Here is a 57,671-nt window from a genome sequence, read left to right on the forward strand (position 1 = left end):
GTGCCCTGCTGATTGATTTGCCGGTGTAGAGAATGCCCTCCCCCTACCCCTCTCCCACGGGGAGAGGGAACCGATCGAGCCCCTGAACTCGCTACACCTTACTCGCCATAATCTCAATAATCTGCCGGTCCGTTGCCTGCATTGAGCGGCACGCTAACGCGCACAGGTTAGAGATAGACTGCTCCACATCGTGCGCCACAATCCCTTCATTGCCCGTCACGGCAGACTCATCCAGCGCCATCATCACCGCTTTCCAGGCACTGCTGACGCTGGTTGAGACTTTCATCGCGCAGCTGTTGGATGCACCGTCGCAAATCATCCCACTGACGTCACCGATCATACTGCTGATGGCCATCGCGATCGTTTGATAGTTTCCCCCCATCAGCCAGGCCATGCCGGCTGCCGCCCCCATCGCTGCGGTTGTCGCAGCGCACAGCGCCGACAGGCGGGGAAGCTGGGCGTGGATATAGATCGCCGAAAGATGGGACAGCATCAGCGCTCTGGCCAGCCGCTCCTCATCAGCCTGAACGTGCTCCGCCACAACCACTACCGGCATGGTGGCGGTGATCCCCTGATTGCCGGACCCTGAATTGCTCATTGCCGGAAGCGTAGCACCGCCCATTCGGGCGTCAGAGGCCGCGCTGGTGCGGATAACAATGTCCGAGCCAACATCCTTCGCCATCCATCCGCGCGTGCGCTGCTTATTCAGCGTCGCGCCAATATGCAGCCCCCATTTTCCGCTCAGCCCTTCACGAGAAAGGGCATCGTTAAGCTGCCCCGCCTGAAGAATAAAACGGATCGCCTCACACGGAACCTGCTCCACGAACGTGAGGATCGCCGACAGCGTGGTGTGAGAGAACACCTCCAGCGGATCGTCACCCGCCTCTCCCGGCTGTTCATCACGGGTGAAGCGTGTTTCGCCCTCACAGACCACCTCCACCACGCGAGTATGCCCGCCTGCGATGGTCACCATGGCCGAGGCCTCTCCGGCATAAACACAGGCGCGCGAATAGAGGATTTCCTCGCACGGCACCTGCAGTTTCACCAGGACCTGACCCGCATTGAGCAGGGCTTTGGCGCGTTCCAGCGCATCGGCTGACGCCCCTTTTAGCACCTCCAGCCCGGCGCGGGCATTCCCGCCCATCGCTCCCAGCGCCGCCGCAATGGGTAGCCCGACCATGCCGGTGCCGGGTACCGTTACGCCAAGCCCGTTTTTCATCAGATTGGGCGATACCCATGCTTCAATGCGCGTTACCTCACCGGGCAGGTGCTCAGCGGCTATCGCACAGGCCAGCGCCAGAGAGATAGGTTCAGTGCACCCCAACGCAGGTTTAACCTCTTCCTGCACCGCGCGAATAAAATGATTCCATAAAGGGTTAGTTTGCTCAGACATCGTTACGACCTTAATTGCTCCTCAGGAGAATGCGAGGAAAGGAGAAACACAAAGCAGCAGCCCGGTAATGATGATAATCACCAGTGATACGCCTTTATATTTATGCAGGGCGGGTACCTTGTAGACCAGCCATGCAGGGATCAGACAACCCACCATGCCGAAGATGGGGCTGCAAATAGACGTGAAGCTCAGCACCGGCGCGTTTAACACAATCGCGCTCCAGGCCAGCAGGATGGCGAACAGCATAATCCCACGCTGGACGGTGTTTTCATTGATTTTCTCTGCCGGCATTTTGCGACGCAGAATGTTCATCACGATGCCCTGCGTGGCCTCGCGAAAGCCAAGATAGACGCCGAAGAAGGCCGTCATAACAGCAAAGATATTGAGGATCACGCTGACGATTTTGACCCAGCCCGCACCCTCTCCGCTGATAAACTGCGCCGCAATCGCCAGGGCAGAGATGTTCTGCTCATAGGCTTTTACCGCTTCATCGTGCCCCATCGCCAGTGTGAAGGAGACGGCGTAGAAGAATACCGTCACAAACAGCACGCCAAAGGCGATATTCATGGCCCGCAGCGCTTTATGACGCGCCACCTCAACGGACTTTTCCCGTGAACGGTAGGAGATCACCATCGGGCTTAAGGTCTGAATAAACAGAATTGAGGTTAAGGTAAAGGGAAGCGTAATGATGGCATTTTTAATCAGCAGCCCCATCGGCGGCAGCATGCCTACGTTGGCTAAATGCCAGAGGCCAATCATCGACAAGCCCAGCGCGGCAACCACAAATAGCTTGGTCAACACCATCAGGCTGGAGACTTTAAACAGCAGCTTTTCGCCGCGGGAAGAGATGGCCACCAGAATACAGATCAGCACTAACCCGTAGAACGGGTTTTCTGAGAGTAGCCCGTCGGTAACGCCAAAGGTCTGCAAATAAGAGGCGCTGTCGTTGGTAATGGCGGTGGAATAGACAAACATCCAGATGACCAGCATCACAAAATAGAGTGCGCCTAATAAGATGCCCCAGTTTTTCCCGAGATATCCGCTAATGACGCTCGGATAATCTTTGCATTCCGGTGATTCCGCCAGCGTATTAATAAACAGGCGCTGGAATAAATACATCGCCGGATATCCAATCACGGACGAGAGCAAAAAGACCCACAGCCCCATTAATCCGACCTGCACTGGGAGAAAAACAATCCCCGCGCCGATGGCCATCCCGATACTCATGATGACCCAGCCCGTATCGGTACTGTCGAACTTGATCGCCTCGCGCCATTCGCTCTCACGCATTCCCGCCCGCCTAGCCGCGGGGGAATCATTCACAATCACACTGCTGTTTGTAGCCGTATCCATAAGGCACTCGCTTAATTTGTAGGGTAACTGATTAATTTTTATAGGTTTCCGTTCGCCAGCGATGGCGAGTCAGAGAGTGCAGGTGCTTGTAGTTAGTGTGAGAAAATCATAGCCGGAGAGAGGGAGAAAAAAGTCACAAAATAAATAGGGCTTTTCTAATGCTGGAGGAAGATTTGCTTTTGAAATACTCAATAAGGTGGATATTTTCTAAACGTGATGGCATTCACGAAATTAAAAGCCTCCCCAAAGGGGAGGCCCAGCCTTAGCCTGGATTACATCACCTGCGTAAACGTCCTTGAAATCACATCCTGCTGCTGCTCGCGCGTCAGGGCATTAAACCGCACCGCATACCCCGAAACGCGGATCGTCAGGTTCGGGTAATTTTCCGGGTGCTCAATGGCGTCCAGCAGCATTTCCCGGTTCATGACGTTGACGTTCAGATGCTGCCCGCCCTCGATGGCTGTTTCGTGGTGGAAATACCCGTCCAGCAGCCCCACAAGGTTGGTTTTGCGTACCAGCTCATCCTTGCCCAGCGCCTGCGGCACGATGGAGAAGGTGTAAGAGATCCCGTCCTTGGCGTAGGTGAACGGCAACTTGGCAACCGAGGTTAACGACGCCACTGCCCCTTTTCTGTCACGTCCGTGCATTGGGTTGGCACCCGGCGCAAACGGCGTGCCGCCCCGGCGTCCGTCTGGCGTGTTGCCGGTCTTCTGGCCGTACACTACGTTCGAGGTGATGGTCAGGATCGACTGGGTCGGCACCGCGTTACGATAGGTTGGTAACGCCTGAATTTTCTTCATAAAGCGCTCCACCAGGTCACAGGCGATGCTGTCCACGCGATCGTCGTTGTTACCGTACTGCGGATAATCCCCTTCAATGACAAAATCGACCGCCAGACCGGTATGGTCGCGCACCGGTTTCACCGTCGCATATTTAATGGCCGACAGGGAATCGGCGGCCACCGACAGTCCGGCGATACCGCAGGCCATGGTGCGGTAGACGTCCCGATCGTGCAGCGCCATCAGCGAGGCTTCGTAGCTGTACTTATCATGCATGTAGTGAATGAGATTCAGCGCGCTGATGTACTGTACCGCCAGCCAGTCCATAAAGTGATCCAGGCTCGCCATCACGGTGTCGTAGTCCAGCACCTCGTCCAGCAGCGGCGCGGTTTTCGGCCCGACCTGGATCTTCAGCTTCTCATCCACCCCGCCGTTGATCGCATACAGCAACGTTTTCGCCAGGTTGGCGCGGGCACCAAAGAACTGCATCTGCTTGCCGATCACCATCGGGCTGACGCAGCAGGCAATGGCGTAGTCGTCGCTGTTGAAGTCGGCACGCATCAGATCGTCGTTCTCATACTGCAGCGACGAGGTGACAATCGAGACCTGCGCGGCGTATTTCTTGAACGCGATCGGCAGTTGTTCAGACCACAGGATCGTCAGGTTTGGCTCTGGCGCAGGCCCCATGGTGTGCAGCGTGTGCAGGTAGCGGAAGCTGTTTTTGGTCACCAGCGTGCGGCCGTCCAGCCCCATTCCGCCAATCACCTCCGTCGCCCAAATCGGATCGCCAGAGAAGAGCGTGTCGAACTCCGGCGTACGCAGGAAACGCACCATGCGGATCTTCATGATGAAGTGGTCGATCAGCTCCTGGGCCTGTACCTCGCTAAGGCGTCCGGCCTGCATATCGCGTTCAATGTAGATATCGAGGAATGACGCGGTGCGCCCCAGCGACATCGCCCCACCGTTCTGGGATTTCACCGCTGCCAGGTAGGCAAAGTACAGCCACTGCACCGCTTCCTGCGCGTTCATCGCCGGACGCGAGATATCAAAGCCGTAGTTCGCCGCCATCTGCTGGATCTGCAGCAGCGCACGCTTATGCTCCGCCAGCTCTTCGCGCAGGCGGATCGTCGCCTCCAGATCCTCGCCGCGTTCCAGTCTCGGCTGCAGATCCGCGAACTGCAGTTCACGCTCACGCACCAGATAGCTGATGCCGTACAGCGCCACGCGGCGGTAGTCGCCGATGATGCGCCCGCGTCCGTAGCCGTCCGGCAGCCCGGTCAGTACGCCCGATTTACGGCAACGCATCATCTCCGGTGAGTAGACGTCAAACACGCCCTGGTTATGGGTTTTACGCAGGTCGGTAAACAGGTATTCGAACTGCGGATCCATCTCGCGGCCGTAGGCTTCGAACGAACTGCGGATCATGTTGATCCCACCATACGGATGCAGGGCGCGCTTGAGCGGCTTATCGGTTTGCAGGCCGACAATGGTCTCCAGCTCCCGGTCGATATAGCCCGGTCCGTGAGCGGTAATGGTGGTGGCGATGTTGGTATCGAAATCCACCGGGGCGTGGGTGGCATTTTCCTGGCGAATCCCCACCATCACCTTTTGCCACAGCGCCGTCGTTGCTGGCGTCGCCTGCGCGAGGAAAGTTTCGTCGCCTTCATAAGGGGTGTAGTTATGCTGAATAAAATCGCGCACGTTAACGGCGTCTTTCCATTCTTCACCGCGAAACCCGGCCCATGCGTCGCTGTAGGGCGCAACGCGCGTATCAATCGTTACTTTCATGAGATTCTCGCTCTGTCAGGCGTAAGCCGCAGCCGGGGTAACCTTCCCAAGACGGAGGGCGTCCAGCGCGATCATTTTTTCTTCATTGGTAGGGATCACCGCACACGCCACGCGGGACGTATCGGCGCTGATGAGGCGTTCACCCGCGCTGCCAGGCAGGGCGTTGCGGGTCTCGTCGAGGATGATGCCAAAGACCTTGAGATGTTCTGCTACCAGCCTGCGGATGAGCGTAGAGTTCTCGCCAATCCCTCCGGTAAACACCACCCCGTCCAGGCGATGCAGCGACGCCGCGTGGCCGGCGATATGCCGTGCAATGCGGTGCACAAAGGTGTTTATCGCCAGCTGCGCCCGCGGATTTCCCTCGCGCCAGGCTTTTTCCAGCGTCCTGAGATCGGCGGAAATACCGGAGATCCCCAGCAAGCCAGATTCTTTGTTAACCACACGCTCCAGATCCTCGAACGACTGGCCGGTTTGCTGGGCAATCCACGCCATCGCGCCAAAATCCACGTCGCCACAGCGCGTGCCCATCATCAGCCCTTCCAGCGGCGTCATCCCCATCGAGGTATCGACGCTTTTGCCATTACGAACCGCGCAAATCGACGCGCCATTACCCAGGTGGGCAATCACTAACCCGCTGTCGTCCGGTGAAAGTCCGAGAAGCGCATGCGCCTGCCCGGCAACGTAGCGGTGGGAAGTACCGTGAAAACCGTAGCGCCGTACGCCCAGCTCCTCAAAATAGCGGTACGGCAACCCGTAAAGATACGCCTGCGGCGGCAGCGTCTGATGGAAACTGGTGTCAAACACCGCCACCTGCTGAACGTTAGGGAACAGGCGTTCCGCCGCTTCCACACCGCTTAAGTTGGCGTAGTTGTGCAGGGGTGCCAGAGAAGAAACCTGGCGGATCTCGTTGATAACCTGCTCCGTGATAAGGGTCGACTCGCTGAAGCGTTCACCGCCGTGGGCAATGCGGTGGCCAATTAAGGCCACGCTGCTCATCAGGTCACGCTTCTCCAGCTCCAGGGCGATGGCAGCCAGCGCCCCTTCGTAGTCATGGTGAGCCAGTGTGGCTGGCTCACCCCCGTTCACGGAAATAAAGGCTTTTTCAGTGTTGATACCGTCGGCAATGCCCGTCATCAGGGCATCGCAGCTGCTGGCATCGAGCACTGAAAACTTAACAGAGGACGAACCGCAGTTAATAACCAGTACAACCGGAAACTCAATCATGGTGTGACTCCGCTCTTCCTGAGCATTGATTTAGAACAGTTTGTAAACGATATTCAGGATGGTCAGCAGGCCGACAACGGTGACGAAGATGTTCTCGGGTCTGCCCTTATACTTCGCCATTGCCGGGGCTTTGCGGATGGCATACATCGGCAGCAGGCACAGCAGAGAAGCGATGATGGGTGCTCCCATGGCCTCAATAAGGTCCAGAATGTTCGGGTTGGCATACGCGACAACCCAGGTGGAGCCCATGATGAAGACCATGCTGATGGTGTTCAGTTTGCCCACCGAGACCTTCTTCTTATCGCCCTTGTACCCGAACTTCAGGATCAGGCCGTTCAGCCCTTCCAGCGTGCCCAGATAGTGGCCGAAGAAAGATTTGAAGATTGCGACCAGCGCGATGATAGAGGCGCCGTATTCCAGCACCGTCGCAAACGTCGATTTGGTGCCTGACATCGACGCAAAATGGTTCGCCAGATAAGAAAGCACCGGAATGTTCTGCGCTTTGGCATCAGCCATGTTCTGCGGAGAGAGCGTAAACAGACAGCTAAAGGCGAAGAACATCACCACGGCGACCATCAGCAGGCTGGCGCGGCCGATGATTCTGGAACATTTCTGCTCGGTGAAGTCTTTACCGAACTCCGGTTCGTACTCTTCGCGCTTGGAGACCACAAACGAGGAGACAATTGGTGAGAAGTTAAAGGAGAAGACCATGATGGAGATCCCCAGCCACACCGTCACCAGTATGCCGTCATGGCCGGTGAAGGCGATATCGCTCAGGTTAACCTGGTCGATCACCGCCGAGTTCCAGTAAGGGATCAGCGACAGGGAAATCAGCACCAGACTGGCGATAAACGGGAACACCAGATAGCTCATGACCTTCACCATCAGGTCTTTACCGAACCAGATCACAAAGGCCATCAGCAGCAGCAGGAACAGCGCCACCACGCCGCGGTTTAGCGCCGGCATCTGGAGCTGGTTTTCCCAGAAGGTCATAAAGGTATTGGTAATGGTGACGCCGTAAATCCACAGCAGCGGGCAAATGGCGAAGAAGTAGAGGAACGTGATGACCACTCCGCCTGTTTTACCAAAATGCTCCTCCACCGTTTCGGTAATATTGCCGGAAACGTTGCTACCGGACAGGCACAGACGCGCCAGCGCGCGGTGGCAGTAGAACGCAATCGGGAACGCGAGAAGCAGCATCAGCAGGATAGGGATCAAGCCACCGAAACCTGCACGTATAGGGAAGAACAGCACGCCTGCGCCAATGGCGGTACCAAACAATCCCAGCGTCCAGGTGGTGTCTGACTTACGCCAGGAGGACGTTTTTGTCTGGCCAACGATAATGCTTTCAGTGTTGCTCATAGGTCATCCTTATGCGTCAATGAAGCCGGTAATTTGGGAAACACGAGAGAGATCGATATTGCCGCCGGAAATAATGCAGACGGTTTTGCGTCCCTGAATATAATGGTCGAGCTTGCCGCTCAATAACGCCGCGCAGGCCAGCGCCCCCGCCCCTTCGGTCACCACTTTGTTTCGCTGAATTAACGCAATCATGCTGTTGCGAATATCGTCTTCGCTGACCAGCACAATGTCGTCGACTAATTCACGAACAATTTCGAAGGTTAATTTACCCGGTCGAGAAACGTCGCAGCCGTCTGCTAATGTGCCGGTAACCCGATGGTTAATAATTTCACCCGCCTGATACGACGCCGCCATGCCGTGAACGTTTTCAGACTGTACGCCGATAATATTAATGGTCGGGTTAATCGATTTTATTGCCGTTGCGATGCCAGCAATTAACCCGCCACCGCCGATGGGCACAATGACGTTATCCACATCGTATAAATCTTCGAGAATTTCGAGGCCGATCGTGCCCTGGCCGGCGATCACTTTCGGGTCATCGTAAGGCGGGATAAAAATGCGCCCTTCCATCTCAACGATTTCGCTCACTTTGGCGATCGTGTCGTTGAAGTTCTCGCCGTGCAGCACCACTTCCGCCGAGTAGTCACGCGTGGCGGCAACTTTGGATTTTGGCGCGCCCATCGGCATCACCACTTTGCCGTCGATGCCGAGCATGGCACAGGAAAGGGAGACGCCCTGCGCATGGTTTCCCGCAGAGCAGGCCACAACCCCTTTACGTCTTTCAGCATCGGTCAGCGAGCTTAATTTATTGAACGCGCCGCGAATTTTGAAGGAACCGGTACGCTGCATATTTTCAAACTTCAGAAAGATTTCACCCTTACAGCGTTCGCTGAGATAATTCGAGCGCGGCATGCCGGTTTTATATATCTTTCCTGCCAGTCGTTTTCTGGCGTCCTGAATATCTTCAATGGTTACCGGGAGATCGTAGGTAATATGCATAATATCCTCGTTATAATAATTCATTCTTTTCGGGCAAAGTCAGGGTATCAGAGCACAGCTAAAATAAGCTCTGGGGTGTTTTTCAAAAATGAGTAGTACTTATTTGGAAATTAATTATTCATCGTCGTCGTTCACTGGTCAGTGACGCATATTGTTTCGCCAGCTCAACTAACACTGACGCTGATTTTTTAATTCTGTAATTTTTTGACCACACGGCGGCATAGCGTGCCACCGGTAATTCATCTTCCACTGGCAGTACAATAAACTGGTCTGAACCGAACGGCGCAATCATGTCGCGGGGGATCACCGTCAGGTAGTCGGCATTGAGGACAAGGTTATAAATGGTGACGACGGAATCGGTCTGGACGATGTTTTCAATATTGATGTGGTTGTCTTGCAGGGTGGTCAGAAGTTCTTTGTAGTAGCCCATGTCGGTTTGCGGCATCACCCACTGCTCATGGGTGAGCGATGCCAGTGTCGTCGGGGCGGTGCACGTTCGTGATTTGCTGGCCACCAGCACAAATTCAGACTCGAACAGCGGTTCGACATGCAGATCCTGCAGCAGCATTTCATCACTCAGCGTGCCGATGGCAAAGTCCAGCCGCCCGTCACGAATGGCCGGAAGGAAAGAAGAGAGCTGCGCTTCATACATGGAGACCCGCGCTTTCGGGAACACTTCCTTGAATTTTTTGATCATTTCAGAGAGGAACGTGAAGCCAATCAGCGACGGATAACCAAACGAGACGTCCATGACGGTGCTAAAACTGAGGCTGTTAATCTCGCTCACCATGTTTTTCATCTCACGGGTGATCGACTCTGAGTACGAGAGCAGAACCTGGCCCGCCGCCGTCAGTTTTACGCCCGTGTTTTTACGCACCATCACTTCCACACCGAAGTAAGATTCGATGTCACTGATAATTTTGCTGACGGCGGGTTGCGTCAGACCCAGTTGTCTTGCTGCAGAACCTATGGAGCCACTTTTAATGACTTCCTGAAATACCACGAGGTGCTGTGTTTTCGGTAGAATAATAGTGTTCATAATATTCTGCGCTTATTTCCCTATGACGGGGTGGATTCTACTCAATATTGTTTCAGGGGGTATGTGCTGTTACTCACAATTTGCCTTTTCGCACCCTTACCAGGAACTACCAGATCCCATTAAAATCCTTTTAAATCAATAAAATACAACCAACCAAATACGATATTACGCTGATATTGATCAACAAAAATGGCGGTAATAAATTTATTTTATGGCGATAACCCGGATAAATTTTGCTGCGTTTAAAAAATCAATAAAGACTATCTTTCAGGCAATTAAAGAACAATAAATAACCATTATTCATGTGAAACATTCTTTCAGTTTTTCGAAATTTACGGGCGTAATTTGACAGAGGTTTGGGAAAGAGTGGAATACGTCACACATTCTTAGGGTGAATGTTTTTAATTTCAAAATATGCATATCAAATAAGAAAACATTCGGGATCATCCAGTTAACATTCATAACAAATTAATCATACTCAGAATTCAGGATTTTTTAGCGGTAAATTTTGTGATAATGATCAGGATTAGACAGCAGAGCGGCAATGAATGGAGAAAACAGTGAAATGTGCTTAATGTCGCAAATATGAGAATTGGTGTCGTTTGGGAGGTTGCCGGGTGGCGCTGCGCTTAACCTGCGTACATACCCATTAAGCAAAAACCCCGCCGAAGCGGGGTTTTCTAAGAAGTTGAAGCTGACCGATAAGCCGGGTTCTGTCGTGGACAGTCATTCATCTAGGCCAGCAATCGCTCACTGGCTCAAGCAGCCTACCCGGGTTCAGTACGGGCCGTACCATGTGAACCCCTATTTGGCCTTGCTCCGGGTGGAGTTTACCGTGCCACGGACTGTTACCAGCCGCGCGGTGCGCTCTTACCGCACCCTTTCACCCTTACCTGATCCCACTTGCGTGGGCCATCGGCGGTTTGCTTTCTGTTGCACTGGTCGTGGGTTTCCCCCCCAGGCGTTACCTGGCACCCTGCCCTATGGAGCCCGGACTTTCCTCCCCTCCGCCCGTCTCCACCCGAAGGTGGACGACGACGAAGCGGCGACTGTCTGGTCAGCTTCGGCGCGCAGTATAGTGGGTTTGCACGCCGCTGTCACCCTTGGTTGTAGGGAAGACGAAATTAGCGGGAGACTTCCACCTTCGCCAGTTTTTCGTAGTAGCACGCAATGGCACTGTGGTCAGCGGTGCCCAGGCCATCGGCACGTAGCGCCTGCATCATCTCCATGACGGCGGCGGTCAGCGGCAGTTGGGCCCCTACGCCGTGAGAAGTGTCCAGCGCGTTAGCCAGATCTTTAATGTGCAGGTCGATACGGAAACCGGGTTTGAAGTTACGATCCATCACCATCGGCGCTTTAGCGTCCAGCACCGTGCTACCCGCCAGCCCACCGCGGATCGCCTGGTAAACCAGATCCGGGTTGACGCCCGCTTTGGTGGCCAGAGTGAGCGCCTCCGACATGGCGGCAATATTCAGCGCCACAATCACCTGGTTTGCCAGCTTGGTTACGTTACCCGCGCCAATCTCCCCGGTGTGCACCACGGAACCGGCCATCGCTTTCATCAGATCGTAGTATTTGTCGAAAATCGCCTTATCGCCGCCGACCATGACCGACAACGTACCGTCGATGGCTTTCGGTTCACCGCCGCTCACCGGGGCATCAAGCATCTCGACGCCTTTCGCTTTCAGCGCCTCGCTGATTTCCCGGCTGGCCAGCGGTGCGATGGAGCTCATGTCGATCAACACCAGGCCCGGCTTCGCGCCGTCGATAATGCCGTTCTCACCCAGCGCGACCTCTTTTACATGGGGAGAGTTTGGCAGCATGGTGATAATGACATCGCACTGCTCGGCAATGGCTTTGGCTGTGGTGGCGGTTTCTGCGCCAGCCGCCATCACTTCGGCCACGGCCTGCGAATTATGGTCTGAAACCACCAGGGAGTATCCTGCTTTGATGAGGTTTTTACTCATTGGTTTGCCCATAATGCCGAGGCCAATAAAACCCACTTTCAGCGTCATAATCTGTTTTCCTCAAGATGGTTATTTTTTAAAAGCGTCCGCTAATTTCTGCGTCGCAGAACGGAATACGCCGAGGTCGCTGCCGACGGCAACGAAGGTCGCGCCCCACTCCAGATAGCGGCGTGCGTCTGCTTCAACCGGCGCCAGAATGCCACACGGTTTGCCGTGCGCTTTGGCGCGGGCAAAGATGTGCTGGATGGCGCGCTGCACATCCGGGTGACCCGCATTGCCCAGGTGCCCAAACGCGGCCGCCAGATCGCTTGGGCCGACGAAAATGCCGTCCACGCCCTCGGTGGCGGCGATGGCATCCACGTTATCGACACCCTGCTGACTCTCAATCTGTACCAGAATGGTGATGTTGCTGTTGGACTGCGCAAAGTAGTCCGGTACGGTGCCAAACATGTTGGCGCGATGCGAAACGGAGACGCCGCGGATCCCTTCCGGCGGATAGCGTGTTGACGCCACGGCCTGTGCCGCCTCCTCCTGCGTTTCAACAAACGGGATCAGGAAGTTGTAGAAGCCGATATCCAGCAGGCGCTTGATGATCACCGGCTCGTTCGTGGGGACGCGGACCACCGGCGCGCTCTGGCTGCCTTTGAGCGCCATCAGCTGCGGAATAAAGGTGCTGATATCGTTCGGCGCATGCTCGCCATCAAGCACCAGCCAGTCGAACCCCGCCAGACCCAGCACTTCGGTGCTGATTGGGTTTGCCAGTGCGGACCAGCATCCAATTTGAATCTGGTGCGCCGCAAGCGCCGCTTTAAATTTATTTGGGAAGATAGCGTTATTCATCGTATTTACCTTTTTAATTCCGCAGCCCTGGTCAGTATATTTATTACCAGCGTTATATTTATTCTCTATTTCAGCGTGATAAAATCGTCATTCAGTATAATCGCCACTTTCCGGCAGCACATTGTTTTAATGCTCAAGTGTTACGCTCTGTTTCAATAATATTTTGAGCATATGCACAAACCACTGGGCGCTGATGCACAGAATCAGCCATTACTGGTTCGGGAGCGATCGCGATCACATTCTCACGCTCTGTCTCCTGACATGCTCTATTTTCGCAAGCTGCGTTTTTATTTTTGCCATAAGAAAATTGGCTGTATTAATTATCAGATTCTTTGCTGGAGAATATTGAACAATGGCCGACATTGAAATTCGACAAGCGTTGCCGACGGCGTTCTATATAAAAGTTCACGACACGGATAATGTGGCAATTATTGTGAACGACAATGGCTTAAAAGCCGGAACCCGCTTCCCGGATGGTCTGGAGCTGATTGAACATATTCCGCAGGGGCATAAAGTGGCGCTGGTGGATATCCCGGCCCAGGGTGAAATCGTGCGTTATGGTGAAGTCATTGGCTATGCCGTCCGTGCCATTCCGCAAGGCAGCTGGATTGATGAGTCTCTGGTTGAGCTGCCAGAAGCCCCACCGTTGAACACCCTGCCGCTGGCGACCCGCGTCCCGGAGCCGCTGCCACCGCTGGAAGGGTACACCTTTGAAGGCTATCGCAACGCAGACGGCAGCGTTGGAACCAAGAATCTACTCGGCATTACCACCAGCGTTCACTGTGTGGCAGGCGTGGTGGATTTCGTGGTGAAACTCATTGAGCGCGATCTGCTGCCAAAGTACCCGAACGTTGATGGCGTGGTGGGGCTGAATCACCTTTACGGCTGCGGCGTGGCGATCAATGCCCCTGCGGCCGTGGTGCCAATCCGAACTATCCACAATATCGCCCTGAACCCGAACTTTGGTGGCGAAGTGATGGTGATAGGCCTGGGTTGTGAAAAACTACAGCCTGAGCGCCTGCTGCAGGGCACCGAGGATGTAAAAGCCATTCCGGCCGATGAGGCCAGCATTGTACGTCTGCAGGACGAACACCACGTTGGTTTCCGTTCGATGGTTGACGATATCCTTGAGGTTGCAGAGCGTCATCTGGCTAAACTCAATACGCGTCAACGTGAGACCTGCCCGGCTTCCGAGCTGGTGATTGGTACACAATGTGGCGGCAGCGATGCGTTTTCCGGCGTGACCGCCAACCCGGCGGTGGGTTATGCCTCCGACCTGTTTGTTCGCTGCGGGGCCACGGTGATGTTCTCTGAAGTGACAGAAGTGCGAGATGCCATCCATCTACTCACGCCACGCGCCATCAACAAAGAGGTGGGCAAACGCCTGCTCGAAGAGATGGCCTGGTACGATAACTACCTCAATATGGGAAAAACCGACCGTAGCGCCAACCCGTCCCCGGGGAACAAAAAAGGGGGTCTGGCGAACGTGGTGGAAAAAGCGCTCGGCTCTATCGCCAAATCCGGTCAAAGTGCCATTGTAGAAGTCCTCTCGCCGGGCCAGCGTCCAACGAAACGCGGCCTGATCTACGCGGCAACCCCGGCCAGTGACTTTGTTTGCGGCACCCAGCAGGTGGCTTCCGGCATTACGGTGCAGGTCTTTACCACCGGACGCGGTACGCCGTACGGCCTGATGGCGGTGCCTGTGATTAAAATGGCCACCCGCACTGAGCTGGCTAACCGCTGGTATGACTTAATGGACATTAACGCAGGCACCATCGCCACCGGGGAAGAGAGCATAGAAGAGGTAGGCTGGAAGCTGTTCCACTTTATTCTGGATGTGGCGAGCGGCAGGAAGAAAACCTTCTCGGACCAGTGGGGGCTGCACAATCAGCTGGCGGTGTTTAACCCGGCACCGGTGACGTGATAGCCCCTCACCCTGCCCTCTCCACAGGGGAGAGGGTAAAAACCGCACCGAGCAGTCCCCTCTCCCCTGTGGGGAGAGGGTTAGGGTGAGGGGAGAAACTACCCTTTCACCAGCACCACATCGATCCCGCTTTTACGCAACCCATCCAGGCTCTCCGCCGGAATGCCTTCATCGACAATAATCATATCAATCCGTTGTGTATCAATGATTTTATGCAGGCTCGAGCGGTTAAATTTGCTGGAGTCGGTCACGACAATAATACGCTCTGCCACTTCGCACATCCGGCGGTTGAGGCGCGCCTCGTCTTCGTTGTGCGTGCTCACACCACGATCAAGATCGATGGCGTCAACGCCCAGGAACAAAAGATCGAAGTGATAATTCTGCAATGACTGCTCCGCCTGGTCGCCATAGAAGGATTGCGACTGACGGCGCAGATGCCCGCCTGTCATCAGCAGTTCCACTCCTTCCGCTTCCAGCAAAGCGTTCGCGACGTTCATGCCATTGGTCATGGCAATCACATCCGTGTGCTGGCGCAGCATTCGGGCAATTTCAAACGTTGTGGTACCCGAATCCAGAATGATGCGATGCCCTGGCTTTACCAGTTCTGCGGCAACTTTCGCGATGCTGCGCTTCACGGCAGTATTCAGCGAGCTTTTATCTTCAACGGAGGGTTCAACGCCCGGCACATTGCCTTCGCAAATCAACGCGCCGCCATAGGCGCGAACGGCGATACCTTGCTTCTCCAGAAAAGCCAGATCGTTGCGGATCGTTACCGTCGACACGCCGTATAAATGGGAAAGATCGTTAACCTGTACGCTTCCCTGCGCCCGCAACCGCTGAATGATCTGCTCTCGCCTTTCACTGGTGCCAGTGATGCGCTTTTCCGCGGAGGAATCAGTGCTGCTCATACGCGATCCTTTATAAATAAACTTTCGTTTCATTTCGTTTTGCCTATTAAGGCCTTTCTTTTAGGGGAATGCAAGCCCCATCTACCGTTCCTACCCTCCCCTTCCCGACGCTTAAACCTTTCATTGCGTTTCTTTTGTGAAACAGATCGGAAAACTATTATCTTTCGTTTTATTTTTATACCACCATAATGCAGTATCAAATGAAACAAAACGAAAGATGAATACCATCACCATCCGAAATGGAGAGGAAAGTGAAACATCTGACTGATATGGTGGAACAACATAAACGGGGGAATACAAACGGGATTTATGCCGTCTGTTCCGCACATCCATTAGTACTTGAAGCTGCAATTCGTTACGCCCATTCGCAACAAACGCCGCTGCTGATTGAAGCCACCTCAAACCAGGTTGATCAGTTTGGCGGTTACACCGGCATGACGCCCGCCGACTTTTACGGGTTCGTCCGCAAGCTGGCGGACTCTCTTGGCTTCCCCGCGTCACAGTTGATCCTCGGCGGCGACCACTTAGGGCCAAACCGCTGGCAACACCTGCCCGCGCAGGAAGCGATGGCCAATGCTGACGATCTTATTAAAAGCTATGTCGCAGCCGGGTTCAAAAAGATCCACCTCGACTGCAGTATGTCCTGCGAGGATGATCCGGTTCCTTTGACCGACGCGATTGTCGCCGAACGCGCGGCACGTCTGGCGAAAGTCGCCGAACAGACCTGCCGTGAACAGTCTGGTGAATCCGATCTCGTCTATGTCATTGGCACTGAAGTCCCCGTGCCGGGTGGCGCACACGAAACGCTTACCGAGCTTGAAGTCACCACGCCGGACGCGGCTCGCGCGACGCTTGAGGCGCATCGTCATGCGTTCGAAAAGGAAGGGTTAGGTGACATCTGGCCACGCATTATTGGCCTGGTGGTTCAGCCTGGCGTGGAGTTCGACCATGCGCACGTCTGTGACTACCAGCCGCAAAAAGCCCATGCCCTGAGCACCATGGTTGAAGCCTACGATACGCTGGTTTTTGAAGCGCACTCTACCGACTACCAGACGCCACAGGCGCTTCGCCAGCTGGTAAAGGACCACTTCGCCATTTTAAAAGTCGGCCCGGCCCTCACCTTCGCTCTGCGCGAGGCACTCTTTGCGCTGGCTGCCATAGAAGAGGAACTGCTGCCAGCGAAAGCCAGCTCGGGACTGCGTCACGTGCTGGAAAACGTGATGCTCGATCGGCCGGAATACTGGCAAAGCCACTACCATGGCGACAGCAACGCACGCCGCCTGGCGCGCGGCTACAGCTACTCTGACCGCGTACGCTACTACTGGCCGGACAGCCAGATTGACGATGCCTTTGAACGTTTGGTGCGTAACCTGGCGGACGAACCGCTACCGTTGCCGCTGATTAGCCAGTATTTGCCGTTGCAGTACAGCAAAGTTCGCGAGGGGGCTCTCAAGTCAACGCCGCGAGAACTCATCATCAACCACATTCAGGACATACTTCAGCAGTACCACGCCGCCTGCGAAGGCGTAACGACTCAGCATGCATAATTAAAAAGAGGAAAAAGCTATGCCAAACATTGTCTTATGCCGAATTGATGAACGTCTGATCCACGGTCAGGTGGGCGTGCAATGGGTGGGGTTCGCGGGGGCGAACCTGGTACTGGTCGCGAATGACGAGGTGGCAGAGGATCCGGTTCAACAGAACCTGATGGAAATGGTGCTCGCGGAGGGGATCGCCGTGCGTTTCTGGTCATTGCAAAAAGTGATCGACAACATTCATCGCGCCGCTGATCGCCAGAAAATTCTGCTGGTCTGTAAATCTCCCGCTGATTTTCTGAAGCTGGTTGAGGGGGGCGTGCCCATCACCCGTATCAACGTAGGAAACATGCACTACGCCAGTGGCAAACAACAAATTGCCAAAACGGTATCTGTAGACGCGGACGATATCGCCGCCTTCAACGGCCTGAAAGCGGCCGGGGTGGAATGCTTCGTTCAGGGCGTTCCAACAGAGACTGCTTTGGATCTCTTTAAACTGCTTTGAGGGATTCACAATGGAAATCAGTCTGTTGCAGGCTTTCGCGCTGGGGCTTCTCGCCTTTATCGCGGGTCTGGATATGTTTAATGGCTTAACACACATGCACCGTCCGGTCGTACTCGGGCCGCTGGTTGGCCTGATCCTTGGCGATCTGCACACCGGGATTTTAACCGGCGGGACGTTAGAGCTGGTCTGGATGGGTCTGGCACCGCTCGCGGGCGCACAGCCGCCAAACGTCATTATCGGCACCATCGTCGGGACCACGTTTGCCATCACCACAGGCGTGAAACCGGATGTCGCCGTCGGGGTCGCAGTGCCGTTTGCCGTCGCGGTACAGATGGGAATTACCTTCCTCTTCTCGGTAATGTCCGGCGTGATGTCCCGCTGCGATCGCATGGCGGCTAATGCAGATACCAACGGCATTGAACGGGTTAACTATCTGGCTCTGCTGGCACTTGGCCTCTTCTATTTCTTGTGCGCATTTCTGCCCATTTACTTTGGTGCGGAGCACGCGAAAACCGCCATTGATGTGCTGCCGGAGCGCCTGATTGATGGCCTTGGCGTCGCGGGCGGCATCATGCCTGCCATTGGCTTTGCCGTGCTGCTCAAAATCATGATGAAAAACGTCTACATCCCCTACTTCATTATCGGTTTTGTCGCCGCGGCCTGGCTCAAGCTTCCGGTTCTGGCGATTGCCGCTGCCGCGCTGGCCATGGCTTTGATAGACCTGATGCGCAAATCACCTGAACCGGTAGCACCTGCAGCCCAGAAAGAGGAATTCGAAGATGGCATCTAATCACACAACATTACCGGGCGTGTCTCAAAGCGAAGAGACGCTGCTGACCGGCGTCAATGAAAACGTCTACGAAGACCAGAGCATCGGTGCCGAACTGACCAAAAAGGACATCAACCGCGTCGCCTGGCGTTCTATGCTGCTGCAGGCCTCATTCAACTATGAACGTATGCAGGCCTCCGGCTGGCTTTATGGGTTACTGCCTGCGTTGAAAAAGATCCATACCAACAAGCGCGATCTGGCACGCGCCATGAAAGGTCACATGGGGTTCTTTAATACCCACCCGTTCCTGGTGACCTTTGTTATTGGCATTATTCTGGCGATGGAACGCTCCAAACAGGATGTAAACAGTATTCAGAGCACCAAAATTGCCGTCGGTGCCCCGCTTGGCGGCATTGGTGACGCCATGTTCTGGCTGACCCTGTTGCCTATCTGCGGCGGTATTGGTGCCAGCCTGGCGCTGCAAGGTTCGATTCTGGGTGCGGTGGTGTTTATCGTGCTGTTTAACGTGGTGCATCTCGGCCTGCGTTTTGGCCTGGCGCATTACGCTTACCGGATGGGCGTCGCAGCCATTCCGTTGATCAAAGCCAATACTAAAAAGGTCGGCCATGCGGCTTCCATCGTCGGGATGACGGTAATCGGTGCGCTGGTGGCAACCTATGTTCGTCTCAATACCACACTCGAAATCAAAGCCGGGGATGCGGTCGTTAAACTGCAGGCTGACGTTATCGATAAGCTAATGCCTGCGTTTCTGCCGCTGGTCTACACCCTGACCATGTTCTGGTTAGTGCGTCGTGGCTGGAGCCCGCTGCGGCTGATTGGTATCACCGTGGTGCTGGGTGTTGTCGGTAAATTCTGTCACTTCCTGTAAAAACAAAGAGGTTGCGATGTTAGGCATTATTTTGACGGGTCACGGTGGATTTGCCAGCGGGCTTGAGCAGGCTATGAAGCAAATCCTCGGCGAGCAGCCGCAGTTTATCGCCATCGATTTTCCGGAAACCTCCACCACCGCGCGGCTGACCGCGGAGCTTGAGCAGGCGGTGAGCGAGCTCGATGCCCGGCACGATATTGTGTTCCTTACCGATCTGCTGGGCGGGACGCCGTTTCGCGTTGCTTCTACGCTCGCTATGAAAAGACCGGGCAGCGAAGTGATCACCGGCACCAACCTGCAATTGCTGCTGGAGATGGTGCTCGAACGTGAGGGTCTGAGCAGCGAAGCGTTTCGTCGGCAGGCGCTGGAGTGTGGTCACCGCGGTCTGACGAGCCTGGTAGATGAGCTTGGCCGCTGTCGCGAGGAAGCGCCCGCTGAGGAAGGGATATGAGTCAGCTACTGCGCGCGCGGCGGGTACTGACCGAACAGGGCTGGCTGGATGACCACCAGCTTCGTATCGAGAACGGCGTTATCACGGCGATTGAACCTGTCCCTGCGGGGGTTAACGCTCGCGATGCCGGGCAGCTTTGTCCGGCGTACATCGATATTCACGTTCATGGTGGCATGGGTGTGGATGTGATGGATGACGCCCCCGATGCGCTGGACGTTTTGGCTCTTCATAAAGCACGTGAAGGCGTCGGGGCATTTTTGCCCACGACGGTCACCGCGCCGCTGGAGGCGATTCACGGCGCACTCACGCGGATCGCCCGACGCTGTCAGTCAGGCGGCCCTGGCGCGCAGATTCTGGGCAGCTATCTGGAGGGCCCGTACTTTACGCCGCAGAACAAAGGGGCGCATCCGCCTGCACTGTTTCGTGAACTGGATATCGCCGAGCTGGACGCGTTGATTGCGGTATCGCAAAACACGCTGAAGGTGGTGGCACTGGCACCGGAAAAGCCCGGCGCGCTACAGGCCATTCGCCACCTGAAGCAGCGGGGTATCCGTGTGATGCTGGGCCACAGTGGCGCCACGTACGAGCAAACCCTCGCCGCCTTTGACGCCGGTGCAGACGGACTGGTGCACTGCTTTAACGGTATGACGGGGCTGCATCACAGAGCGCCGGGTATGGTCGGTACCGGGCTGACGGACAAACGGGCGTGGCTGGAGCTTATTGCCGACGGTCATCATGTTCATCCGGGCGCCATGCGTATATGCAGCTGCTGTGCGAAGGACCGCGTGGTGCTGATTACCGATGCCATGCAGGCGGCAGGTATGCCGGACGGGCGGTATATGCTCTGTGGCGAAGAGGTCACAATGCACCACGGCGTAGTGAAAACCGCCTCCGGCGGGCTGGCGGGAAGCACGCTGTCGCTGGATGCCGCCGTCAGGCATATGGTGGAACATGCGGGTGTGACAGCAGAAGAGGCTATTCATATGGCTTCGCTGCATCCTGCCCGCCTGCTGGGCATTGATCATCAGCTTGGCTCCTTAGCGCCAGGGAAACGCGCCAATATTATTGCGCTGGATGACGGTTTACACCTTCAGCAGATCTGGATTCAGGGCCAGGCTCTCCCCCTTTAGCCCTTTTATTGTGTCTCCTTTTGGCTTTACGGCGCCAAACCGTAAGGCCTTTCTTTTCCTTTCCTTAAGATTAGCCTTTCCTTTCGCGATCACACTTTTCGTTTTATTTCTTTTCTTTCATTGAACTTTCGATTTCTTTTCTATAGATTTTATTTAACTGCTTAAGTGAAAAAGTGAAACGAAACGAAAGATAGCGACACATTTGCCAGCGTCTGATGTGGAATTCACACGACTAAGGACTGAGTTATGCCACAGATCACTCCCACCGCCACAACCGGCACCTGGACCGAAGAAGAGATCCGCCAGCAGCCTGCCAGCTGGATCCGCTCGCTCCACAACATCGATAATTTGCGCTCCTCGATTGACAGTTTCCTGACGCCACTGCTGCGTAAGCACGATCTGCGGATCGTACTGACCGGCGCGGGCACGTCCGCGTTTATAGGCGATATCATTGCGCCATGGCTTGCGAGCCACACCGGGAAAAACATCTGCGCCGTTCCGACAACCGATCTGGTCACAAACCCGATGGATTACTTCAGCCCTGCACATCCGCTGCTGCTGATCTCATTTGCCCGTTCCGGTAACAGCCCTGAGAGCGTCGCCGCCGTTGAGCTGGCCAATCAGTTCGTGCCGGAGTGCTACCACCTGTCGATCACCTGTAACGAGGCGGGAAACCTGTATCAGAGCGCTATCGACAGTGATAACGCCTGTGCCCTGCTGATGCCTGCCGAAACGCACGATCGCGGTTTCGCGATGACCAGCAGTATCACCACCATGATGGCAAGCTGCCTGGCCGTATTCGCGCCAGAGACGATCAACAGCAACACCTTCCGCGACGTGGCCGATCGCTGTCAGGCGATCCTCACCTCACTTGGTGATTTCCGCCATGGCGTATTTGGTAACGAGCCCTGGAAACGGATCGTCTACCTGGGAAGCGGTGGCCTGCAGGGGGCGGCGCGCGAATCGGCGCTGAAGGTACTGGAACTGACCGCGGGCAAGCTGGCGGCATTCTACGATTCCCCAACGGGGTTCCGTCACGGGCCTAAGTCGCTGGTAGATAACGAAACGCTGGTGGTGGTGTTTATCTCCAGCCATCCGTATACGCGTCAGTACGATCTGGATCTTCTGGCCGAATTGCGTCGCGATCGCCAGGCCCTGCGCGTTGTCGCCATCGCCGCTGAAAACGATCCGGTGATTGAAGCGGGCCCGCACATCCTGCTGCCGCCTTCACGCCCGTTTATTGATATGGAACAGACGTTCTGCTTCCTGATGTACGCCCAGGTCTTTGCGCTGTCCCAGTCCCTCAGCGTGGGCAATACACCCGATACGCCATCCGCCAGCGGCACGGTTAACCGCGTGGTACAGGGCGTTGTTATTCACCCGTGGCAGGCTTAAGAGGATCGCATCATGAGCATTATCTCAACGAAATATCTTCTGCAGGACGCACAGGCAAAAGGCTACGCCGTACCGGCGTTTAACATCCACAACGCAGAGACGATCCAGGCGATCCTCGAAGTGTGTAGCGAGATGCGATCGCCGGTGATCCTCGCAGGCACGCCGGGCACGTTCAAACATATTGCCCTGGAAGAGATCTACGCCCTGTGCAGCGCATATTCATTAACTTACGACATGCCGCTGGCGCTGCATCTCGATCATCACGAATCCCTCGACGATATTCGTCGCAAGGTTAACGCTGGCGTGCGTAGCGCGATGATCGACGGCAGCCACTATCCGTTTGAACAAAACGTGAAGCTGGTGAAATCGGTAGTCGATTTCTGCCACCTCAACGACTGTAGCGTCGAGGCTGAGCTGGGCCGTCTGGGCGGCGTGGAAGATGACATGAGCGTCGACGCGGAGAGTGCATTTCTCACCGACCCGCAGGAAGCGAAACGCTTTGTCGAACTGACCGGCGTCGATAGCCTCGCCGTCGCCATCGGCACCGCACATGGCCTGTATACCAAACGCCCTAAAATTGACTTTCAGCGCCTGGCCGAGATCCGCGAAGTGGTCACCGTGCCGCTGGTGCTGCATGGCGCGAGCGATGTGCCGGATGAGGATGTACGTCGCACCATCGCGCTGGGTGTATGCAAAGTCAACGTGGCGACCGAGCTGAAAATCGCCTTCTCTGACGCAGTGAAAGCCTGGTTTGCTGAAAACCCGCAGGGTAACGATCCGCGTTTTTATATGCGGGTCGGAATGGATGCCATGAAAGAGGTGGTCAGAAGCAAAATTACCGTGTGTGGCTCGGCAAACCGCTTGCTGCTTCCGACAGAAGCCTGATGAAAAAGGATCTTACCCTGATGAAAAAAATCCTCACCCTATCCATGCTTGCCCTGTGTGTTTCCCATAGCGCGATAGCAGCGAATTACACCCTTAATAACGACAACATTGCCCTGTCATTTGATGACGCGAACTCGACGGTCGTGGTGAAGGACACCAGGGCTAATCATCCGCTGACGCCGCAGGAGCTGTTCTTTCTGACGCTGCCGGACGAGACTAAAATTCACACGGCGGATTTTAAGGTCAAACATGTCGAAAAACAGGACAGTGGAATTGTCGTCGACTTCACCCATCCTGACTTTAACGTGACGGTGAAGTTGAACCTGGTGAAGGGCAAATACGCCAGCATCGACTACACCATCGCCGCCGTCGGGCAGCCACGGGATGTGGCGAAAATCACCTTCTTCCCGACCAAAAAGCAGGCTCAGGCACCTTACGTAGATGGGGCAATTAACAGCTCGCCGATTATCGCAGACTCGTTCTTTATCCTGCCGGATAAACCCATCGTTAACACGTACGCCTATGAAGCGACGACCAACCTCAATGTGGAGCTGAAAACCCCCATTCAGCCGGCAACACCGGTCAGCTACACCACCTACTTCGGTACCTTCCCGGAGACCAGCCAACTGCGCCGTAGCGTAAACCAGTTTATCGATGCCGTGCGTCCGCGTCCGTATAAACCTTACTTACACTACAACAGCTGGATGGACATCGGCTTCTTTACCCCGTACTCCGAGCAGGATGTGCTGGGGCGGATGGACGAATGGAACAAGGAGTTTATTGCCGGGCGGGGTGTCGCGCTGGATGCTTTCCTGCTTGACGATGGCTGGGATGACCTTACCGGGCGATGGCTGTTCGGCCCGGCTTTCAGCAAAGGTTTTGGCAAGGTACGGGAGAAAGCAGACAGCCTGCACAGCTCTGTTGGCCTGTGGCTCTCGCCATGGGGCGGATATAACAAACCGCGCGATACGCGCGTCTCGCATGCAAAAGAGTACGGTTTCGAAACGGTAGACGGGAAGCTGGCGCTGTCAGGCCCGAATTATTTTAAAAATTTTAATGAGCAGATCGTTAAGCTTATCAAAAACGAGCACATTACCTCGTTCAAGCTCGACGGGATGGGCAATGCCAATTCGCATATTAAGGGCAGCCCGTTCGCCTCGGATTTTGACGCCTCTATTGCACTGCTGCATAACATGCGCAGCGCCAATCCGAATCTGTTTATTAACCTGACGACCGGTACCAACGCCAGCCCATCCTGGCTGTTCTACGCCGATTCCATCTGGCGTCAGGGAGACGACATCAACCTGTACGGCCCCGGCACACCGGTGCAGCAGTGGATGACCTATCGCGATGCGGAGACGTATCGCTCTATTGTGCGTAAAGGTCCGCTATTCCCGCTGAACTCCCTGATGTATCACGGGATCGTCAGCGCGGAGAATGCGTATTACGGTCTGGAGAAGGTGCAAACGGACAGCGATTTTGCTGACCAGGTCTGGAGCTACTTCGCCACCGGCACCCAGTTGCAGGAGCTGTATATCACCCCTTCAATGCTCAACAAGGCGAAGTGGGATACCCTGGCGCAGGCTGCCAAATGGTCCCGGGATAACGCCAGTGTGCTGGTGGATACCCACTGGATTGGCGGAGACCCAACGGCGCTTGAGATCTACGGCTGGGCGTCGTGGAATAAAGACAAAGCCATTTTTGGATTACGAAACCCGTCGGATAAGCCGCAAAGCTATTATCTGGATTTGACGAAAGATTTCGAAATCCCGACCGGAGATGCGACGCCGTTTAGCCTGAAAGCGGTCTATGGCAGTAACGCCACGATACCGGCAGAGTATAAAAACGCGGTGGTGATTACCCTCAAACCGCTGGAAACGCTGGTGTTTGAGGCGATGCCAGAAAAATAAAACGCGATCGGCTGAGCAGGTTAAGGCATGACCTGCCAGCTTCCTCCTTTCCTGGCTCCCAGGCGCTGTAGTTTCCCTTTTGTTTGCAAGGCGCTGAGATAGCGTTCCACAGTGCGGGAAGTGACACCTAGCATGGATGCTAACATCGCTGCGGACATCTGCGGTTGAACGGTAAGAAGCTCAAGAATAGTCGTTTCCTTTTCCGACATCTCTTCCGACATTTTTCCCGACATAACAGAAGGTGCCCCTATGCCCTCCCGCAACGCTTCAGCCATATTCTGAAGCATAAACTCTATAAATGCGGTGCAATCACTCGTCCGGTCACATTCTCCCAAAATCTGATAATAGCGATCCTGCTGAAAATGAATCATTGTCTCAACTGGCAGCCAGGCAAGCTCAGAGCGCCATTGACTCAGAATCAACGTTTGCCACAGCCGCCCCATACGACCATTCCCATCAGAAAATGGATGGATGAATTCAAATTCGTAATGGAAGACCGAGCTGGTAATCAGTGGATGGAGTTCGGTTTCTTTTAACCAGGCAAGCAGATCAGCAATAAGCCGGTTAATTTGGGAAGCGGGTGGAGCCATATGGACCAACTGATTCCCGCGATATACGCCTACGTCCCCCATTCTGAGCTTGCCAGGGTTATCAACCAGACCAAGCATTAATAACCGGTGTGCACTGAGTAAGTCTTTGAGCGTCCAGGGCTTCCATTCAGGCAATTTCTCATAAGCCAGAATCGCGTTACGCACTTCCTGAATATCTTTTTCAGGTGCGAGCACGCGTTTACCCTCCATGATTGCCGTTACTTGTCCGGTCGTCAGAGAGTTATGTTCAATGGCCAGAGAAGCCTGGATGGTGCGGATTCGGTTCTCTTTACGCAGTAACGGAGAGGTTCTTCCTGAATGCGCCGCCCAGTGCCCTAATAGCTCACCAATCTCAACAACCTGATTGAGTATCGATGGTGTGATCGTGAAAGGAGGCTGGTAGCGGCTCATATCACTTACTCCCCCTGCTGCTCCAGCGCATATTTATAGAGCGCATTCTTCTTCACGCCGTGGATTTCTGCCGCCAGTGCCGCCGCTTTCTTAAGCGGCAATTCAGCCTGTAGCAGTGCCAGAGTACGCAGCGCATCGGCAGGCAGTGCGTCCTCCTCCGCTTTATGCCCTTCGACAATCAGCACCATCTCGCCCTTACGACGGTTTTCGTCCTCTTTCACCCACGCCAGCAGTTCGCCGACCGGCGCGCCGTGAATGGTTTCCCAGGTTTTGGTCAGCTCGCGCGCCAGCACCACGTAGCGGCTCTCTCCCCAGACGGTCACCATATCTTCCAGGCTTTCCAGCAGGCGATGCGTGGATTCGTAGAAAATCAGCGTACGCGGTTCAGCTTCCAGCTCTTTTAACACGTCACGGCGGCCTTTGGATTTGGCGGGCAGGAAACCTTCATAGCAGAAACGATCGGATGGCAGGCCCGCTGCGCTCAACGCAGCAATCGCAGCACACGGTCCTGGCAGAGGGACCACCCGGATCCCGGCTTCACGGCAGGTACGCACCAGATGGTAGCCCGGATCGTTAATCAGTGGCGTACCAGCGTCAGAGACGAGCGCAATGTTCTGCCCCTCTTTGAGCTTCGCCACCAGCGTTTCTGCTTTTTGCTGCTCATTATGATCGTGCAGGGCGAAGAGACGAGCGTTAATCGCAAAGTGTTGCAGCAATAAACCGGTATGCCGGGTATCTTCAGCAGCAATTAAATCAACAGCTTGCAATACGGTCAGCGCACGTTGGGTAATATCAGACAAATTCCCGATAGGAGTAGGTACAATATAAAGCTGGCCTTGAGAATTCTCTGCCGTTTCGTGTTGTTTCATTGTTTCGTCCGTATTGCCGATTTAATATTGAGCATTGCGTAAAAAAAATCACTGGATACAGTATGGTACCGTTAACGTTTCTTCGAAAAAAAGCCACGCGCAGCGTGCCGCTTCTGCTGGCAGCCCTGATCTTTGCAGGCTGTGGCACCCAGGCACCTGACCAGAGCACGGCCCATCTGCAGGGATCCGCTCAGGCTGATTCTGGCTTTTATCTGCAACAAATGTCGCAAAGCTCAAATGATACCAGGATCAACTGGCAATTACTCGCCATTCGTGCACTGCTGAAAGAGGGCAAAACCCAGCAGGCCGCCGAACTGTTCAACCAGCTTCCGCACGAGCTTAACGATGCCCAGCGTCTTGAGCAGAGCCTGCTCTCTGCCGAGCTGAAAGTCGCGCTGAAAGATTATGCCGCCGCGAAAAAGATCCTTGGCGACATCGACGTAAGCGCACTGGATAAAAATCAGCAGGCCCGTTTCTGGCAGGCGGGTATCACCGCTGAGCAGGGACGTCCTTCCCTGACGCTGCTACGGGCGCTGATCGCCCAGGAGCCGCTGCTCGGCGGTGCGGACAAGCAGAAAAATATCGATTCCACCTGGCAGGCGCTCGCCTCAATGACCCAGGAACAGGCGCAGGCGCTGGTCATCAATGCTGATGAAAACGTGTTGCAGGGGTGGCTGGATCTGCAACAGATGTGGTTTAACAACCGCAGCGATCCAAACATGCTGAAAGCCGGTATTACCGACTGGCAAACGCGCTACCCACAAAACCCGGGCGCGAAAATGCTGCCGACACAGCTGGTGAACGTGCAGAACTTTAAGCCTGCCTCCACCAGCAAAATCGCCCTGCTTCTGCCGTTGAACGGCCAGGCGGCGGTATTTGGCCGCACCATTCAACAAGGTTTTGAAGCGGCGAAGAACGGTACCACGCCAGTGACCGGCAGTGCAGTTCCGGCGCAGGCAGCTCAGGCGGCAAACGTGAACGACGTTGTCAGCCCTTCCGCCGCGGAAACCAGCGACCTGACCACAGCACAAACGCCGCCGCAGGGGACGATGCAGAACCCGGTGACGGCACCGACCACACCTGCGGCCGCAGCACCCGCGCCTGCGACTCCGGTAGAGACACAATCCGCACCGGCGACAGAGCCTGCAACAGCGGAGCAACCTCAACCGCAGACCACTGAGCCCGCAGCACAACCTGCCGCTCAGCCTGCTGCCCAGCCACAGGCCGCAGCCACCACCAGCGCTAACCCGGGCGCTGAGCTGAAAATCTACGACACCAGTTCTCAGCCGCTCGATCAGGTTCTGGCGCAGGTGCAACAGGATGGCGCCAGCATCGTTGTGGGTCCGCTGCTGAAAAACAACGTCGAAGAGTTGATGAAGAGCAACACTGCGCTGAACGTGCTGGCGCTCAACCAGCCTGAACAGGTTCAGAACCGCGCCAATATCTGCTATTTCGCCCTCTCTCCGGAAGATGAAGCCCGCGATGCGGCGCGTCATATTCACGAGCAAGGGAAACAGTCTCCGCTGCTGCTGATCCCTCGCAGTACGCTGGGCGATCGCGTCGCCAACGCCTTTGCCGAAGAGTGGCAGAAGCTGGGCGGCGGCATCGTGCTGCAGCAGAAATTCGGTTCCGTCTCTGAACTGCGCGCGGGCGTTAACGGCGGCGCGGGTATTGCGCTTAACGGCAGTCCGGTGAGTGCAAGCCTGCCACAGCAGCAGAGCGTGACGATTGGCGGTCTGACCATCCCTGCCCCACCTACCGACGCGCAGATTAGCGGTGGCGGTAAAGTGGATGCGGCCTATATTGTCGCTACGCCGCAAGAGATTGCCTTTATCAAGCCGATGATCGCCATGCGTAACGGCAGCCAGAGCGGCGCCACGCTCTACGCCAGCTCTCGCAGCGCACAAGGCACCGCAGGCCCGGATTTCCGCCTGGAGATGGACGGCCTGCAATACAGCGAAATTCCGATGCTGGCGGGCAGCAATCCGGCCCTGATGCAGCAGGCTCTGAGCGCAGTCCGTAACGACTACTCACTGGCGCGTTTGTACGCGATGGGCGTCGATGCCTGGACGCTGGCGAACCACTTTACCCAAATGCGTCAGGTGCCGGGCTTTGAGCTAAACGGCAATACCGGCGATCTGACGGCCACTCCGGATTGCGTGATTAACAGGAAGTTATCATGGCTCAAATACCAGCAGGGACAAATCGTCCCGGCCAGTTAAGCCGTAAAGAGACCGGCGACGCCTGGGAATTAAAAGCGCGTCGCTGGCTTGAGGGCAAGGGACTGCGCTTTATCGCCGCTAACGTTCGCGGACGTGGCGGCGAAATCGATCTGATCATGAAAGAGGGTCAGGTCATTGTGTTTGTGGAAGTACGCTACCGACAGTCTTCCCGTTTTGGCGGTGCTGCCGCCAGCGTGACACCCGCCAAACAACATAAATTATTACAGACTGCCCACTTGTGGCTTGCCCGCCATAATGGGAGTTTTGATACTGTGGATTGCCGGTTCGATGTGTTAGCCTTCACCGGAAACGAGATCGAATGGCTGAAAAACGCTTTTGGCGAAGACGCATAATTAAGATTTAAAAGGGATAACGTGCTCGAAAGAATTAAAGTGTGCTTCACAGAAAGCATTCAGACTCAGATTGCCGCGGCAGAAGCCCTCCCTGACGCAATCTCTCGCGCCGCCATGACGCTGGTGCAGTCCCTGCTCAATGGCAACAAAATCCTCTGTTGTGGCAATGGCACGTCCGCTGCCAACGCACAGCATTTTGCTGCCAGTATGATCAATCGTTTTGAAACAGAACGCCCCAGTTTACCTGCCATTGCACTTAATACCGATAATGTGGTCTTAACAGCGATTGCTAACGATCGTCTGCATGACGAGATTTACGCTAAGCAGGTGCGTGCCCTGGGCCATGCGGGCGATGTGCTGCTGGCTATCTCCACGCGCGGCAATAGCCGTGACATTGTCAAAGCCGTCGAAGCCGCCGTTACTCGCGATATGACTATCGTTGCTTTAACCGGCTATGACGGGGGCGAACTGGCGGGCCTGCTGGGGCCGCAGGATGTGGAAATCCGCATTCCGTCTCACCGTAGCGCACGCATTCAGGAGATGCATATGCTCACGGTGAACTGCTTATGTGATTTGATCGATAACACGCTTTTCCCTCACCAGGATGATTAAGGAGTTCTCATGAAGGCTTTATCGACCCTCGCAGTCCTTATGTCTGCATTACTGCTGCAGGGATGTATCGCTGCGGCTGTTGTGGGTACCGCTGCCGTCGGCACCAAAGCAGCGACCGATCCGCGCACCGTTGGCACCCAGGTAGATGACGGCACGCTGGAGCTGCGCGTCAACAGTGCGCTGTCGAAAGACGAGCAAATTAAGAAAGAAGCGCGCATCAACGTGACGGCTTACCAGGGCAAAGTGCTGCTGACAGGCCAGGCGCCAAATAGCGAACTCTCCAGCCGCGCGAAACAGATCGCGATGGGCGTAGAGGGCACTGCGGAAGTCTTCAACGAAGTCCGTCAGGGGCAGCCAATCAGCCTTGGTACCGCCTCCAATGATACGTGGATCACCACCAAAGTCCGTTCCCAGCTGCTGGGTTCAGACCAGGTGAAATCATCCAACGTGAAAGTGACGACCGAAAACGGCGAAGTGTTCCTGCTGGGTCTGGTTACCGATCGTGAAGGGAAAGCGGCGGCCGATATCGCCAGCCGGGTGAGCGGCGTGAAACACGTCACCACCGCATTTACCTACATTAAGTAATTCCCACCTGACTGTAAGCCCGGTGAGCACTCGCGCCACCGGGCTTTTTTCACAGAAGCGCAATCCCCCCCACAATCACCCCACTCAACGCCACCAGCCCTGCGGTGAGCCACAGCGCTTTCGCCGGGAATGACTTACGCAGCATGATAAGCGACGGCAGGCTGATGGCAGGCAAGGTAATGAGCAACGCCAGTGCCGGTGCGGTGCCCATGCCGGCCAACATCATGGTCTGAACAATCGGAATTTCAGCCGCCGTTGGGATCACAAACAGACAACCGGCAATGGCCATCGCAATGACCCACATCAGGGTATTGTTGATGGCGCCGTCGGCATGCGGGAATAGCCAGACGCGTGCGGCCCCGAGAACCAGCACCGCCAGGATATACACAGGAATGGTGCTCCAGAAAAGCTGCCACAGTGCATTCCCCCAGCGCGCAAAGAAGCTTCCCTGTGGCTCGCTGACATCAAGCTCAATGGCGGCCGGTTCAACGGCGTTATCTTTCACCCATTTCTGCACCAGCGTTGCCACCACCAGCACCGTCAGCAGACCGGCCACCAGGCGGATAAAGGCGAAATGCCAGCCAAGGACAAAGCCCATAAACACCAGCGTTGCCGGGTTTAACAGCGGGTTGCCCATCCAGAACGCCAGCGCACCGCCCATAGAGACTCGCTGACGGCGCATACCGGCAGCAACAGGCGCGGCACAGCACGAACACATCATGCCCGGCAGGGAGAAAATGGTCCCCAGCAGGGTGCCCTGAAAACGTGGCTGCCCCAGGGTTTTCACCAGCCAGTGACGCGGGATAAGCACCTGGATCAACGAGCCCAGAATGACGCCTAATACGGCGGCTTTCCAGACGGCAAGGAAATAGACCATGGCATAATCCCACGCCGCGCGAAGCGGGCTGGAATCAGCGTGAGCGAGAATAGATTTACCGATGCTGTGCGTTTCGGCGGCAGTGAAGGCTTTACCGTAGTACGGCTGCCATTTCACATACCAGAGGCCGATAATGACCACGAGAAAGAAGAGCGCGGGCTTCCACCATTGGACAGGTGTTGCCGCCTGAGATGAAGACTGACCAGTCATAGCATTCCCCGGAGAGTGTTATTTAATTAGCCGGGGGAGTTTACGCCTCGCCCTGCGCGATTTCACGCAGTTTCGCCGAAGGGATGATATTCACCCCCTCCTGCGATGGTGACAGCCCCTCTTTTAGCATCGCACGCGCCACATCGCGCGCCTCGATGGATTTCCAGTTACCGGGGAGAATGCGGAACAACGGGGCAAACATAGACTCGTTAAAACGACGCTCGTCGCGATGCCCCAGCAGCATGGAGGGACGGACTATTGTCAACCGCTCCCACTTCTGGGCAATCAGGGCCTCTTCCATCTCGCCCTTCACCTTGCTGTAAAAGAACGGCGAGCGGGCGCTGGCGCCCAGCGAGCTGACCACCACAAAATGGGTGGCACCCAGCTTTTTCGCCGTTAGCGCCGTATCGACCACCAGCGTATAGTCGGCATGAACAAACGCCTCTTTACTGCCCGCCTCACGCCGCGTTGTCCCGAGGCAGCAAAAGGCGATATCGATGGGATCCTGCACCTGCGCCAGTGCGTCGGTCAGCTGTGGATCGTGAGGATTAAAGACGCCAGAAATGTCCGCCAGCGGTCGACGTGTCGGGGCCGCAATGTAGTTCACCCTGCGATCCTGGATCAGCAGCCGCAGCAGATGATCGCCCACCAGCCCGGTTGCCCCCGTAATCAATACCTGACTCATTTCATCCCCTTTACAGAATAGTCCGTTTGCGAACTCAGCATGGTCAACCACACTTAGAAGTCTGTTACCGGTAAGTATTTACCACAAACGGGAAAAAAACAGTCTGAAGCGAAAACAACGGAGGAAGCATGGGTAAAAAAATCGCAGTCCTGATTACCGACGAGTTTGAAGATTCAGAATTCACCTCACCTGCTGAGGCGTTCCGCAAGGCGGGACATGAGGTCATCACCATTGAGAAAGAGGCGGGAAAAACGGTGAAAGGCCATAAGGGCGAGGCCAGCGTGACCATCGATGAGACCATCGATAACGTCAGCCCGTCTGATTTTGATGCCCTGCTGTTACCCGGCGGTCATTCACCGGACTCCCTGCGCGGCGACGAGCGCTTCGTAACGTTCACCCGCGATTTTGTCTCCACCGGAAAACCGGTCTTTGCTATCTGCCACGGTCCGCAACTGCTTATCAGCGCGGATGTGGTGCGCGGGCGTAAACTCACTGCCGTGAAACCGATCGTTGTCGATCTGAAAAACGCGGGGGCCGAGTTTTACGATCAGGAGGTGGTCAACGACAAAGACCAGCTGATCACCAGCCGAACCCCGGACGATCTGCCGGCGTTCAACCGCGAAGCGCTACGCCTGCTCGGCGCGTAGCCAGTGCAGCTTTTTGCCAAAGCCCAGCGTGTTGTCGGTAAATTTCAGCTCATCAAGGCGGATTTCCCACACCGGGGCTTTTAAGGCGGCGGCTACCGGAAAGCGGCGCGTGTAGTGCTTACGGCGCGCGTCGCTCTCTTCACCATCCAGACGACGGATCTCCCCTTTAAACTGCACCCCACGGATCAGTGCCACCGTTTTAGGCTGACCGTTAACTGTCCCTGCCACCTTCGCCTGCTGACCGGTCATCTGCGCATGGCGCGTTTTATCTTCACTCATCACATAAAACGCAACGCGCTCAGGGTCATAATAGTAAAACGCATTCGCGCACCACATTTCACCGTCGTCATACACGCACCAGGTGACAACATGCTGTTTCGCCAGCCAGCGGTTAATGGCAGCCAGAGTTTCCATTTTCGTTCTCTCTCATGCTATGGTGCGTTCACCTTAACATACTGAATCTGTTTACCGTGTGCTGGTTTCTCTATCTTGTCCGTACCGCCGATAACGCTCTCTACACCGGGATCACGACCGATGTGGCGCGGCGTTTTCTTCAGCATCAAACGGGAAAAGGGGCAAAAGCGCTGCGGGGGAAAGGAGAATTGACGCTCGCCTTTTCTGCCCCCGTGGGTGACAGATCGCTGGCGTTAAGAGTGGAATACCGCATTAAGCAGTTAACGAAGCGCCAGAAAGAGCGCCTCGTCACCGGAGACGGATCGTTTGAGGCGCTGTGTGAAAGCCTGATTAGAAGCGATTAAAATGGTCGTGATACTCCACGAGGCCATTTACGCCGTTGAGCGCGTCATCCGCCAGACGGTGCACCTGGAAGGCAGTTTCGGTTCCCGGCCAGCGACAGCGGAGATCGTACTGCGCCGCCGGCTCGAAGCCCAGGCGACCATAGAAAGCAGGATCGCCCAGCGTCACCACCGCGGCATAGCCAAACTCATTGAGCGAGTCCAGCCCTTCATACACCAGCTGACGTGCCAGCCCTTGTCCACGATAGTGTTCATCTACCGCCAGCGGCGCCATTCCTACCCACTGTAATTCTTCACCCTGAACGGTTACCGGGCTGAAGGCAACGTAGCCCACCACCTGACCTTCGTCATCGGTGGCAACCAGCCCCAGCGTGATCAGGCCGTCTTCGCGGAGATCGTGGACCAGTTGGGCTTCTGCGTCGCTCGCAAAAGAGCGGCGTAACAACGCATCGATACCCGGTGCATCAATCCCAATTTCGACTCGAATCAGCATGGCTCACCTACTGAAGTATGTTTACTGTCAGGCGGGTTTTTCAGCCCGGCCTCAACGAAATCTGCCATTTGCATTAACATCACGCGCAGCGCTTTTGGCATCTGCTCCAGCTCAATGGCATCCATTAAATTTTTGACGTACAGACCCAGTTCCGTATCGCCTTCAATGACCAGACGGCGCTGGAAAAAGAGGGTATCCGGATCCTGCTTACGCGCGGCGATCATCAGCAGATCGCAGGCGTCGGCGCTAAAGCTCACATCCGCGTCGGCGGACTGGCGCACAATCAGCTGGTCATTCTCGACGGAGGTAAACCAGCGCAGACCGATATCACGCACTTCAATGCTTAACCAGCGGCCTTCCAGGAACGCCAGTTCGCCTTCCTGCAGCGCCTGGCGGAACTGCCAGCTCAGGAGCTGCTCCAGCACCTGACGTTTAAGCGCGAACGGCGCCAGTTTTACCGGCACGCTCAGCATTGATGGACCAAATTGTACGAGACGTGAACGCAGTTTATCCAGCACGAGCTTTACTCCCTGATAGCGATAGTCCGGGTATTTTGCCATATCCGGAGGAGAACATAGCGGCGTAAATCAACAAACCGTCGTCCGGTGTACCTCATTATTGGTGCCATCAATACGCCATTAGCTGCCTTAAATCAAAAATTGTCGCGTATGGGTTAATTAAAATCCCAGCTCGTTAACATTTTTGCTCTCGACGACATCAGGATAAATTATGGAGCTGCTCTGCCCTGCCGGAAACCTTCCGGCGCTTAAGGCGGCCATCGAAAATGGGGCCGATGCGGTCTATATCGGGCTGAAAGATGATACTAACGCCCGCCATTTTGCTGGCCTCAACTTTACGGAGAAAAAGCTTCAGGAAGCCGTTAACTTCGTACATCAGCACCGCCGCAAATTGCATATTGCCATCAATACCTTTGCCCATCCTGATGGCTATGCCCGCTGGCAGCGCGCAGTGGATATGGCAGCACAGCTGGGTGCCGATGCGCTGATTCTGGCCGATCTCGCCATGCTAGAGTATGCGGCAGAACGCTATCCTCATATTGAGCGCCATGTCTCTGTTCAGGCCTCTGCCACCAACGAAGAGGCGATACGTTTTTATCATCAAAATTTTGACGTGGCCCGGGTGGTTTTACCGCGCGTGCTCTCTATTCATCAGGTTAAGCAACTCGCGCGCGTCACGCCAGTGCCGCTGGAAGTTTTTGCCTTTGGTAGCCTGTGCATCATGGCTGAAGGCCGCTGCTATCTCTCCTCGTATTTAACCGGTGAATCCCCTAATACCGTTGGCGCATGCTCGCCTGCCCGCTTTGTTCGCTGGCAGCAAACGCCACAGGGGTTGGAATCTCGCCTGAATGAGGTACTGATTGACCGCTATCAGGACGGTGAAAACGCTGGCTACCCGACGCTGTGCAAAGGCCGCTATCTGGTTGACGGCGAGCGTTATCACGCGCTGGAAGAACCCACCAGCCTCAACACGCTGGAACTGCTGCCGGAACTGCTGGCCGCTAATATTGCCTCAGTGAAGATTGAAGGTCGCCAGCGCAGCCCGGCCTACGTCAGTCAGGTGGCGAAAGTCTGGCGTCAGGCCATTGACCGCTGCATGGCAGATCCGCAGAACTACGCCCCGCAATCGGCCTGGATGGAGACGCTCGGCGCAATGTCTGAAGGCACCCAAACCACGCTTGGCGCGTATCACCGTAAATGGCAGTGAGATAACCATGAAATATTCATTAGGACCGGTGCTCTACTACTGGCCAAAAGAGACGCTGGAAGATTTTTATCAACAGGCCGCGACGAGCAGCGCCGATGTGATTTACCTTGGCGAAGCGGTATGCAGCAAGCGCCGTGCCACCAAAGCAGGCGACTGGCTGGAGATGGCGAAAAGCCTGGCCGGGAGCGGCAAACAGGTGGTGCTCTCTACGCTGGCGCTGGTACAGGCCTCATCTGAACTGGGTGAGTTGAAGCGCTACGTGGAGAACGGCGAGTTTCTGCTGGAGGCCAGCGATCTGGGCGTGGTGAACATGTGCGCCGAACGCAAGCTGCCGTTTGTCGCGGGCCATGCATTGAACTGCTATAACGCCGTGACCCTGCGCCTGCTGCTGAAACAGGGGATGACGCGCTGGTGCATGCCGGTAGAGCTGTCGCGTGACTGGCTGGTAAACCTCCTGAACCAGTGTGACGAGCTGGGTATTCGCAACCAGTTTGAAGTGGAAGTGTTGAGCTATGGTCATCTGCCGCTGGCGTACTCTGCCCGCTGCTTCACTGCCCGCTCTGAAGATCGCCCGAAAGACGAGTGCGAAACCTGCTGCATCAAGTACCCGAACGGACGCAGCATGCTGTCGCAGGAGAATCAGCAGGTGTTTTTCCTGAACGGCATTCAGACCATGAGTGGTTATGTGTATAACCTTGGTAACGAGCTGGCGTCGATGGACGGACTGGTGGACATGGTGCGTCTGTCCCCGCTGGACACCAGCGTGTTTGCCATGCTGGATGCTTTTCGCGCCAATGAAAACGGCGCATCGCCGCTGCCGCTGACGGCAAACAGTGACTGTAACGGCTACTGGAAGCGGCTGGCCGGACTGGAGCTGCAGGCCTGAAAAAGGCTCACTTTGTTAACAACGGTTATCATTATTTAATGCAGTATTAAAGATTGACCGTCGACAAAGTGAGCTGTTATGACTGACAAAACCCTTCCGTTTTCGGTGCTGGATCTGGCGCCGATCCCACAAGGCTCCTCGGCAAGAGAAGCCTTTTCGCACTCTCTCGATCTGGCTCAACTGGCCGAAAAGCGTGGCTATCACCGTTACTGGCTGGCGGAGCATCACAACATGGTCGGCATCGCCAGCGCAGCAACGTCTGTGCTGATTGGCTACCTGGCCGCGAACACCACCACCCTGCACCTGGGATCCGGTGGCGTGATGCTGCCAAACCATGCTCCTCTGGTGATCGCCGAGCAGTTTGGTACGCTGAATACCCTCTACCCGGGCCGTATTGATTTAGGCCTTGGCCGTGCGCCGGGCAGCGACCAGCCCACCATGCGCGCCCTGCGTCGCCATATGAGCGGTGACATCGACAATTTTCCGCGTGATGTGGCTGAACTGGTGGACTGGTTCGATGCGCGTGACCCGAACCCGCACGTGCGCCCGGTGCCGGGCTATGGCGAGAAGATCCCGGTATGGCTGTTAGGCTCAAGTCTTTATAGCGCGCAGCTTGCTGCACAGCTGGGGCTGCCCTTCGCGTTCGCCTCCCACTTCGCACCGGATATGCTGCATCAGGCGCTGCATCTCTACCGCACGAACTTCAAACCTTCTGAAAGGCTGGAGAAACCGTACGCGATGGTGTGTATCAATATCATTGCCGCCGACAGCAATCGCGATGCGGAATTCCTGTTTACCTCCATGCAGCAGGCGTTTGTGAAGCTGCGTCGCGGTGAGACCGGCCAGCTTCCACCGCCGGTGGAGAATATGCATCAGCTGTGGTCAGCTTCCGAGCAGTATGGTGTTCAACAGGCTCTGAGCATGTCGCTGGTGGGAGATAAAGCGAAGGTGCGTCACGGGCTTGAGGCGGTGCTGCGCGAAACGCAGGCTGATGAGATTATGGTTAACGGCCAGATTTTCGATCATCAGGCGCGTTTGCACTCGTTTGAGCTGGCGATGCAGGTGAAAGAGGAGTTGGTGGGGTAGTTTTTTTGCCCGGTGGCGCTTCGCTTACCGGGCCTACGGGATCGCGTAGGCCGGATAAGGCGTAGCCGCCATCCGGCACAAAAACTTACTGATATACCGGCAACAGATTAAAGCTCGACAGCACGTGGACCAGCGCGTTACCAACACCAAACACCAGAATCAGTGCAATCATCGGTTTACCGCCCCAGACGCGGAATTTCGGGCTACCGAAGCGCTGACGGGATTTACGCGCCAGCAGCGCCGGCACAATTGCCGCCCAGATGGTAGCCGCCAGACCGGCATAACCAATGGCGTACAGGAAGCCGTTCGGCCACAGCAGGCCGCCCACCATCGGTGGCAGGAAGGTCAGCAGTGCGGTTTTGAAGCGCCCCATCGCGGAGTCATCAAAGCCAAACAGGTCCGCCAGATAGTCAAACAGGCCGAGCGTCACGCCGAGGAAAGAGCTCGCAACCGCAAAGTTGGAGAATACCACCAGCAGCAGATCCAGACTGCGGCTGTTCAGTACACCGCTCAGCGCCTGCACCAGCACATCTATATTCCCGCCCTTCTGCGCAATGCCGATAAACTCAGGACGCGGGATGTTGCCCATCGTCCCCAGCAGCCAAATCACATACAGCCCCAGCGCCAGCAGCGTACCGTAAACCAGGCACTTGACGATTGTCCGCGGGTCTTTGCCGTAGTACTTCATCAGGCTCGGTACGTTGCCGTGGTAGCCAAACGACGCCAGACAGAACGGCAGGGTCATCAGCAGATACGGCGTGTACGACGTATTGGTTTCAGCCACGTTAAACAGTGTTGACGGGGTAACGTGCCCCAGCAGGCTACCGAAGGTCAGAAAGAAAGTGATGACCTTTGCGCCCAGTACGATGGCCGTCATCCGGCTCACCGCTTTGGTACTCATCCAGACGATAAACGCGACACCCAGCGCAAAGCACAACCCGGCCAGACGCGCCGGAACGTGCAGCGACATCTCCGAAAAGGTGTGATGCAGAATCGAGCCGCTTGCTGAGATGTACGCGTAGGTCAGGATGTAGAGCACAAACGCGATGGAAAGGCCGTTCACCAGGTTCCAGCCTTTACCCAGCAGATCTTTCGTGATGGTGTCGAAGCTGGAGCCAATGCGGTAGTTCAGGTTGGCTTCAAGGATCATCAGCCCTGAATGGAGCATACAGAACCAGGTGAAGACCAGCGCAGCCAGCGACCAGAAGAACCACGCACCGGACATGACCACTGGCAGGGAGAACATCCCGGCACCAATAATGGTTCCGCCGATGATCACCACGCCGCCAAGCAGCGAAGGTGACGTTTGGGTGGTGGTTAGTGTCGCCATACAGCCATATCTCCAGTCAAAAATGTGGTTTGCATTTTAATGTGCTGCACTGTACCAGTACAAGAGTACAAAGGAAATAAAAAAAGCCCCGATAGTCTTTATCGGGGCTGTATATATTACTTTACGTCAGAAACGAAAGGCTTACGCGTCACCGAAACGACGACGGCTGGTGCCTTCTTCACGACGTGGGCCACGGCTATCACGGCGTTCACCGGAGAAACGACGACCTTCACCACCGCGACCTTCGCTACGACCGCCTTCACGACGCTCGCCACCGAAACCGCGACCACCGCCACGACGTTCGCCGCCACGGTCAGGACGTGGCTGTGCATCGCCCAGCAGCTGCATGTTCATCGGCTTGTTCAGGATGCGGGTGCGAGTAAAGTGCTGCAGTACTTCACCCGGCATGCCTTTTGGCAGCTCGATGGTGGAGTGAGATGCGAACAGCTTGATGTTACCGATGTAACGGCTGCTGATGTCGCCTTCGTTCGCGATCGCGCCAACGATATGACGAACTTCAACACCATCATCACGGCCCACTTCAATGCGGTACAGTTCCATTTCGCCAGCGTCACGACGCTCACGACGTGGACGGTCTTCGCCACCACGCTCTGAACGGTCACCACGTGGGCCACGATCGTTACGGTCACCACGGCGTTCGAAGCGATCGTCACGATCGCGGAACTCACGACGAGGACGCATCGGTGCATCTGGTGGCACGATCAGGGTACGTTCGCCCTGTGCCATCTTCAGCAGTGCTGCAGCCAGCGTTTCGATATCCAGCTCTTCGCCTTCAGCGGTCGGCTGAATCTGCGCCAGCAGCGCACGGTACTGATCCAGATCGCTGCTTTCCAGCTGCTGCTGGACTTTCGCGGCGAATTTTTCCAGACGGCGTTTGCCCAGCAGTTCTGCGTTTGGCAGCTCCGCTTCCGGAATGGTCAGCTTCATGGTGCGTTCAATGTTACGCAGCAGACGGCGCTCGCGGTTCTCAACGAACAGCAGGGCACGACCCGCACGACCTGCACGACCGGTACGGCCGATACGGTGAACGTAAGACTCGGAGTCCATTGGGATGTCGTAGTTTACAACCAGGCTGATACGCTCAACGTCCAGACCACGTGCTGCCACGTCGGTTGCAATCAGGATATCCAGACGACCGTCTTTCAGACGCTCCAGCGTCTGCTCACGCAGAGCCTGGTTCATGTCGCCATTCAGCGCTGCGCTGTTGTAGCCGTTACGCTCCAGGGCTTCAGCCACTTCCAGGGTCGCGTTTTTGGTACGAACGAAGATAATCGCCGCATCAAAATCTTCCGCTTCCAGGAAACGCACCAGCGCTTCGTTTTTGCGCATGCCGTACACAGACCAGTAGCTCTGGCTGATGTCCGGGCGAGTGGTAACGCTGGACTGAATGCGCACTTCCTGCGGCTCTTTCATGAAGCGGCGGGTAATGCGACGGATTGCTTCTGGCATGGTGGCAGAGAACAGAGCGGTCTGGTGACCTTCCGGGATCTGCGCCATGATGGTTTCTACGTCTTCGATGAAGCCCATACGCAGCATTTCGTCGGCTTCATCCAGTACCAGACCGCTCAGTTTAGAGAGATCCAGTGTACCGCGCTTCAGGTGATCCAGCAGACGGCCCGGCGTACCGACAACAATCTGTGGGCCCTGGCGCAGGGCGCGTAACTGCACGTCATAACGCTGGCCGCCGTACAGGGCTACCACGTTTACGCCGCGCATGTGTTTAGAGAATTCCGTCATCGCTTCCGCAACCTGAACCGCCAGTTCACGGGTTGGAGCCAGGACGAGGATCTGCGGTGCACGCAGGTCCGGATCAATGTTGTTCAGCAGCGGCAGCGAGAATGCTGCGGTTTTGCCGCTACCAGTCTGGGCCATGCCCAGCACGTCACGACCAGAGAGCAGATGTGGGATACATTCTGCCTGGATCGGAGATGGTTTTTCGTAACCGAGATCGTTAAGAGCTTCAAGGATAGGAGCCTTCAGGCCCAGATCTGCAAAAGTGGTTTCGAATTCAGCCATGTAGTACGAGTGCCTCAATGTCAATGGCGGCCAGTCTACTTAGCTCATCGTGAAAATGATCTGCAATTTTCATTGAAAAGTGTGAACCGGCTCAAATTAGGTGTATTGACGAACAACAACGCCCTCACCAGTGAAGGTGATGGCAATCAAAAAGATTACGGGCTGATGTTTATGTCGTCAGCTATTGCTGGTCCGATTCTGCCAGGTCATCTTGCTCCTGGCCCAAGAGCGATAATTCCAACAATGCATAACGGTGCTCAACGAAGTTGTGTACGTTGTTAGCAACCGCTAATTTGAACAGTGCCGTAGCGCTGTCCTTATCCCCCAGACTTAGGTAGTACTTACCTAAATAGAAGTTGGTTTCACTGAGATGCTCAGCGAGCGAGGTGTTATCCGTTGCGTCCGCCTTGAGGCGTTCCATCAGCGTTGCTTCGCTAATGTTGCCCAGGTAGAACTCGACAATGTTCCATCCCCACTGTTCCTTGTCCGATTTGTCGAAGCGCTGTTTCAGTGCCTCTTTTGCCTGCTTCTCATCGAGCTTCTGCTCAACGATGTAAAGCCACAGGCTACGGAAAGGATCATTAGGATCGTCTTGATAAAACGCCAGCAGATCATCTTGCGCTAACTTATCACGACCGCCGTAATACAATGCGATACCGCGATTCAAGTGCGCGTAGTTGTAAGTTGGATCAAGCTCAAGTACAGAATCAAACGCTTCATAGGCAGCATCAAAATTGCCTGCCTGCGTTAAATAAATGCCTAAGTAATTGAATACTTCAGGCATATCAGGTCGGATAGCCAGCGCTTGTGAGAAATCATTTCGCGCTAATGCCCTCAGACCGAGACTATCATACAACACTCCGCGCTCATATAAAAGCTGTGCGCGTTCGTCATCGGTTAAAGCCCGACTGGCAAGAATTTGTTCCATGCGTGCCAGAATCACTTCCTGCTGCAAAGTCGGTTGCAATGGCACTGCGAGGACTTCGCTCTTACGCCAGGCAGAGTTGCTGCATCCTGCCAGCGTTAAAGCTGTCGCAACGAAACACCAGCGCAAAAAAGGCTTCATTTCCCACTCCCGAAGACAACTATTGGATGAACGTCCTGTCCCCCGGCGGCTTAACAAGGCGTCCTGCCTGATAATGGCCCTCCGCGATGCGGAGGGCAAATGGCAACCTTACTCGCCTTGCTGTTCTGCTGCCGGTGCTTCTGGCGCAGCAGCTGGCTGAGACTGCTCGGTTGCTTCTTTAATGCTCAGACGGATACGGCCCTGGCGGTCAACTTCCAGAACTTTAACCGGTACTTCCTGACCCATCTGCAGGTAATCGGTCACTTTCTCAACGCGCTTGTCAGCGATTTGAGAGATGTGTACCAGACCTTCTTTACCGCCACCGATGGCAACGAACGCGCCAAAGTCAACGATACGGGTCACTTTACCATTGTAGATACGGCCCACTTCGATTTCTGCAGTGATTTCTTCGATGCGACGAATCGCGAATTTCGCTTTTTCGCCGTCGGTCGCTGCGATCTTCACCGTACCGTCATCTTCGATTTCAATGGTGGTGCCGGTCTCTTCGGTTAGCGCACGGATCACGGAACCGCCCTTACCGATAACATCTTTGATCTTGTCTGGATTGATCTTGATGGTGTGAATACGCGGAGCGAATTCGGAGATATCACCGCGTGGCGCGTTGATAGCCTGTTCCATCACGCCCAGGATGTGCAGACGCGCACCTTTTGCCTGGTTCAGAGCAACCTGCATGATCTCTTTGGTGATGCCTTCAATTTTGATATCCATCTGCAGTGCAGAGATACCGTCGCGGGAACCCGCCACTTTGAAGTCCATATCGCCCAGGTGGTCTTCGTCGCCCAGAATGTCAGACAGAACAACAAAGTTGTCGCCCTCTTTCACCAGACCCATTGCGATACCCGCAACGGCGGCTTTGATTGGCACGCCTGCATCCATCAGCGCCAGAGAGGCACCACACACGGAAGCCATGGAAGAAGAACCGTTGGATTCGGTGATTTCAGAAACCACACGAACGGTGTACGGGAATTTGTCTGCGTCTGGCATCACTGCCAGCACGCCGCGCTTCGCCAGACGACCGTGACCAATTTCACGACGCTTAGGCGAACCCACCATACCGGTTTCCCCTACGGAGTACGGAGGGAAGTTATAGTGGAACAGGAAGCTGTCAGTGCGCTCGCCCATCAGCTCGTCGATGATCTGTGCGTCACGTGCAGTACCCAGGGTCGCGGTAACCAGCGCCTGCGTTTCGCCACGGGTGAACAGCGCAGAACCGTGAGTACGTGGCAGTACGCCAGTACGCACGTCCAGACCACGGATCATGTCTTTTTCACGGCCATCAATACGCGGCTCGCCAGCCAGTACGCGGCTACGAACAACGTTTTTCTCGATTGCGTGCAAAATTTCGCTCAGCTCGTTAGCGTCCAGCGTTTCGTCTTCAGCAACCAGCGTGGCGATGGTTTCGTCTTTGATCACGTCAACCTGAGCATAACGCTCCTGCTTGTCGGTGATACGGTACGCATCGCTCAGACGCGCTTCAGCCAGTGCAGCAACGCGTGCGTTCAGCGCGTCGTTAGCGGCTTCAGGCTGCCAGTCCCAACGTGGTTTACCGGCTTCTTTCACCAGCTCGTTGATGTTCTGGATAACAACCTGCTGTTGGTCGTGGCCGAAGACCACAGCGCCCAGCATCTGGTCTTCGCTCAGCAGCTCTGCTTCAGACTCAACCATCAGAACGGCGGCTTCCGTACCGGCAACAACCAGGTCCAGCTTACTTTCTTTCAGCTCTTCCTGAGTCGGGTTCAGCACGTACTGGTCGTTGATGTAACCAACGCGCGCGGCACCGATAGGACCATTGAATGGAATACCGGACAGAGACAGCGCAGCGGAGGCACCGATCATCGCAACGATATCCGGGTTAACCTGTGGGTTAACGGAAACCACGGTCGCGATAACCTGCACTTCGTTTACGAAGCCTTCCGGGAACAGCGGACGAACCGGGCGGTCAATCAGACGCGCGATCAGGGTTTCGCCTTCGCTTGGACGGCCTTCACGACGGAAGAAGCCACCCGGGATTTTACCGGCAGCGTAAGTACGCTCCTGGTAGTTAACGGTCAGTGGGAAGAAGTCCTGACCTGGTTTAGCTTTTTTCTGGCCAACAACGGTCACGAATACCGCGGTGTCATCCATGCTTACCATAACGGCAGCAGTAGCCTGACGTGCCATCATGCCGGTTTCCAGCGTGACGGTATGCTGACCATACTGGAATTTACGAACGATCGGATTCAGCAAAATTCTGTCCTTTCTTAAATGTTTGACAGCACACCACCGGTGTGCTGACGATTTAACCCGACCTTCTTCGCATCCTCGCGACTAATGACAACCAACACCCCCATGGGTGAAGCCTCTCATTAGCCGCGCGAACCTCTGCAAGGAAGATCATTTATAGCAACAATACAATAGTTTCCAGTGAATTGCTGCGGTCCGGTTGAAAAAAGGGGCCATCAGGCCCCCTTTTCTGAAACTCGCAAGACTTAGCGACGCAGACCCAGACGCTCGATCAGCGCGGAGTAACGTGCAACATCTTTACGTTTCAGGTAGTCGAGCAGTTTACGACGCTGAGAAACCATACGCAGCAGACCACGACGGCTGTGGTGATCTTTTTTGTGCTCTGCAAAGTGACCCTGCAGGTGGTTAATCTGTGCAGTCAGCAGTGCAACCTGAACTTCGGTAGAACCGCTGTCGTTAGTACCACGACCAAACTCAGAAACGATTTTAGCTTTAGCTTCAACGCTTAGAGACATTTTCAAACTCCAAAGTATAAAGAATGTAAGGATGCCGATCTCTAATTCAGCGATCCCCGTATACGCCCCACAAAATTGTTAAACAATTTGCCGGACGTTAAGCCGCGATATTCTACTCGCCTCACCGGTTTACCGCAAGGTGAGCTGATATCGCCGTCAGCCTTCGACCGGGTATTCCACCACCAGACGGCGGGGCGCAACGCGTCCTTCACCGTCCATTTCACCCATGCCGATAAACTTACCGTCATCCCCTTCGGTCACGCGTACCAGGCCTTCCAGCGGTGCATTCGTGGTCCGAACCGGGTTTCCGTTCTTAAAGTAAACGGACGATGTTAAAGGAAGATTAACAACCGGGAAGTCTGCCGCCGGGCTGTCCATCGGCATCAGCAGCGGGTCAAGCAAATCTGCCGCGGCAACACCCTGCGCTTGCGCCTGTTCAACCAGCGCGTGCAGATGCTCAAGGGTCACCATCCGCTCAACCGGATATTTACTGACGGCCAGGCGACGCAGGTAGATAACATGCGCACCGCAGCCCAGCTTCTCGCCGAGGTCGTCGATAATGGTGCGAATATAGGTGCCTTTCGAACAGTGCACTTCCAGCTCCAGTTCGTTACCCTCGTGGCGAATAAAGAGCAGTTCATACACGGTGATCGGTCGGGCTTCACGCGGCACTTCAATACCCTGGCGCGCATATTCGTAGAGCTTTTTACCCTGATATTTCAGTGCAGAATACATCGACGGCACCTGCAGCGTATCGCCACGGAAGCTCTCCAGCGCCGCATCCAGTTGCTCTGCGCTAAACGTCACAGGACGCTCTTCCACCACCTGACCATCGGCATCGGAGGTGTCCGTGCGCTGGCCCAGCCTGGCGATAACGCGATAACGCTTATCGGAATCCAGCAGGTACTGAGAAAACTTTGTTGCCTCCCCCAGGCAGATGGGCAGCATGCCCGTCGCCAGGGGGTCCAGCGCGCCTGTATGGCCCGCACGGTTGGCATTATAAATACGCTTCACTTTTTGCAGCACGTCGTTGCTGGATGCGCCCTGGGGTTTATCCAGCAGCAGCACACCATGCACGTCGCGGCCACGACGACGAGGACGACTCATCAGTCCTCCTTGCTGTCGTCCGCCGGGTTAACACGACGTTCGTCGTCATGTTTCACCACGCTGGTCACCAGGTTGGACATACGCATACCTTCGACCAGGGAGTTGTCGTAGAAGAAGGTCAGCTCAGGCACGATACGCAGACGCATCGCTTTGCCGAGCAGAGAGCGGATGAAACCAGAGGCTTCCTGCAACGCTTTAATGCCATTTTTCACTGCTGCTTCGTCCTGATCGTTCAGGAACGTCACGAACACTTTGGCATACGCGAGGTCACGGGACATCTCCACGCCGGACACGGTGGTCATCATGCCCACACGCGGATCTTTAATTTCGCGTTGCAGAATGAGCGCGATCTCTTTCTGCATTTCCTGCGCTACGCGCTGCGGGCGACCAAATTCTTTCGCCATAATAAATTCTCCAGACAAAAAAGGGGCTAAAGCCCCTTTTTAAAATTATTGCCGGGTGGCACGAGGCGATCCCGGCCGACATATGGACCTATCCCAACAGGATTAGTCGATGCTGCGTTGGATCTCGATGATTTCGAACACTTCGATCATATCGCCAACGCGAACGTCGTTGTAGTTCTTCACGCCGATACCACATTCCATGCCGTTACGGACTTCGTTAACGTCATCTTTGAAGCGGCGCAGAGATTCCAGCTCGCCTTCGTAGATAACCACGTTGTCACGCAGTACGCGGATTGGGTTGTGACGCTTGATGGTACCTTCGGTAACCATACAGCCCGCGATCGCACCGAATTTCGGCGATTTGAACACATCGCGCACTTCGGCCAGACCGATGATCTGCTGTTTCAGCTCTGGAGACAGCATACCGCTCATCGCTGCTTTCACTTCGTCGATCAGGTTATAGATGACGGAGTAGTAACGCAGATCCAGGCTTTCTGCTTCGATCACGCGGCGAGCAGACGCGTCAGCACGCACGTTGAAGCCAACCAGAATGGCGTTAGAGGCAGCCGCCAGGGTTGCGTCGGTTTCGGTGATACCACCTACGCCAGAACCGATGATCTTCACTTTAACTTCGTCAGTAGACAGTTTCAGCAAGGAGTCGGAGATCGCTTCCACAGAACCCTGAACGTCAGCTTTCAGTACGACGTTCACTTCGTGAACTTCGCCTTCAGCCATGTTCGCGAACATGTTCTCGAGTTTAGATTTCTGCTGACGAGCCAGTTTAACTTCACGGAATTTGCCCTGACGGTACAGTGCAACTTCACGCGCTTTCTTCTCGTCACGCACAACGGTCACTTCGTCACCGGCAGCCGGCACACCGGACAGACCGAGGATTTCCACTGGAATGGACGGACCTGCTTCCAGCACTTCCTGACCCAGTTCGTTACGCATCGCACGAACACGACCGTATTCGAAACCACACAGGACGATATCGCCTTTATGCAGTGTACCTTCGCGAACCAGAACGGTAGCCACCGGGCCACGGCCTTTATCCAGGAAGGATTCGATAACCGCGCCGCTCGCCATACCGTTACGGATCGCTTTCAGCTCCAGAACTTCAGCCTGCAGCAGGATCGCGTCCAGCAGCTCGTCGATACCAGTACCTGCTTTCGCAGATACGTGTACGAACTGGCTTTCACCGCCCCACTCTTCTGGCAGGATGCCGTACTGGGACAGTTCGTTTTTAACACGATCTGGATCCGCTTCTGGCTTATCGATCTTGTTCACTGCAACCACAACCGGCACACCCGCCGCTTTCGCGTGCTGGATAGCTTCGATGGTCTGTGGCATGACGCCATCGTCTGCAGCAACAACCAGAACAACGATATCTGTCGCCTGAGCACCACGAGCACGCATTGAGGTAAACGCGGCGTGGCCTGGGGTATCCAGGAAGGTGATCATACCGTTGTCGGTTTCTACGTGATATGCACCGATGTGCTGGGTAATACCACCCGCTTCACCGGAGGCTACTTTCGTAGAACGAATGTAGTCGAGCAGAGAGGTTTTACCGTGGTCAACGTGACCCATGATGGTCACAACTGGCGCACGCGGTTCTGCCGCAGCACCGGTATCACGGTCGCTCATTACTGCTTCTTCCAGCTCGTTTTCACGACGCAGGATAACTTTGTGTCCCATCTCTTCGGCAACCAGCTGTGCGGTTTCCTGGTCGATCACCTGGTTGATGGTCGCCATTGCGCCCAGTTTCATCATCGCTTTGATGACCTGAGAGCCTTTAACCGCCATTTTGTTCGCCAGATCGCCAACGGTGATGGTTTCGCCGATCACAACGTCACGGTTAACGGCCTGAGCAGGCTTCTGGAAGCCCTGCTGCAGGGAAGAACCTTTACGCTGTTTGCCGCCTTTACCGCCACGCACGGCTGCACGCGCTTCTTCACGGTCAGCTTTAGACTCGGCGTGTTTGTTGCCTTTTTTCGCCGGACGCGCTGCTTTCGCATTGCGACCACGGCCACGGCCGCCTTCTACTTCACGGTCGTTATCATCTTCAGCCTGACGCGCGTGCTGAGAAGTGGTCACGTGATAGTCGCTGGTATCTTCAGACTGCTCAGCGGTATCAATACCGTTCTTCTCGTTTTCTTCTGCCATACGGCGCGCTTCTTCAGCCACACGACGCGCTTCTTCTTCAAGCTTGCGGCGTGCTTCTTCTTCGGCTTTACGCTTCAGTTCGGCAGCTTCATTTTCACGACGGGCTTTTTCAGCCTGGGCGGTTTTGGTCATTTCGTCTGTCTGTTGATTGCTCACTTTGTCTTTTTCCGCAGCTTCACGCTTCACTTTTTCACTTGCGTCGCGTTTCGCTTTTTCTGCGGCCTCACGTTCAGCTTTTAATTCTGCCTCACGTTTGGCAGTTGCTTCTGCCTCACGCTGAGCTTGTTCTTCCGCTTCACGCTGTGCCTGCTCTTCCGCGGCAAGGCGCTCTGCCTCTTGCGGATCACGTTTTACAAAGGTGCGCGTCTTGCGGACTTCAATTTGTACCGATTTACTTTTGCCACCGGTACCTGGAATATTCAACGTGCTGCGCGTTTTGCGCTGCAGCGTCAGCTTGTCAGGCGCAGAGCCGTGTTCACGGTTGAGGTGCGCTAACAAGGTTTGTTTTTCGTTTGCCGTCACTGAGTCATCAGCGGTCTTCGGGATCCCTGCATCAGCAAATTGCTGTACCAGGCGGTCCACGGAGGTCTGAATCTCAGCAGCCAGCGATTTTACAGTTACATCAGTCATGCTGTTCCTTCCTGCTACAGTTTATTACGCTTCGTCGCCGAACCAGCAAATATTACGTGCGGCCATGATGAGTTCGCCGGCTTTCTCGTCGGTTAAACCTTCGATATCAGCCAGGTCATCAACGCCTTGCTCAGCGAGATCTTCCAGCGTACAAACACCACGGGCAGCCAGCTTGAACGCAATCGCACGATCAAGACCTTCCAGATTCAGCAGGTCATCAGCCGGCTTTTTATCGCCAAGGCTTTCTTCCTGAGCCAGTGCCAGGGTGGTCAGTGCGTTTTTAGCGCGTTCACGCAGGGCTTCAACGGTTGGTTCATCCAGACCGTCAATTTCCAGCAGCTCTTTCATTGGCACATAGGCCAGTTCTTCCAGCGTAGAGAAACCTTCTTCTACCAGAACCGTGGCGAACTCTTCGTCAATGTCCAGGTATTTCGTGAAGGTATCGATCGCCGCATGGGCTTCAGCCTGATGCTTGGCCTGCAGGTCATCAACGGTCATCACGTTGAGTTCCCAGCCGCTCAGCTGTGACGCCAGGCGTACGTTCTGACCGTTACGGCCGATTGCCTGCGCCAGGTTACCCGCTTCAACAGCGATATCCATGGTGTGTTTGTCTTCGTCAACAACGATAGACGCAACATCCGCCGGAGCCATTGCGTTGATCACGAACTGCGCCGGGTTGTCATCCCACAGAACGATATCGATACGTTCGCCGCCCAGCTCGGTAGAGACCGCCTGAACACGCGCACCACGCATACCGACGCAAGCACCGACCGGGTCGATACGCTTGTCGTTGGTTTTCACCGCAATTTTCGCACGGGAGCCCGGATCGCGAGCCGCCGCTTTAATTTCGATAACTTCTTCGCCGATTTCCGGCACTTCGATACGGAACAGTTCAACCAGCATTTCTGGTTTAGAACGGGTCACGAACAGCTGTGCACCACGCGCTTCAGGGCGAACGGCATACAGCACACCACGGATACGGTCGCCAGGGCGGAAGTTTTCACGCGGCAGCATGTCTTCACGGAGAATCACAGCTTCAGCGTTGCCCGGCATCCCTTCGGATTTGATCTCCAGAGAGATGTTGTCGCGGTTCACTTTCTTCACCACGCCAGTGATGATTTCGCCTTCCTGATCGCGGAACTGATCGACAACCAGCGCACGCTCGGCTTCGCGAACTTTCTGCACGATAACCTGTTTTGCGGTCTGGGTGGTGATACGGTCGAAGGTCACAGATTCAATCTGATCTTCAACATAGTCACCAACGTTCAGGCTTTCGTCTTCAAAACGCGCCGCTTCCAGGGTGATCTCTTTAGTTGGCTGGGTCACTTCTTCAACGATTACCCAACGACGGAATGTATCGAAGTCACCGCTTTTACGATCGATTTCTACGCGAACATCGATCTCTTGTTCGTATTTTTTCTTGGTTGCTGTAGCCAGTGCACTTTCCAGCGCTTCGAAAATCTTTTCACGCGGCAGTGATTTCTCGTTGGAGACGGCTTCAACAACAGCCAAAATTTCTTTGTTCATCGCGGGCTTTTCACCTCAATCCAGACTGTTAAAAGTGGGGAACCAGGTTCGCCTTCTGGATATTACTCAGCGCGAACACTTCATCTTTGCCTTCGACTGTTACCGTGATCATTTCACCATCAACGGCTTTGATAATTCCCTGCCATTTACGGCGGTTCTGTACGGCCATACGCAGAACGAGAGCCACTTCTTCACCGGTAAAGCGCACATAGTGCTCGGCCGTGAACATCGGGCGATCGAGGCCAGGTGAGGAAACTTCCAGGTTGTACGCAACGGTAATTGGGTCTTCAACATCAAGAACCGCACTCACCTGGTGGCTAACATCAGCACAATCATCAACATTGATGCCATCTTCACTATCAATATAGATGCGCAGCGTCGATGTGCGGCCGCGAACGAATTCGATGCCGACCAGTTCGTAGCCCAGTGCTTCGACCGGTGCAGTAATCATCTCTGTTAATTTTTGCTCTAATGTGGACAAGCCCACCCCCAAGACATAAAAAAAGGGCGTAAAGCCCAGTTATTCTGTAGTCAGATAACAAAAAACCCCGATAAATCGGGGCTTTAGATAACTGAACCCTATAGCCACAACTGTGGCCTGGAGCACTCTCCGAAAGAATTTTTTCAAATCCAGCTACGAAGGCTCTGAGTCTTCACAGTATATTTGAAAAATGACTTTATGGGAAAGTGGTTGCGGGGGCCGGATTTGAACCGACGACCTTCGGGTTATGAGCCCGACGAGCTACCAGGCTGCTCCACCCCGCGCCTGAAACGTGGCAAATTCTACGCGTTTTGGACAGAATTTGCAAATAATGCTGGGATTTGGTACCGAAGACGGGACGTAAAACCGGCGTTTAGTATATTGATAGTGAGCCCCATCTGTCAACTCAGTTTCCGCCAGGGCATACGGAGGGAAATTTTTACAAAAAACGCACGAGTCTCTTCCGGTCATCGACAAAAGATGATTAAATGAATACTCACTTATTTTGCATAAACATGCATCGAGAGCGAAAGCGGTCTCTAATCAGTCAATCACGCAGGGTTTTATTTTATGACGACGATTCTCAAGCATCTTCCGGTAGGACAACGTATTGGCATCGCTTTTTCAGGCGGCCTGGATACCAGCGCTGCACTGCTGTGGATGCGCCAAAAGGGAGCGGTTCCGTATGCATATACTGCGAACCTGGGTCAGCCGGATGAGGACGACTATGATGCCATTCCTCGTCGTGCTAAAGAGTATGGCGCAGAGAACGCACGTCTGATTGATTGTCGTAAGCAGCTGGTCGCCGAAGGTATTGCCGCTATCCAGTGTGGCGCGTTCCATAATACCACCGGCGGTCTGACCTATTTCAACACCACCCCACTGGGCCGTGCCGTGACCGGCACCATGCTGGTTGCCGCCATGAAAGAAGATGGCGTGAACATCTGGGGTGACGGCAGTACTTATAAAGGTAACGATATTGAACGTTTCTATCGTTATGGCCTGCTGACCAACGCCGAGCTGCAGATTTACAAACCGTGGCTGGACACCGATTTTATCGATGAGCTGGGCGGCCGTCATGAAATGTCTGAATTTATGATCGCCTGCGGCTTCGACTATAAAATGTCCGTCGAAAAAGCCTACTCCACTGACTCCAACATGCTGGGCGCAACGCACGAAGCAAAAGATCTGGAGTTCCTGAACTCCAGCGTGAAAATCGTTAACCCAATCATGGGCGTGAAATTCTGGGATGAAAGCGTCAAAATCCCGGCAGAAGAAGTGACCGTGCGTTTCGAGCGTGGCCACCCGGTAGCCCTGAACGGCAAGACCTTCTCTGATGATGTGGAACTGATGCTGGAAGCGAACCGCATCGGCGGTCGTCACGGCCTGGGTATGAGCGATCAGATCGAAAACCGTATCATCGAAGCGAAAAGCCGTGGCATCTATGAAGCCCCGGGGATGGCGCTGCTGCACATTGCCTATGAGCGTCTGCTGACCGGCATTCACAACGAAGATACCATCGAGCAGTATCACTCCCATGGCCGTCAGTTGGGTAAACTGCTGTATCAGGGCCGCTGGTTCGATCCACAGGCACTGATGCTGCGTGATGCCCTGCAGCGTTGGGTGGCAAGCGCTATCACTGGCGAAGTCACTCTGGAACTGCGTCGCGGGAATGACTACTCCATTCTGAACACTGTGTCTGACAACCTGACCTATAAAGCAGAACGTCTGACCATGGAAAAAGGTGAATCCGTGTTCTCACCTGATGACCGTATCGGCCAGCTGACCATGCGTAATCTGGATATCACCGATACCCGTGAGAAGCTGTTCAACTACGTTGAGAATGGCCTGCTGTCAGCCAGTTCCGGTAACGGCCTGCCGCAGGTTGAAAACCTGGAGCACAGCGATAAGAAGTAATCGCTGATGTGAAGTGTAAAAGGCGTCCGATGGACGCCTTTTTTGTGGCCTTTTGTAGGGCGGGTAAGCGCAGCGCCACCCGCCATTTTGCCCGGTGGCGCTGCGCTTACCGGGCCTACGATCGATAAAAAATACAAACAAAAAAAGACGTCTTTCGACGTCTTTTTTCTGGAATATTGGTACCGAGGATGGGACTCGAACCCACAAGCCCGTTAGGGCACTACCACCTCAAGGTAGCGTGTCTACCAATTCCACCACCTCGGTACGGAATACTTACTGCGGGATATCGCTGGTTGGCTTAGCCGGTGCAGCTGGCTGAGTCTGCTCAGTTTTCGCTGGCGCGCTCAGGTTTTCCCACTCGCTTCCTTTGCTGGTCTTGTTGCTGTTGATATTGCCAAGCACCAGGCTGATGATGAAGAACAGCGTAGCCAGAATCGCTGTAGTACGGGTCATAAAGTTCGCAGAACCACTTGAACCGAACAGCGTACCGGAAGCGCCTGCTCCGAAGGAGGCTCCCATATCAGCGCCTTTACCTTGCTGCAGCATAATCAGCGCTACGAGAGCGATGGCTACAATAAGGAAAATAACTAAAAGAGCTTCGTACATAATCAACCTGTTCCTTGCGGATTTGCCGCATACCAATGCTTCGACCAATTAGCAGGATTTTTGTTTCCCACTGAAGCGGGTGTGAATACTAACCAAAGCGAATGACCTTCGCAAGGGCAATTTTGACGCATTGTATCAACTGCAGAAAAAAACAGCAAAAAGCCATTAAATGCTTAAAACTAAGGCGGCAAGCGCCGCCTTTTTAAACACTTACTGTGAAAAGTTATGCAGCTTTTACAGCATCTGCAATACGGTGCGCAAATTCAGTCACCTGCGCTTCGTCTTCGCCTTCCACCATCACGCGGATCAGCGGTTCAGTACCTGACTTACGCAGCAGAACACGCCCACGGTTGCCAAGCGCAGCTTCAACGTCTGCCATCACCGCTTTGACGTTATCATTTTCCAGCGGATCGCCTTTGCCTGCGGTGAAGCGCACGTTCACAAGGATCTGCGGGAACATTTTCATGCCGCTGCACAGATCGTGCAGGCTCATATGGTTGCGTGCCATCGCGGCAACAACCTGAAGCGCTGCCACAATGCCGTCACCGGTGGTGGTTTTGTCGAGCAGGATCACATGGCCGGAGTTTTCAGCGCCAATGCGCCAGCCTTTCTCCTGCAGTTTTTCCAGCACGTAGCGGTCACCCACCTTCGCGCGAACAAACGGGATCCCCAGCTGTTTCAATGCCAGCTCCAGACCCATGTTGCTCATCAGCGTGCCAACCGCACCGCCGCGCAACTGTCCCTGACGCAGACCTTCGCGCGCAATAATGTAAAGGATCTGGTCGCCATCGACCTTGTTCCCTTCGTGGTCAACCATGATCACGCGGTCGCCGTCGCCGTCCAGGGCAATACCCAGGTCCGCTTTTTCTGCCAGCACGCGTGCCTGCAGGGCACGAACATCCGTCGCACCGACCTGTTCGTTAATGTTCAAACCATCGGGCTCACAGCCAATAGTGATCACCTTCGCCCCCAGCTCGCGGAAAACATTCGGCGCAATGTGATACGTCGCGCCGTTTGCACAGTCCACCACAATTTTGAGGTGAGCCAGGCTTAGCTCGTTCGGGAAGGTCCCTTTGCAGAATTCAATGTAACGGCCAGCCGCATCAACAATACGGTTTGCTTTGCCCAGCTCAGCGGAATCAACACAGGTGATCTCTTTTTCCATTTCGGCTTCGATCGCCTCTTCCACATCATCCGGCAGCTTGGTGCCATCAATGGAGAAGAACTTGATACCGTTATCATAGAACGGGTTATGTGAGGCGGAAATCACGATGCCGGCTTCCGCGCGGAAGGTACGCGTCAGATAGGCGACAGCAGGTGTTGGCATTGGGCCAGTAAAGGATGCTGAAAGCCCGGCAGCGGCGAGACCGGCTTCCAGTGCGGACTCCAGCATATAGCCGGAAATGCGGGTGTCTTTGCCAATGATGATCTTACGCGAGCCATGACGTGCCAGAACCTTGCCAGCAGCCCAGCCAAGCTTAAGCACAAAATCAGGGGTGATTGGAGCATCGCCTACGCGCCCACGGATACCATCGGTACCAAAATATTTACGATTACTCATAGCGTTTCTTTTCCTTCGCTGCCAGTGTGGCTTCCACCACACGCATGGCTTCTACTGTTTCTTTAACATCATGGACACGGATAATATGCGCGCCTTGCATTGCTGCAATCACCGCGCAGGCCAGACTGCCGCTCAGGCGTTCACTCGGCCCGACATTCAGCAACTGCCCAATCATCGACTTTCTCGACATGCCAACCAGCAACGGCAGGCCGAAATGATGAAACTCGGATAAACGCGCAAGCAACGCATAATTGTGGGAGAGATTTTTACCGAAACCGAACCCCGGGTCGAGCAGCAATTTCTCTTTTGCGATACCTGCACGTTCACAGCGTGCAATATGCTCAATAAAGAAGCGATTCACATCCGCAAAGACATCCTCATACTTAGGCGCATCCTGCATCGTTTTCGGTTTTCCCTGCATATGCATCAGACAAACCGGCAGCCCGGTTTCCGCAGCCGCTTCAATCGCCCCCGGCTCGGTCAGAGAGCGGATATCATTGATGATGTGAGCACCCACTCGCGCCACTTCACGAATCACCTCTGGCTTAGACGTGTCCACGGATATCCACACCTCAAAACGTTGTGCGATGGCTTCAACCACCGGCACCACACGCGCCAGTTCTTCCTCCACTGAAACCTCTGCCGCCCCCGGACGCGTCGACTCACCGCCAACGTCAATGATGGTAGCGCCCGCGTTGATCATCAGATTGGCGTGCTTAACCGCCTCAATAAGCGTGTTATGCGTACCGCCATCTGAGAAGGAGTCAGGGGTAACATTCAGGATCCCCATCACATGCGGATGTGAGAGATCGAGATGCGAGTCCTGGGCGAAAAGTTTCATGGCTAAATCCCTGGTATTAATATGGTTAAACAGAAAAGAAAAACCCCGGAGCAAGCTCCAGGGTTTGAGGTACAGACACACTCGCCAACAGCAGTGACTTACTTGTCGCCCAACTGTTCTGACATGGTGTTACCCGGGTTCGGCGTACGCGGTTCATCAACCGGACGCGGCGCACGCGGGGTGCCATTGTTGTCAGAATTGTTGGAAGCGCCTGGGTCTTCCCAGCCTGCTGGCGGACGCACTTCACGGCGAGCCATCAGGTCGTCAATCTGCGGAGCATCGATGGTCTCATATTTCATGAGCGCATCTTTCATCGAATGCAGGATGTCCATATTGTCGTTCAGGATCTGACGTGCGCGACCGTAGTTACGTTCAATCAGCGCTTTCACTTCCTGGTCGATGATACGAGCCGTTTCATCAGACATATGTTTCGCTTTCGCCACAGAACGGCCCAGGAATACTTCGCCCTCTTCCTCTGCATAGAGCAGTGGACCGAGTTTGTCGGAGAAGCCCCACTGAGTCACCATGTTACGCGCCAGGTTTGTCGCCACTTTAATATCGTTGGACGCACCGGTAGAAACATGTTCCGGACCGTAGATAATCTCTTCCGCCAGACGACCGCCGTACAGGGTTGAAATCTGGCTTTCCAGCTTCTGACGGCTGGCGCTGATCGCGTCGCCTTCAGGCAGGAAGAAGGTCACACCCAGCGCACGACCGCGCGGAATGATCGTCACTTTATGCACCGGATCGTGTTCCGGCACCAGTCGACCGATAATCGCGTGGCCCGCTTCGTGGTATGCCGTGGACTCTTTTTGCGCTTCCGTCATCACCATGGAGCGACGTTCCGCACCCATCATGATTTTGTCTTTCGCTTTTTCGAATTCCACCATCGACACTACACGTTTGTTACCGCGAGCCGCAAACAGTGCAGCTTCGTTGACCAGGTTAGCCAGGTCCGCACCGGAGAAGCCCGGAGTACCGCGCGCAATGATTGCCGCGTCGATATCTGGCGCCAGCGGTACGCGACGCATATGCACTTTCAGAATCTGTTCACGACCACGAACATCCGGCAGACCGACCACAACCTGACGGTCGAAACGGCCTGGACGCAGCAGCGCAGGATCAAGAACGTCCGGACGGTTAGTTGCCGCGATAACGATAATACCCTCGTTACCTTCGAAGCCGTCCATC

52 protein-coding genes, 2 tRNA genes and 1 other RNA gene (1 of these 55 running past the window's edge) are annotated in these 57,671 nt (G+C 55.0%); 20 read left to right on the top strand and 35 right to left on the bottom strand.

The window, feature by feature from the left end; translation table 11 throughout:
- Window positions 1-91: 91 nt before the first annotated feature.
- The 10 genes from AK59_RS0117230 to garL all read right to left on the bottom strand — a co-directional run bounded on the left by AK59_RS0117230 (window position 92) and on the right by garL (window position 12,744).
- Window positions 92-1,393, bottom strand: coding sequence for an L-cysteine desulfidase family protein (locus AK59_RS0117230; RefSeq protein WP_029883367.1), 1,302 nt, complete (start codon window positions 1,391-1,393; stop codon window positions 92-94).
- A 21-nt stretch (window positions 1,394-1,414) separates the two neighbouring features.
- Entirely contained in the window at window positions 1,415-2,746 is a 1,332-nt protein-coding gene (locus AK59_RS0117235) for an amino acid permease (RefSeq protein WP_029883368.1), read from the bottom strand.
- A 272-nt stretch (window positions 2,747-3,018) separates the two neighbouring features.
- Entirely contained in the window at window positions 3,019-5,313 is a 2,295-nt protein-coding gene (gene pflB, locus AK59_RS0117240) for a formate C-acetyltransferase (protein WP_029883369.1), read from the bottom strand.
- Between the two features lie 15 nt (window positions 5,314-5,328).
- Window positions 5,329-6,537, bottom strand: coding sequence for a propionate kinase (tdcD, locus tag AK59_RS0117245; RefSeq protein WP_029883370.1), 1,209 nt, complete (start codon window positions 6,535-6,537; stop codon window positions 5,329-5,331).
- A gap of 30 nt (window positions 6,538-6,567) precedes the next feature.
- On the bottom strand, window positions 6,568-7,899 hold the full coding sequence (tdcC, locus tag AK59_RS0117250; RefSeq protein ID WP_013098878.1) for a threonine/serine transporter TdcC: 1,332 nt from the start codon (window positions 7,897-7,899) through the stop codon (window positions 6,568-6,570).
- Between the two features lie 9 nt (window positions 7,900-7,908).
- Window positions 7,909-8,898, bottom strand: coding sequence for a bifunctional threonine ammonia-lyase/L-serine ammonia-lyase TdcB (tdcB, locus tag AK59_RS0117255; protein WP_029883371.1), 990 nt, complete (start codon window positions 8,896-8,898; stop codon window positions 7,909-7,911).
- A 118-nt stretch (window positions 8,899-9,016) separates the two neighbouring features.
- On the bottom strand, window positions 9,017-9,937 hold the full coding sequence (gene tdcA / locus AK59_RS0117260) for a transcriptional regulator TdcA (protein WP_029883372.1): 921 nt from the start codon (window positions 9,935-9,937) through the stop codon (window positions 9,017-9,019).
- Window positions 9,938-10,623: 686 nt separating this feature from the next.
- Window positions 10,624-11,002: RNase P RNA component class A (rnpB, locus tag AK59_RS1000000124065), an RNA gene on the bottom strand.
- Between the two features lie 59 nt (window positions 11,003-11,061).
- Entirely contained in the window at window positions 11,062-11,952 is an 891-nt protein-coding gene (gene garR / locus AK59_RS0117265) for a 2-hydroxy-3-oxopropionate reductase (RefSeq protein WP_013098882.1), read from the bottom strand.
- 21 nt (window positions 11,953-11,973) lie between these two features.
- The gene (garL, locus tag AK59_RS0117270) at window positions 11,974-12,744 is read right to left on the bottom strand and encodes a 2-dehydro-3-deoxyglucarate aldolase (protein ID WP_013098883.1); all 771 of its coding nucleotides are present in this window, start codon (window positions 12,742-12,744) and stop codon (window positions 11,974-11,976) included.
- Window positions 12,745-13,096: 352 nt separating this feature from the next.
- Here garL and garD point away from each other — a divergent pair, with 352 nt between their 5' ends.
- The gene (gene garD, locus AK59_RS0117275) at window positions 13,097-14,668 is read left to right on the top strand and encodes a galactarate dehydratase (protein WP_029883373.1); all 1,572 of its coding nucleotides are present in this window, start codon (window positions 13,097-13,099) and stop codon (window positions 14,666-14,668) included.
- 98 nt (window positions 14,669-14,766) lie between these two features.
- Here the strand turns inward: garD and AK59_RS0117280 are convergent, their stop codons facing one another.
- Window positions 14,767-15,576: a DeoR family transcriptional regulator gene (locus tag AK59_RS0117280; RefSeq protein WP_013098886.1), complete on the bottom strand. Its 810-nt coding sequence runs from the start codon at window positions 15,574-15,576 to the stop codon at window positions 14,767-14,769.
- A 239-nt stretch (window positions 15,577-15,815) separates the two neighbouring features.
- Here AK59_RS0117280 and kbaZ point away from each other — a divergent pair, with 239 nt between their 5' ends.
- From kbaZ to AK59_RS0117325, 9 genes are all read left to right on the top strand, one after another.
- Complete coding sequence (kbaZ, locus tag AK59_RS0117285) at window positions 15,816-17,123, top strand: tagatose-bisphosphate aldolase subunit KbaZ (RefSeq protein WP_029883374.1); 1,308 nt, start codon at window positions 15,816-15,818, stop codon at window positions 17,121-17,123.
- 19 nt (window positions 17,124-17,142) lie between these two features.
- The gene (gene agaV, locus AK59_RS0117290) at window positions 17,143-17,616 is read left to right on the top strand and encodes a PTS N-acetylgalactosamine transporter subunit IIB (protein WP_013098888.1); all 474 of its coding nucleotides are present in this window, start codon (window positions 17,143-17,145) and stop codon (window positions 17,614-17,616) included.
- A gap of 10 nt (window positions 17,617-17,626) precedes the next feature.
- On the top strand, window positions 17,627-18,406 hold the full coding sequence (gene agaW / locus AK59_RS0117295) for a PTS N-acetylgalactosamine transporter subunit IIC (protein ID WP_013098889.1): 780 nt from the start codon (window positions 17,627-17,629) through the stop codon (window positions 18,404-18,406).
- Window positions 18,396-19,274, top strand: a complete 879-nt coding sequence (gene agaE, locus AK59_RS0117300) for a PTS N-acetylgalactosamine transporter subunit IID (RefSeq protein ID WP_029883375.1) — start codon at window positions 18,396-18,398, stop codon at window positions 19,272-19,274. The genes agaW and agaE overlap by 11 nt, the downstream gene beginning before the upstream one ends.
- 16 nt (window positions 19,275-19,290) lie before the next feature.
- Entirely contained in the window at window positions 19,291-19,725 is a 435-nt protein-coding gene (gene agaF / locus AK59_RS0117305; protein ID WP_029883376.1) for a PTS galactosamine/N-acetylgalactosamine transporter subunit IIA, read from the top strand.
- Complete coding sequence (gene nagA, locus AK59_RS0117310; RefSeq protein ID WP_029883377.1) at window positions 19,722-20,855, top strand: N-acetylglucosamine-6-phosphate deacetylase; 1,134 nt, start codon at window positions 19,722-19,724, stop codon at window positions 20,853-20,855. The genes agaF and nagA overlap by 4 nt, the downstream gene beginning before the upstream one ends.
- Window positions 20,856-21,101: 246 nt before the next feature.
- Window positions 21,102-22,250, top strand: a complete 1,149-nt coding sequence (locus AK59_RS0117315; protein WP_029883378.1) for an SIS domain-containing protein — start codon at window positions 21,102-21,104, stop codon at window positions 22,248-22,250.
- 12 nt (window positions 22,251-22,262) lie between these two features.
- A complete protein-coding gene (kbaY, locus tag AK59_RS0117320; RefSeq protein WP_029883379.1) occupies window positions 22,263-23,135 on the top strand; it encodes a tagatose-bisphosphate aldolase subunit KbaY in 873 nt (290 codons plus the stop codon).
- A 20-nt stretch (window positions 23,136-23,155) separates the two neighbouring features.
- Window positions 23,156-25,045 carry an enterotoxin gene (locus AK59_RS0117325; RefSeq protein WP_029883380.1) on the top strand — a complete coding sequence of 630 codons (1,890 nt, stop codon included), beginning with the start codon at window positions 23,156-23,158 and terminating at the stop codon, window positions 25,043-25,045.
- A 20-nt stretch (window positions 25,046-25,065) separates the two neighbouring features.
- Here AK59_RS0117325 and AK59_RS0117330 read toward each other — a convergent pair whose 3' ends face one another.
- Both AK59_RS0117330 and rsmI read right to left on the bottom strand, forming a co-directional pair.
- Entirely contained in the window at window positions 25,066-26,046 is a 981-nt protein-coding gene (locus AK59_RS0117330; protein ID WP_029883381.1) for a Fic family protein, read from the bottom strand.
- Between the two features lie 5 nt (window positions 26,047-26,051).
- A complete protein-coding gene (gene rsmI / locus AK59_RS0117335; protein ID WP_013098896.1) occupies window positions 26,052-26,915 on the bottom strand; it encodes a 16S rRNA (cytidine(1402)-2'-O)-methyltransferase in 864 nt (287 codons plus the stop codon).
- Window positions 26,916-26,977: 62 nt separating this feature from the next.
- Between rsmI and AK59_RS0117340 the strand changes: the two genes are divergently transcribed.
- From AK59_RS0117340 to dolP, 4 genes are read left to right on the top strand one after another with little or no spacing between them, the layout of a single operon-like run.
- Entirely contained in the window at window positions 26,978-29,137 is a 2,160-nt protein-coding gene (locus tag AK59_RS0117340; RefSeq protein ID WP_029883382.1) for a penicillin-binding protein activator, read from the top strand.
- Window positions 29,095-29,490, top strand: a complete 396-nt coding sequence (locus tag AK59_RS0117345) for a YraN family protein (protein WP_013098898.1) — start codon at window positions 29,095-29,097, stop codon at window positions 29,488-29,490. Before AK59_RS0117340 ends, AK59_RS0117345 begins: the two co-directional genes overlap by 43 nt.
- A gap of 21 nt (window positions 29,491-29,511) precedes the next feature.
- A complete protein-coding gene (gene diaA / locus AK59_RS0117350) occupies window positions 29,512-30,102 on the top strand; it encodes a DnaA initiator-associating protein DiaA (protein ID WP_003861754.1) in 591 nt (196 codons plus the stop codon).
- A 9-nt stretch (window positions 30,103-30,111) separates the two neighbouring features.
- On the top strand, window positions 30,112-30,687 hold the full coding sequence (gene dolP, locus AK59_RS0117355) for a division/outer membrane stress-associated lipid-binding lipoprotein (RefSeq protein ID WP_013098899.1): 576 nt from the start codon (window positions 30,112-30,114) through the stop codon (window positions 30,685-30,687).
- Between the two features lie 49 nt (window positions 30,688-30,736).
- Here dolP and AK59_RS0117360 read toward each other — a convergent pair whose 3' ends face one another.
- Both AK59_RS0117360 and AK59_RS0117365 read right to left on the bottom strand, forming a co-directional pair.
- A complete protein-coding gene (locus AK59_RS0117360; protein WP_029883383.1) occupies window positions 30,737-31,774 on the bottom strand; it encodes a permease in 1,038 nt (345 codons plus the stop codon).
- Window positions 31,775-31,814: 40 nt separating this feature from the next.
- The gene (locus AK59_RS0117365) at window positions 31,815-32,459 is read right to left on the bottom strand and encodes an NAD(P)H-binding protein (protein WP_013098901.1); all 645 of its coding nucleotides are present in this window, start codon (window positions 32,457-32,459) and stop codon (window positions 31,815-31,817) included.
- A 128-nt stretch (window positions 32,460-32,587) separates the two neighbouring features.
- Between AK59_RS0117365 and AK59_RS0117370 the strand changes: the two genes are divergently transcribed.
- Window positions 32,588-33,106 (top strand): type 1 glutamine amidotransferase domain-containing protein, encoded by a 519-nt coding sequence (locus AK59_RS0117370; protein WP_013098902.1) that lies wholly within the window; start codon window positions 32,588-32,590, stop codon window positions 33,104-33,106.
- Here the strand turns inward: AK59_RS0117370 and AK59_RS0117375 are convergent.
- Window positions 33,086-33,520, bottom strand: coding sequence for a YhbP family protein (locus AK59_RS0117375; RefSeq protein WP_013098903.1), 435 nt, complete (start codon window positions 33,518-33,520; stop codon window positions 33,086-33,088). The two genes, AK59_RS0117370 and AK59_RS0117375, sit on opposite strands and share 21 nt — an antisense overlap.
- Window positions 33,521-33,534: 14 nt before the next feature.
- Here AK59_RS0117375 and AK59_RS0117380 point away from each other — a divergent pair, with 14 nt between their 5' ends.
- Window positions 33,535-33,864 (top strand): GIY-YIG nuclease family protein, encoded by a 330-nt coding sequence (locus AK59_RS0117380; RefSeq protein ID WP_020687335.1) that lies wholly within the window; start codon window positions 33,535-33,537, stop codon window positions 33,862-33,864.
- On the opposite strand, the gene AK59_RS0117385 is transcribed toward AK59_RS0117380, so the two are convergent.
- Window positions 33,851-34,354 (bottom strand): GNAT family N-acetyltransferase, encoded by a 504-nt coding sequence (locus AK59_RS0117385; RefSeq protein ID WP_020687336.1) that lies wholly within the window; start codon window positions 34,352-34,354, stop codon window positions 33,851-33,853. The two genes, AK59_RS0117380 and AK59_RS0117385, sit on opposite strands and share 14 nt — an antisense overlap.
- Window positions 34,348-34,872 carry a ubiquinone anaerobic biosynthesis accessory factor UbiT gene (gene ubiT / locus AK59_RS0117390; protein WP_029883384.1) on the bottom strand — a complete coding sequence of 175 codons (525 nt, stop codon included), beginning with the start codon at window positions 34,870-34,872 and terminating at the stop codon, window positions 34,348-34,350. The genes AK59_RS0117385 and ubiT overlap by 7 nt, the downstream gene beginning before the upstream one ends.
- A gap of 211 nt (window positions 34,873-35,083) precedes the next feature.
- Here ubiT and ubiU point away from each other — a divergent pair, with 211 nt between their 5' ends.
- The 3 genes from ubiU (at window position 35,084) to AK59_RS0117405 (ending at window position 38,051) form a co-directional block, all read left to right on the top strand.
- Window positions 35,084-36,079: a ubiquinone anaerobic biosynthesis protein UbiU gene (gene ubiU / locus AK59_RS0117395; protein WP_020687338.1), complete on the top strand. Its 996-nt coding sequence runs from the start codon at window positions 35,084-35,086 to the stop codon at window positions 36,077-36,079.
- Between the two features lie 7 nt (window positions 36,080-36,086).
- The gene (locus AK59_RS0117400) at window positions 36,087-36,965 is read left to right on the top strand and encodes a U32 family peptidase (RefSeq protein WP_029883385.1); all 879 of its coding nucleotides are present in this window, start codon (window positions 36,087-36,089) and stop codon (window positions 36,963-36,965) included.
- Between the two features lie 78 nt (window positions 36,966-37,043).
- Complete coding sequence (locus AK59_RS0117405; protein ID WP_023621081.1) at window positions 37,044-38,051, top strand: luciferase-like monooxygenase; 1,008 nt, start codon at window positions 37,044-37,046, stop codon at window positions 38,049-38,051.
- An 85-nt stretch (window positions 38,052-38,136) separates the two neighbouring features.
- Here AK59_RS0117405 and mtr read toward each other — a convergent pair whose 3' ends face one another.
- From mtr to AK59_RS0117460, 12 genes are all read right to left on the bottom strand, one after another.
- Window positions 38,137-39,381 (bottom strand): tryptophan permease, encoded by a 1,245-nt coding sequence (gene mtr, locus AK59_RS0117410; protein ID WP_013098910.1) that lies wholly within the window; start codon window positions 39,379-39,381, stop codon window positions 38,137-38,139.
- Window positions 39,382-39,522: 141 nt separating this feature from the next.
- Window positions 39,523-41,418, bottom strand: a complete 1,896-nt coding sequence (locus tag AK59_RS0117415; protein WP_013098911.1) for a DEAD/DEAH family ATP-dependent RNA helicase — start codon at window positions 41,416-41,418, stop codon at window positions 39,523-39,525.
- Window positions 41,411-41,491, bottom strand: a complete 81-nt coding sequence (yrbN, locus tag AK59_RS1000000125015; protein WP_097533792.1) for a protein YrbN — start codon at window positions 41,489-41,491, stop codon at window positions 41,411-41,413. Before yrbN ends, AK59_RS0117415 begins: the two co-directional genes overlap by 8 nt.
- A gap of 108 nt (window positions 41,492-41,599) precedes the next feature.
- Complete coding sequence (gene nlpI, locus AK59_RS0117420; RefSeq protein WP_013098912.1) at window positions 41,600-42,484, bottom strand: lipoprotein NlpI; 885 nt, start codon at window positions 42,482-42,484, stop codon at window positions 41,600-41,602.
- A 108-nt stretch (window positions 42,485-42,592) separates the two neighbouring features.
- Entirely contained in the window at window positions 42,593-44,731 is a 2,139-nt protein-coding gene (gene pnp, locus AK59_RS0117425) for a polyribonucleotide nucleotidyltransferase (RefSeq protein WP_013098913.1), read from the bottom strand.
- A gap of 242 nt (window positions 44,732-44,973) precedes the next feature.
- Complete coding sequence (rpsO, locus tag AK59_RS0117430; RefSeq protein ID WP_013098914.1) at window positions 44,974-45,243, bottom strand: 30S ribosomal protein S15; 270 nt, start codon at window positions 45,241-45,243, stop codon at window positions 44,974-44,976.
- Window positions 45,244-45,399: 156 nt separating this feature from the next.
- Window positions 45,400-46,350, bottom strand: a complete 951-nt coding sequence (gene truB, locus AK59_RS0117435; protein ID WP_029883386.1) for a tRNA pseudouridine(55) synthase TruB — start codon at window positions 46,348-46,350, stop codon at window positions 45,400-45,402.
- Window positions 46,350-46,754, bottom strand: a complete 405-nt coding sequence (rbfA, locus tag AK59_RS0117440) for a 30S ribosome-binding factor RbfA (protein WP_003024988.1) — start codon at window positions 46,752-46,754, stop codon at window positions 46,350-46,352. The genes truB and rbfA overlap by 1 nt, the downstream gene beginning before the upstream one ends.
- A gap of 102 nt (window positions 46,755-46,856) precedes the next feature.
- Window positions 46,857-49,547, bottom strand: a complete 2,691-nt coding sequence (infB, locus tag AK59_RS0117445; protein WP_013098916.1) for a translation initiation factor IF-2 — start codon at window positions 49,545-49,547, stop codon at window positions 46,857-46,859.
- Window positions 49,548-49,571: 24 nt separating this feature from the next.
- Window positions 49,572-51,074 carry a transcription termination factor NusA gene (nusA, locus tag AK59_RS0117450; RefSeq protein ID WP_013098917.1) on the bottom strand — a complete coding sequence of 501 codons (1,503 nt, stop codon included), beginning with the start codon at window positions 51,072-51,074 and terminating at the stop codon, window positions 49,572-49,574.
- Between the two features lie 28 nt (window positions 51,075-51,102).
- Window positions 51,103-51,555, bottom strand: coding sequence for a ribosome maturation factor RimP (gene rimP, locus AK59_RS0117455; protein ID WP_014833432.1), 453 nt, complete (start codon window positions 51,553-51,555; stop codon window positions 51,103-51,105).
- A 207-nt stretch (window positions 51,556-51,762) separates the two neighbouring features.
- Window positions 51,763-51,839, bottom strand: a tRNA-Met gene (locus AK59_RS0117460).
- Window positions 51,840-52,125: 286 nt separating this feature from the next.
- Between AK59_RS0117460 and argG the strand changes: the two genes are divergently transcribed.
- A complete protein-coding gene (argG, locus tag AK59_RS0117465) occupies window positions 52,126-53,472 on the top strand; it encodes an argininosuccinate synthase (protein ID WP_029883387.1) in 1,347 nt (448 codons plus the stop codon).
- A 177-nt stretch (window positions 53,473-53,649) separates the two neighbouring features.
- Here the strand turns inward: argG and AK59_RS0117470 are convergent.
- The 5 genes from AK59_RS0117470 to ftsH form a co-directional block, all read right to left on the bottom strand.
- A tRNA-Leu gene (locus AK59_RS0117470) sits at window positions 53,650-53,736 on the bottom strand.
- 9 nt (window positions 53,737-53,745) lie between these two features.
- Entirely contained in the window at window positions 53,746-54,078 is a 333-nt protein-coding gene (gene secG / locus AK59_RS0117475) for a preprotein translocase subunit SecG (RefSeq protein WP_003861803.1), read from the bottom strand.
- 223 nt (window positions 54,079-54,301) lie between these two features.
- A complete protein-coding gene (gene glmM / locus AK59_RS0117480; protein ID WP_013098919.1) occupies window positions 54,302-55,639 on the bottom strand; it encodes a phosphoglucosamine mutase in 1,338 nt (445 codons plus the stop codon).
- Window positions 55,632-56,480, bottom strand: a complete 849-nt coding sequence (gene folP / locus AK59_RS0117485; protein ID WP_020687345.1) for a dihydropteroate synthase — start codon at window positions 56,478-56,480, stop codon at window positions 55,632-55,634. The genes glmM and folP overlap by 8 nt, the downstream gene beginning before the upstream one ends.
- A 98-nt stretch (window positions 56,481-56,578) precedes the next feature.
- A protein-coding gene (gene ftsH / locus AK59_RS0117490; protein ID WP_013098921.1) for an ATP-dependent zinc metalloprotease FtsH crosses the window boundary here: on the bottom strand, window positions 56,579-57,671 show its 3' portion. The gene runs 842 nt beyond the window's last position; the window shows 1,093 of its 1,935 coding nt (coding positions 843-1,935); the start codon falls outside the window, past its right edge; the stop codon is at window positions 56,579-56,581.

Source organism: Enterobacter sp. T1-1 (genome assembly GCF_000710795.1).
Classification (GTDB): Bacteria; Pseudomonadota; Gammaproteobacteria; order Enterobacterales; family Enterobacteriaceae; genus Enterobacter; species Enterobacter cloacae.

Coding starts and splice junctions, on each gene's coding strand:
- AK59_RS0117230 (WP_029883367.1), bottom strand. CDS start 1,393: ATGTCTGAGCAAACTAACCCTTTATGGAATCATTTTATTCGCGCGGTG.
- AK59_RS0117235 (WP_029883368.1), bottom strand. CDS start 2,746: ATGGATACGGCTACAAACAGCAGTGTGATTGTGAATGATTCCCCCGCG.
- pflB (WP_029883369.1), bottom strand. CDS start 5,313: ATGAAAGTAACGATTGATACGCGCGTTGCGCCCTACAGCGACGCATGG.
- tdcD (WP_029883370.1), bottom strand. CDS start 6,537: ATGATTGAGTTTCCGGTTGTACTGGTTATTAACTGCGGTTCGTCCTCT.
- tdcC (WP_013098878.1), bottom strand. CDS start 7,899: ATGAGCAACACTGAAAGCATTATCGTTGGCCAGACAAAAACGTCCTCC.
- tdcB (WP_029883371.1), bottom strand. CDS start 8,898: ATGCATATTACCTACGATCTCCCGGTAACCATTGAAGATATTCAGGAC.
- tdcA (WP_029883372.1), bottom strand. CDS start 9,937: ATGAACACTATTATTCTACCGAAAACACAGCACCTCGTGGTATTTCAG.
- garR (WP_013098882.1), bottom strand. CDS start 11,952: ATGACGCTGAAAGTGGGTTTTATTGGCCTCGGCATTATGGGCAAACCA.
- garL (WP_013098883.1), bottom strand. CDS start 12,744: ATGAATAACGCTATCTTCCCAAATAAATTTAAAGCGGCGCTTGCGGCG.
- garD (WP_029883373.1), top strand. CDS start 13,097: ATGGCCGACATTGAAATTCGACAAGCGTTGCCGACGGCGTTCTATATA.
- AK59_RS0117280 (WP_013098886.1), bottom strand. CDS start 15,576: ATGAGCAGCACTGATTCCTCCGCGGAAAAGCGCATCACTGGCACCAGT.
- kbaZ (WP_029883374.1), top strand. CDS start 15,816: ATGGAGAGGAAAGTGAAACATCTGACTGATATGGTGGAACAACATAAA.
- agaV (WP_013098888.1), top strand. CDS start 17,143: ATGCCAAACATTGTCTTATGCCGAATTGATGAACGTCTGATCCACGGT.
- agaW (WP_013098889.1), top strand. CDS start 17,627: ATGGAAATCAGTCTGTTGCAGGCTTTCGCGCTGGGGCTTCTCGCCTTT.
- agaE (WP_029883375.1), top strand. CDS start 18,396: ATGGCATCTAATCACACAACATTACCGGGCGTGTCTCAAAGCGAAGAG.
- agaF (WP_029883376.1), top strand. CDS start 19,291: ATGTTAGGCATTATTTTGACGGGTCACGGTGGATTTGCCAGCGGGCTT.
- nagA (WP_029883377.1), top strand. CDS start 19,722: ATGAGTCAGCTACTGCGCGCGCGGCGGGTACTGACCGAACAGGGCTGG.
- AK59_RS0117315 (WP_029883378.1), top strand. CDS start 21,102: ATGCCACAGATCACTCCCACCGCCACAACCGGCACCTGGACCGAAGAA.
- kbaY (WP_029883379.1), top strand. CDS start 22,263: ATGAGCATTATCTCAACGAAATATCTTCTGCAGGACGCACAGGCAAAA.
- AK59_RS0117325 (WP_029883380.1), top strand. CDS start 23,156: ATGAAAAAAATCCTCACCCTATCCATGCTTGCCCTGTGTGTTTCCCAT.
- AK59_RS0117330 (WP_029883381.1), bottom strand. CDS start 26,046: ATGAGCCGCTACCAGCCTCCTTTCACGATCACACCATCGATACTCAAT.
- rsmI (WP_013098896.1), bottom strand. CDS start 26,915: ATGAAACAACACGAAACGGCAGAGAATTCTCAAGGCCAGCTTTATATT.
- AK59_RS0117340 (WP_029883382.1), top strand. CDS start 26,978: ATGGTACCGTTAACGTTTCTTCGAAAAAAAGCCACGCGCAGCGTGCCG.
- AK59_RS0117345 (WP_013098898.1), top strand. CDS start 29,095: ATGGCTCAAATACCAGCAGGGACAAATCGTCCCGGCCAGTTAAGCCGT.
- dolP (WP_013098899.1), top strand. CDS start 30,112: ATGAAGGCTTTATCGACCCTCGCAGTCCTTATGTCTGCATTACTGCTG.
- AK59_RS0117360 (WP_029883383.1), bottom strand. CDS start 31,774: ATGACTGGTCAGTCTTCATCTCAGGCGGCAACACCTGTCCAATGGTGG.
- AK59_RS0117365 (WP_013098901.1), bottom strand. CDS start 32,459: ATGAGTCAGGTATTGATTACGGGGGCAACCGGGCTGGTGGGCGATCAT.
- AK59_RS0117370 (WP_013098902.1), top strand. CDS start 32,588: ATGGGTAAAAAAATCGCAGTCCTGATTACCGACGAGTTTGAAGATTCA.
- AK59_RS0117375 (WP_013098903.1), bottom strand. CDS start 33,520: ATGGAAACTCTGGCTGCCATTAACCGCTGGCTGGCGAAACAGCATGTT.
- AK59_RS0117380 (WP_020687335.1), top strand. CDS start 33,535: ATGCTATGGTGCGTTCACCTTAACATACTGAATCTGTTTACCGTGTGC.
- AK59_RS0117385 (WP_020687336.1), bottom strand. CDS start 34,354: ATGCTGATTCGAGTCGAAATTGGGATTGATGCACCGGGTATCGATGCG.
- ubiU (WP_020687338.1), top strand. CDS start 35,084: ATGGAGCTGCTCTGCCCTGCCGGAAACCTTCCGGCGCTTAAGGCGGCC.
- AK59_RS0117400 (WP_029883385.1), top strand. CDS start 36,087: ATGAAATATTCATTAGGACCGGTGCTCTACTACTGGCCAAAAGAGACG.
- AK59_RS0117405 (WP_023621081.1), top strand. CDS start 37,044: ATGACTGACAAAACCCTTCCGTTTTCGGTGCTGGATCTGGCGCCGATC.
- mtr (WP_013098910.1), bottom strand. CDS start 39,381: ATGGCGACACTAACCACCACCCAAACGTCACCTTCGCTGCTTGGCGGC.
- AK59_RS0117415 (WP_013098911.1), bottom strand. CDS start 41,418: ATGGCTGAATTCGAAACCACTTTTGCAGATCTGGGCCTGAAGGCTCCT.
- yrbN (WP_097533792.1), bottom strand. CDS start 41,491: ATGAAAATTGCAGATCATTTTCACGATGAGCTAAGTAGACTGGCCGCC.
- nlpI (WP_013098912.1), bottom strand. CDS start 42,484: ATGAAGCCTTTTTTGCGCTGGTGTTTCGTTGCGACAGCTTTAACGCTG.
- rpsO (WP_013098914.1), bottom strand. CDS start 45,243: ATGTCTCTAAGCGTTGAAGCTAAAGCTAAAATCGTTTCTGAGTTTGGT.
- truB (WP_029883386.1), bottom strand. CDS start 46,350: ATGAGTCGTCCTCGTCGTCGTGGCCGCGACGTGCATGGTGTGCTGCTG.
- rbfA (WP_003024988.1), bottom strand. CDS start 46,754: ATGGCGAAAGAATTTGGTCGCCCGCAGCGCGTAGCGCAGGAAATGCAG.
- infB (WP_013098916.1), bottom strand. CDS start 49,547: ATGACTGATGTAACTGTAAAATCGCTGGCTGCTGAGATTCAGACCTCC.
- nusA (WP_013098917.1), bottom strand. CDS start 51,074: ATGAACAAAGAAATTTTGGCTGTTGTTGAAGCCGTCTCCAACGAGAAA.
- argG (WP_029883387.1), top strand. CDS start 52,126: ATGACGACGATTCTCAAGCATCTTCCGGTAGGACAACGTATTGGCATC.
- secG (WP_003861803.1), bottom strand. CDS start 54,078: ATGTACGAAGCTCTTTTAGTTATTTTCCTTATTGTAGCCATCGCTCTC.
- glmM (WP_013098919.1), bottom strand. CDS start 55,639: ATGAGTAATCGTAAATATTTTGGTACCGATGGTATCCGTGGGCGCGTA.
- folP (WP_020687345.1), bottom strand. CDS start 56,480: ATGAAACTTTTCGCCCAGGACTCGCATCTCGATCTCTCACATCCGCAT.